Below are 57,671 nucleotides of genomic sequence, written 5' to 3'. Positions count from 1 at the left end.
AATCCGATAAGCTGGAAAAGCCGGGACACTAGAATATGGTTAAGGGTTTCTAGATGAGGGATTATTGTACTGCACGGCTAAAAATGCAGATGAGCTAGGCTTAGTGCTCGATACGCTTCTGTAGCCCCCAAGGCCACCATGCACGGCGGCCTAGCAGCGACACTATCAACGGCGTCAAGAGGTAGGCCGCCATTAAGCCCGCTAGGAGTACTGTTACTGCCAGCGTGAAGCCCATTTCCCTCATGCCTATGTTACTGGCAGTCATTAGCGCGAGATAGGCGCTCGTCACTACTAGCGCTAGGCCTACTACGAAGGTACTGACTGCACCAGCAGCGCGCACGACTGCTTTCTTCGAGTCGCCGCCGCTGCGATGGAATTCCTCCAGGGCGCGTGCTAGGAAGAAGCTGTTGTAGTCCATGCCTACGCCTAGCACAGCTATCATCGATACTATGTGTAGAAACCATAGCACCGGCTTGCCCAGGATATCCTGGAATAGTATCACGCTAGCCGCAATACCCATCATAGCAGCGCCTATGATTACTAGGAGTGCTGCTATGCTCGCCACTAGGCTGCCGAAGATACCGGTAAACACCATCACCATTAGGAGGCTTGCGGCGGGGAGTATGCGGCGGTAGTAGCGGTCGTGTAGCAGCTGGTCCATCTCTAGCACAGCATAGGGCGCACCACCCACGTAGGCTTTGAACCCGTGCTGCTCGGCGTAGCTGTGTACAATATCGTGTATCGTTTTCACGGTTTCTTCGCCTTTGCGGCTGTAGGGGTCTACGTCGAGTATCACCTGGATTACCGCTATCCTGCCATCGCTGCTAGCTAGCTTCTCTCCGCCCATCTGCTTGGCCTCTTCGATGCTCACCTTCTCGCCCATGGGCCTAGTCGGCGCCATGACCTTAGCTACGCCGGGTACCTCGGCTATCCTGGCGGCAAGCCCGTCTAGTGCCTCAGCTGTGGCGTTACTGCTCCAGATGCTCTGCGGGAGCACTGCTATCACGTAGACGGGGTCAGTTACGCCGGGCGTGAACTTCTCCTTGAGTACATCGAATGCTTCTAGGGCTGGCGCGTTGTCGGGGAGCATGAGCTTCATGTCGTGGCTGCCCTCGAAGGTGACGTAGAAGTATGCTGAGCCAGCGATGGCGACGAGGATTACTGCTAATAGTAGTGGCTCATAGCGTATGAGTGCCTTCATCACTTTGCTCTCGCGGCCTACGTGTCTCTCTGGGCTCGGTTTTCTCGGCCACCAGAACCAGCTCCGGCCGCCGAGTATCGATAGCAATGCTGGCACGAGCGTCAGGCTGGCGAGCGCTGTGGCAGCTACGGTTAGCGGTATGGTCTCTCCCATGCTCCGGAGGAACCCGATATCCCAGCCTAGTAGTAGGCTACCGAAGCCTATGATTACAGTTAGGGCGCTGGCTACTACCGCTGGCCCTGCCCTCCTTAGGGCACGGCGGGAGGCCTCGCGGGGATCGCGTAGCACTGCGTATTCTTCGCGGAACCTGTGCACGATGTAGCCCGCATAGTCGGCGCCTAGGCCGAGCGCCGTAGTTATCATCAATGAATGTGATGTAGAGGTTACGTCTATCCAGCCGTTGCTCGCTGCCAGGTATACGAGGGCGCCGCCTACTGCTAGCCCGAGGAAGACGCCCATGTATGGTAGTATCACCGCGAAGACGCTCTCGAGTATGAGTAGTAGCACTATGAACGTGCCCAGTTCGCTGAACTTGCTGGTCTTCTCTACGTCTTTGCTAGCATACTCCTCCACCTGCTTCATGAGCAAATCGCTACCACTCGTATAGACCTTCTCGTAGCCTATACCGAGTCTTCCTAGCAGCTCCTCCGCTACCTTGCCGGTCTCTACTGTGTTCTTTGCAAGCTCGTCACGATCCACGCCAAGAGGTGTGCCCATTACTAGGAACGCCTGGTAGTCACTGGACACGAGCAGACCCTTGGACTCGCTAAGCATCTTCGGGTACACAGTGCCGAGAAGAAGTTGTTCTGCTAGCTTCTCTGCAGCCTCCTCTACTGCCAGCTCGCCACGTGCAGCAGCCACAGCTAGCTCGGCTATACGGCCGGGTAGCCAGCTCGGCAACTCAAGCCCGTTAATGCTCATAGCGTCTGCCTTCTCCCGGGCAGCTTCGCGGAGCAGATCCTCTATGACGTTCCACTTCCGCGCCTCGGGTACGCCTGGACCCTCGCTGACAACTACCTCTATTATCCGCTCCATGTAAGGCTTAGCCTCGGCCGGCGTATTTTCTAGCACTTTCTCGCGAAGAGCCTCGGCAACTAGGCGGCGCAGAGCCTCCTTGCTGCCTAGCATCTCTCTGAGCTGCTCAGGAGTGAAGGGTAGACGCCGGCCCTGCTGCTCTGCCATCCAGAATACAGCCTGAAGCGCGAGATCCGGGTCATCGGCTAGCCTGCCCGCTGCGTCGGGGTCGAAGCGCTGGAGAGCCTCAGCCAGGAGCCGGGCCTGCTCCTGCCCCATCTTCTCCGCTGCTTGCTGTTCTACCAGGCTTAGTGCTAGGCTGCGTAGCTGCTCGGGGCTCGCCTCACCGCGGACTACTAGGAGCGCCAGCTGGTTGACCACTTCTCTGGGAAGCTGGACAGCGCCCTGCTCCTCCATGGCATTGTATACTATCTCTGCCGCCGCCTTGGCAGCCTCCTCGGGGTTCTGCGCGAGGAGACCGCGTGCCTCGGGGTCCAGCCTCACCACTGTTGCGAGGAGCATCTTTGCCTTCTCGTCGAGCTGCTGCTCTATCAGCTTGGCAGCCTCCTCAGCCGCCACGTTACGGTTCATCTCCTGGTCGAGGATCCTCCGGGCAGCGTCTAGGGCCTCGCGGGGCGCCCCGAGGGCCTCGAGGAGCTTCTCCGCAGCGTTGAGGGCGTCTGCGCGGCTGGCTACGAGGACGCCCTCAGCCCGGGGGTCGCTGGCTACGAGTATCTCTGCTAGCAGCTGTTTAGCATGAGCTGGCAGCCCTATCTCCTCCGCTGCCTGCCCTGCCACGACGGTAGCTACGTCTATGGGCTCGAGTGTACCCCGAACCGCCTTCTCCGCTAGCAGCTCAGCAGCGTCGCGTGGTATGCCCTGGGAGACTAGCTGCTCTGCTAGCAGCTGTGCAGCGATAGCCGTGCTGTTCACGATTATACTATCCGTGGCTGCCTCAGCCGCTTTTGTGGCTGCATCTAGCACTGCCAGCTGGCTCTCAGCACTAGCCGGAGGCAAGCGATACTGCTCTGTAAGCACGGTAACGTTCATCGCGGCCTTGGCCCGGGCTAGCGCCTCTAGCCATGCGTTCGTGAAGACCGGTAGTAGCTGCCTCAGCTCCGGCGGCGTCTGGTTAGCAATAATACTCGCTGCCACCTTGGCCGCTGCTGTGTCGGGGTCTAGGCCTTCCGCTACCAGTTGTTTCACAGCCTGCCACGCCTTCAGCGCCTCCGCAAGCTGTAGCGGGGCTAGCTTCGGATCAACCGTCGTGAGATTAGCCACCTCTGAGTAGGCCTCGTAGCTCCCGTTGTATGCTTCTAGATAGTAGTAAGCGCGGCTCACTTGCCACCACGTAAACGCTAACCCTTTCTCCATTCTCTCGACGAGCGTCTTGTTGGATAGCACTGCTACTAGACTCGGGGCATTTGCCGCGAGGCCTTGGTATAGCTTCGAGTAGACACTATCGAGCCTCTGGAGTCCCGTGGCTGTCTCGTTCAGCCGCTGGGCTAGCCCTAGGAGTCCCTCGGTAGTATTTGCTAGCGCATTATCAAGCTCTATTAGGCCGTTTATGGTTGTGTTGAGTGTTTCCGCAAGCTGAAGTAGCCCGTGGTAGGCTTCAGCGTAGCCCTTATCGGCCTCCATTATCCCCTCTATGCTCTGATTGAGGACCTCTACTTGTCTGGTGGCGTTTTCTAGGGCTGAGGCATATGCCTTGTCTACCTCGTTGAACGCCCGGTAGAGCTGCTTAGCGTATGCCGTGGAGTTAGTGACAGCAGTTAACATTGCGTGGTAGAGGGTAGCATTAGCCTCTGCAAGCATGACTGGTAGGGCCTTTATCTCCGACATGTAGCGTCCTGCTACGGTCTCGTTGAACACGTTACCCCAGATGGTGAGCTTTAACACCGTATTATTGTCCCTGAGGTCTACACCTGTTACTACTATTACTCCGACGCTGTCGCTGCCTCCCTTCACCTTCTCGATGAGCCTAGACGCTGTCATAGCCTCGCTGTTCTCTGGTAAAGTATACTGCTGTTCTTGCACCACGGTGCTAAGCTTGGCAAAGAGTGGGAGGGCTACTACTGCTATCAGTATCCACGCCATCACTACTATGGCCGGTTTGTTGGCTATGAAGTCGGTTACACTCATACCACTTCACCCGACCTGTCTCCTGCCGACATATCTGCTGGAGATAAATCGTTTTCCGGAAACACTAATAGGCGGTTATCGTCTGAGGATTATTGGATAGCAAAATTGGACGCAGACCAGCATACTCAAGGTAAACTGTAATATGAGTCTTCGCAACAATATCAATCCGCTTAGGGGGAGGACCTGGGGGCCAACGCCCTAGGCGCGAGGTGTAGACATAGAAATGGCTAGTCAAGCACTCGAAATGCGCACCCGCTACATGATACTATTACTCCTAGCCGAGGGGCCGAAGACAGGCTACGAGCTGATAAAGCGGATGAAGAGCCTCCTCGCAGAGGTGGGCGGGGGAGCGAGCCCCGGCACCGTATATCCGGTTCTCCGGGACCTCGAAGAGGAGGGTTACATAGAGTCTAGCGAGGAGCCTCATGGCGCAAGACAGAGGAAGGTCTACAGGATAACCGAGAAGGGTGTAGAGCAACTTCTGCGCATGATAAACAAGGGACTCTACATAGTAGAAGCAACTATAAGGCTCCATTTGGCTGCTGCACGTAACCTAGCCCAGACCCCCCGGCCTGAACTACTTCCCCTCGTGGAGGAGATAGTTGGCAGACTAGCCAGGATAGAGGTGCTCACAGGCGAGCTTCTAGAGCTACTCCAGCGTATCCTGCAACGTAATATAACAAGCTCTCATACTACTCGTTAATATGGGTCAAATCATTTGTAACAACACATCCTACAATATTTCTGGACGCAGAGAAGTAGCTATCAAAGAGCCATACCATACCTTCATGAGGATGTCTGCCGAGCATAAGAGTGGGGCTAGAGGCATGCATGAAACGAGCATAGCTCTGAGCATTTTAGCGGCTGTAGAAGACGTATTCCACGATACGCCTGGCGCTAGGCGGGTTGCTAGGATAAAGCTGCAGATAGGTATGCTCAGCCTTATTGATCCCGAGGCGCTCCGGTTCGCGCTGCGCGTAGTCTCACGGGGTACTCCTGCAGAGGGTGCTGAGATAGAAATAGAGATGATAGAGCCCCGCTTTCGCTGCAAAGATTGTGGCTATGAGTGGGAGCCTAGCCACGAGGACATAAAGCGTATCTCCGAGGATCCCGAGCTGAGTACGCTCGTCCACATTCATCCTGATGCGCTTGTCCAATACCTTCAGTGTCCCCGCTGCGGCGGCAACAGAGTCGAGATAATCCGGGGGCTCGGCGTAGTACTACATAGTGTGGACATCGAGGCAGACGGGGAGAAGAGTGCAAGACAAAGAGACGCCTCCAGCGGAGAGGGTTAGACGGATCGTTGAGAAGCTTCTGGAGTGGTACCGGGGCGAGCCCTGGTGGAGACAGCCAAACGTAGACCCGTTTCACGTCATGCTCGCCATAGCGCTGAGTAACCGCTCTGACTACCGTAGCGTCCGCCGCGTCGTAGAGAAGCTAGCAGAGCATTACCCGGATCCTTGGAGCATACTCCGCGACCCCGAGGGCGTCAAGGAGATAATACGACCCCTCGGCCTCGTAGAGTTGAAGACTCGCGTCGTCCTCGGGCTAGCTAGGCTTGTAGCCGAGGCTGGCAGCGTAGAAGCACTCCTAAGTCTCCCGCCCAGCGAGGCCCGTGAGAAGCTCCTAAGCATACCCGGTATAGGTGAAAAGACGGCCGACGTACTGCTCATGGCTCTCTGGGGCATCGACGTATTCCCGGTAGACACTCATATAGCTCGCATAGCGGCGCGATTAGGTCTAGTAGAGCCAGGGACTCGGCCCGAACGGGTGAGGAAAATACTTGAGCCTCTCATTCCTAAGGGTTTTCGAGCACGTACGCACTTGGCAATGATAAGGCTTGGCCGCAATGTCTGCCGACCTCGTAACCCTCGATGTAGCATCTGTCCATTGTACAGTTTATGTCCGTCAGCTAACAGTTGTAATCCATGTCATTAGATCTTACTACTTCTAGATACAAAGTATGGGAGCGAACATATTTACTGCATGATGTGGATGCTTATCTAGTTTCTGCATAATGGATATTTGCAGAATAGCTTATTCGGGGTCTCATAATGAAGTTTCAGCATGGAGAGAGAAGACGTAAAGAATCCAACCCCGGCCCATGTGTGGAGTGTGACCTAACTTGATACTCCACATTCGGAAAAGGAGATCTCTTACACAATGGGAGCGTGCGATAGAGGAGGAGGTTAGACGCCGTCACATAGAGAATAGGGTGGAGCTGGAGGAGCTGGAACAAAACATAATAGAGCATGGCTCAGTGAATGCCACCATAATATCATTCCGTCCAAGTAGCAGTGGCAAGCGAAGGCGCCGTAACATACTAGGGATAAGAATAGCTATACGTCACTAGACTGCTAGCTCTTTCTGGGGCTATGAGGAGGGCGATTGGGGCCGAGGAGAAGGCCAAGGCCTACTTTAATGAGGAGCCCGTGCTCCGTGCCGAGCCTCTTGACTGGTAAACACTAGCTGGGTTCTGATCACAGCAATACTCAACACACTTGAGTATTTGAATTAGATTCTTCTTTCCCGCTCCGGTAGCGTTTTTGTTCTATATTGATGTATGGTGATCATTCTGGTCGAGCGTTGACATTGCGCTCTTATATGATGTCCCTAAGCACGTCGGACCCGTAGCGTGGAGGCTGTGACCGGACGCCTGGGCCTTAGCCCCCTGGCGGGATGCTGAGCCTGTGCAACGGGGTGAGCCTCCACGCCATAATAGCAGTAGGAGGCTTCGAGACGCCTTGGCTGGAGAGGGTTATGTACTACTACTTGGCCCCATGAGTATTGTCGAGCTTCTAAGCCTTAGGGGGAAGTACGAACCGCTTGAGGTGTACCGTCGGGCGCTGGAAGGACGTGCTGAAGGTGTTGAGCTGCTACGCCAGGCATTAGAGAATGGCTCCGTGAGGAAGATAGTATATCTCGGCGTGGACGGCGCATTACCCCGGCTACTCGGCCAGGATCACATCATAGACTTGTATGGCTCCCTCCCCCGGCTACGCTGTCCACGCTGCGGCAGAAAATGGTGGCTAGAAGAAGGGACAGTATGCCCAAACTGTGGTATCAAAGGAGAGAGGGACTCCTGGGAGACGCCCCGTAGCCGGCTACTCAGCGAAGCTGTATACGAGCTGACTACTGCCGAGATAGTGGCTGTACATGGGCTCGGCGAACCACCCATAGCGCTGGGTGCCGTACTAGCAATCTCGGTCTCTAGGTTCACTAGGGTCATGTTCCTAGAGCCGGTGCCTCGTCAGCTACAAGGTTTAGGGCTTGAGGAGCCGGGAAAGAAGCTCCTTGAGATGCTTCAGGAATTGGTTAGCGGCTAGAAAGGGTCACCGCATAGATGTAAGGGTTTAGTTAACCGGGCTTGCTCTCTAGCCTTGGATTCTTCTATAGGCGAGATACCCTGCAGCTATCAGCAGAAGTGTTATCGCCGCGAATGACGCTGTTAGCGTGCTAGGCGATATGCCGCTGATTGTCTGAGTCGTTGTCTCTAGACTTTTAGCTGTCGTAGTTGTAGTCTGTTTCTCTGTAGTTGTTGCAGATGCCGTCATTGTCTCCATGTTTGTACTTGTTGTGGTTGCTACATGTTGCGTCTCTGTGGTCTCCCTATGTGTCTCCGTCATGGCTGTAGTGGATTGTGTAGTTGTCTCCATAGCTCCGGTGGTTGTTGCTTTTGTAATGGGTGATGTAGTTATTGTTGTAGTGGTGATGGTTGCCTCGGTAGCTGATGTGGTAGCTGCGGTTGTTGTAGCTTCTATGACGGGCGCAGTGGTTGTCTCTGTCTCTTCTCCTAGTTCAAGCCTTTCGAGCTGGTCTATGCTCTCCAGCTTCACGATATAGATTGTCGCGTCCCCGCGCTCCAGCTTCTCCGCATTGTCTGGGCCTCTAACGGGTATGAACGACTCTAGCACAATGCTGGCTTTACCTACCTCTACTGGTAGGCTCTTGAACACTTCTACTAGGGCCTGGAGGGCCTCTACTGCAGACTCTAGGGGTGGGACATCGGGCTTATAGATGCCGAGCCCGCTAGCTGTGTAGGCTACGGTGCCGTTATCCTGGATGAGTGTAATCTCGCCCTCCCCGTTCACTGTCAGTGCAACTCCTTTCTCGACAAGCTTGGCTCCTAGGAGTATCGTAGCTGCCCCAGTAGCTGCTCCTGCCTGGAAGCCCTGCAGCGAGGCGACTCCAGCGAGCCCACTAAACACGCTGTAAGCAAGTATCCTCTCCACGTTGGAGCGGGGACCCTGGAGCCGTAGCCATCCAGTAGCGTTGACTACTATGCGGGAGCCGTGTACGACGGTCTCTATTCCCACTTTTTGATTCTGGTCTACATCCTTAGCTAGTATGTCTAGTTGCTCGAGCGTTTGACGTATTCTATCCGCCTCGGCTGGGTCTATAACGCGGAGCCGTACAAGGTTCGATATAGTGACCTCACGGTACTCCTTGGCGTCGAATACTGCCGTGAAGGAGCCACTTATTACCAGCGTTCTATTGTCTATTATCTCGACGCCGGCCCGTAGATCATCTACACGTACCATTTGTAGACCCATTCCCCTCAACATGGCAGAAGCCATAACGGGATTGAGAAACTGTTGTATCTTCTCAGCGAGCTGCTGTGCCTGACTACTATCAGCAGCTACGTAAGATGCATTGAACAAGCCAGTTAGCCTATAGTAGCCAGCATTGCTCTCACTAAAGGTCGCATTTATGCTAATGCTTAGTGCAGCAGCCTCTATAGAAATTGATACGTTGCCAGTCCTGCCTTGCTGTGAGAGCGCTATGCTCGTGTTAACCGCTGTACCGGCTAAGCCTTTAACCTCCTCGACAACTTCAGCGGACGTCACCACTACATAGTCTGCATGTTCGCCCGACGTGTTACCTTTGACGTCAACTTTCTCTAGTGCATACACTACGCCTCCATTGGAGGTAATGTTGCCAGCTATACTAGCGTTAAACCATACAATGCCATTGCCGTCCACTAGGATCTTTATATTCGCATCGTTGCTACCACCTAGCGCATGCATAGGAGCTATAGCTAGAAGAAACAGGACAGCAAGCAACTGCAGAGCCTTGATGCTAGACTTCAATGCTTGTAACCCAACAAACTTCGCGCAAATAGCCCCTTAATATAGGACATTTATCGGTGTACAACTATAAAGTGATAGAAGGAAGAGTGACAGAGGGCTATGATGAATGAGCCCCGCGCACAGTGCTAAGTCTTAGGCAGTCCCGCAGAGCCCGTTCAAAGGGCTGTGAAGCAGCTAGGGGTGGGCCGAGCCAGACTCTTCAAATATAGAACATTAATGACATAGTAGGTAGAGTGTCAGAGTTAAAAAGACATAATTAGGCGGCAGCTAGAGGAGTCTCAACTATCATTTAGACCGAGTCAACATAGTGTGACCTTAAGGATTACACCGTCGGAATGATGAGGCCTGCATCGGGGAACCCCCAGAACAGTCTGGGGGAGGCCCGGAGATCTTCCCTGCGGCTGACCTTTTCAATTACTTTCTACGTCTCTTTATACCAGCCGTCTCCTCTCATGATATTGTTACGCGTCGTACGTCATTATTCCCTCTCTTATCCTTGCCTAGTCCTTCTACGAGTATTGTATCCCTAGAGGCCAGATTTGCTACGTTCGTTACATGCATTGTCTTCTTTACAGCCACATTACTGATAAATGACTTAGCAAGACTATCCTCTACAACAGAAACTATTTCTTCTACTGAACGTTCTATAGAGGAAGGCTCATAGACTAAAGGCTTTATAGTTGGAGTACTTATCTTGCTTACTAGTTCGTAGATTTCATCCGCCGTAGCTGGTACAGCTATGAACGCGTTAGCTCCTCCGAGTGTAGCTGCAAGCGCAGAGAGTGCTAATCGACACAAAGCGGAAGACCTTGTTGCAGCAACATTAACCACTACCGTTGATCCATTATGCGATACGGCAATATCGACAGGAAGCATAAGTCCATCTCCAAGATTTAGATATGATGAAACCATGAACCCTCGCAGCTGAAGCTTACTAATCAGAAGCTCACGAAGCATCTTTGCATCCTTAGGCTCCTCTATGTAGAGAAGGTCTCTAACTATGCTGAGTAGAGTATGTAACATCTTCCCACTCGGTGTTAAGACGTAAACGTAGCGGTCTCTTAGCTTCCGTTTTTCTACAAAACCACGAGGCACGAGTAAACCCTCGACATACTCTTCGAAACTCTTCGAGTTTAGTTCTGCAAATCTCATTATACTAGTCTTTGAACTCGGGCCATTATCGCCGAGTACACGTAGTATGGATAATATTATATCTATGCGGTCTCGCCTGCCTGCAGCCCTATTCTGTACCAAAATTTCCTCCCCCAAATCCGAAGACAAAACATCACTATTTACGCCAAGGATATTATCTTCAAGCCAATGGTTAAACTACGAACGACTTTATGATGTAATATTGCTAGTAGATATCGTCTAGTCTTACATCTTTGATAAAAATTTGCGCCAAGCAGTTATTTCACATGCTATGCGACCATGATACTGTTAACATATATGTTGTATAAGATGCGATGTAAAGAAATATTTATAAACAGATGCTCTAATCATCAACATCCCTTTAAGATAACAAGTACGTCAGATTATAGCATATCGTATATGCGTCCCGCATTCCTCCTGGGACTATTAAGCCGCCTTGGCTGTCGGTGTTTCAATCAAATTGATGATACACGGATAGCAGAATTGCAAAGATTTGTAATTAAGAGCCTCCAGCCTACCCTGGCTATGGGGTTAGGTGTTTGCTGGGTATTGAGCAGATTTCTAGCGAATACATCATTACACGTATGGCTGTAACTCATACTCCTGGAGTTAGCGTTGCACTTCATGATCGGGGTAAACCACTCCTGCAGAGAGGATATGGATATCGCAACCTAGAGCGTGGGCTGCTAGCAACACCGGAGACTATGTATGGCATAGCCTCGATATCAAAGATATTAACTGCTATCGCTGTTATGCAGCTTGTTGAGAAGGGGCTTCTGAGTCTCGAAGATCCAGCTGAAAAGTATTTGCCTATCGAGCTCCGTGTTAAGGGGAAACCCGTTCTTGTATGGCATTTGCTAAGTCACACCAGCGGGATACCAGCACTAGGCTATGCTGAGGCGCTCCTTACTGGTTACCTTGGGCTTGGCGAGAACTGGTTACCTTTCTCTGAGCCCCGGGACGTTCTCGCCTGGCTCGAGAAAGGTGCCCGCCACTGGGCTATAGCCGAGCCTGGGGAGAGGTTTCTCTATCTCAATGAAGGTTTCGTTGCCCTTGGCGTCATAGTTGAGCGTCTCTCAGGGATGCGCTTTAACGAGTATATACGCAAGCACATAACAGGACCCTTAGGTATGAGATCAACTACTTTCGATGCCCAAGAGGCTTTATCTTCACCACTCTTGGCTACACCTTATGATACATCGTCTCGTCCCCCGCGACCTGTTAGGGTACCAACCGGGATAACAGCAGATGGTGGTGGATGGAGTACTGTAGTTGATCTTGCCAAACTCATGACAGCGTTGTCACAGAGTGGTCGCCTTAGCGACGTGGAGATATTGTCGAAGAACAGCGTTGAGGAGATAGAGCGGCCACGGATTGAGCTGCCTGCGCAGCTTTTCGGTAACGATAGCTATGGACTAGGTGTAACGATATATCCTAGATTTCCTAGCGGAACCTTAATTGGGCATAGTGGTTCACTTCTATTCTATACAGGTTTTGCAGGCTACTTGAAGGAAAAGGGTCTCTCTATAGCTGTTCTAGCTAACGCCGATCCGGGATCACCTCAGATAGCCATGACATTGTTAGCCGCTGCTGCGGGTACCGATCCATTGAAACTACCATTCAATATCGCTGACCGTGTACTGGGATTGCTTGAAGGCATCTATACTGGCTTTATGGGTACAGTAAAGGCGCGCCTCGAAAGGGTTGGCGACGCTTTAGTTTTGGAGAGCCTTGAGCCGCCTGGTAGGCGTGAAGTGTTGTTTCCAGAGAAATTAGACCCGGTGACCCCGGTATTTGTCTCAGCTAGAGCTGGGAAAAAGCTTCGCGTAGAGTTCCGCATAGATGTCGAGCGTGGTATGGTGGAAATGTTCTACGAGAGGTATCGGCTCGTAAAGATGATTGAGCAGAGGGTTTGACTACTTTGAAGTTAGCTGTTAGTCGTAACCAACGGTGTCCCGTATGTGGTAGAAACGGTACTATAAAGCTACGACTTGGGAGGATTACGGTATATGTGTGTAGCCAGGAACATGCAGAGCTTGTAGCCCGAAACCCAGCCCGTTATATTCAGAGGCTACCCGAGCCCATAGTGTTGCTTGAGCAGCATGTCTGTCCTGATACGGAATACGACGAGGACGAGGATATAATGGTGTATAGGGTTGGGTGTTGAGGCTGGTAGAACGGGAGCATAGAGCACGTAGCATACATGGGAATTAGTTCTAAGATACCTTAACGAGTTAGTACGGTGACGCCAAATGCTCAGCGTCAGAGACCTCGTCGTAGAAGTAGAAGGAAGGAGGATACTTCAGGGCATCAGTATGGATATAGGCCCTGGCGAGTTGCACGTAATCATGGGGCCCAACGGAGCGGGAAAATCCACATTACTCAATACTATTGCAGGTTTACGTCACTACAAAGTTGTTAGCGGCTCTATCATCTTCCAGGGTATAAATATAGTCAATAAGCCCTTATATGAGAGAGCTCGTAGTGGTATCGTTCTCGCACATCAGTTTCCTCCAGCTCTCAAGGGCTTAACTCTCCGCGAACTTGTGTCAGCGATGGAACGTATATATGGTAGTGCACGAGACGTCGAGTGGGCAGCAGATATACTTGATGTTAAGAAGTTTATGGATAGGCCACTCTTTGTCGGCATGAGTGGTGGTGAACGGAAACGTGTAGAACTATACCTCACCATTCTTCAGAGGCCACGTGTCGCACTACTCGATGAACCGGATAGTGGCGTTGACATTGAGACCCTTGAGCGGATAGAGGAGGTACTTGTTGAACTGAAAAAGAGAGGTGTACTAGTGCTACTCGTAAGTCATACCATGTATTTGCTTGAAAGACTAGCAGCTAGGAATATTATAGATAATGTGCATGTAATAGTTGCCGGTCGTCTCGCTGCTTCTGGAGACCCGAAGAAGATCTTCGAGATGTTAAAGGAAGCTGGTTTCCAGGGCATAGCAGAAGGCGCCAGGGTGAGAGGAGATGACTAGCCACAGGGAACGCGCACTGAAGGCTCTGAAGCGTTTGGGGCGATACGGCCCTGATATAGATGTTGAGAAGTTTCTGAGAAAAAGACAAGGTAAAGGTGACGGTGCCGAGGAAGCGCTCGATAGGCTCGGCTTTGGTAAGGAGGTTCTCCAGAGAGCCGGGTACGTACAGGTTAACGAGGAAATTGTACGCCGCCTAGTACTGCATAGACTAGAGCGTCAGGGCGTAGTAGTTCTCCCTCTCTACGAGGCTCTTGAGAAGTTCCCCTGGGTCAAGGACTACTACTGGCGTGCTGTCCCCGTTGATACTGATAAGTATACTGCCAGCGTAGAAGTGTATGGTAAACAGCTAGGATACTTCATTTACGTACCGCCAGGGGTTAAAGTTGAACAACCAATTTACACGTGTCTACTCATAACCGAGGAGCTTGAGGCACAACTAGTCCACAATATAGTGATAGTGGACGAGGGTGCCGAAGCCACGCTTGTAACTGGTTGTGGGGTCTCCCACAGGGTCGACAAGGCTCTCCATATAGGCGTCTCCGAGTTCTACGTAAAACGTGGTGCGATACTGAGGTTCGCCATGATACATTCGTGGGGCCAAGGAGTGCATGTAAGGCCGCGTACAGGGGTTGTAGTGGAAGAAGACGGAAGTTACATAAGTTATTACCTAATACACGGCTCTGTAGCTAGTGTACAGAGCTATCCCAGGATAGAGCTGCACCGCAACGCTAAGCTCTATAGTGCTTCAATAATAGTCGGGGAAGGCGGCTCAATCTATGATATCGGCACGCTCGCCCAGCTCCGCGAGCCCGGCGCATCCGCGGAAATAGTCTCCAGGGTGATGGCCCGAGACTCTGCCCGAGTGTACGCGAGGGCACGTATCGAGGCGTATGCCCCGGATACACGTGGCCACATAGAGTGCCTCGGGCTGCCGCTCTCCCCCAGCGCCGTGATAGAGTCTATACCGGAGCTAGCGAGCATGGTTGAAGGGGCTGAACTGACTCACGAGGCCGCTATAGGGAGGATAGCAGAGGAGGAGCTCGAGTACCTAATGTCCCGGGGTTTCACCGAGGACGAGGCGCGTAGCCTACTGCTACGAGGCTTCCTCCACATCGAGGTGCCCGGGCTACCGCAGCAAGTGCGTAGTCTCATACGCTACGTGGAGCGCACCCTGGCAGAGAAAGCTACAGGCTAATCCTCCCTGTGCTCTCCCTGTTTCTCCCATCCTCGGCGGAGACGGAGCATACCCCACTCGCTGGCAGCTTCTACGAGCCAGCCTGCTAGTATCGATGCTATCCTCTGGGCTGCCTCGTCCTCCCCTATTTCTACGCCATAATAGCGGCTCAGAGCACGCCTCGCAGCTCCTGGGTCGACTCGGGGCAGGAAGTAGTCCTGCAGCCTGGCTAGGAGCTGGTCTAGCCGGCGGAGCCCCTCCCTAGTGATGAGGCGCTGCAGCTCCTTGAAGTCCTCGTTGCTCAGTACGCTCTCGCCGGCGCGTTCGCCTGCCTCCTGCCAGTAGAGGTAGAGGGGCTCGTAGTCGCCCACGACCTCCCCCGTAGCGAACATGGGCCGTCTACGTTTACTGGTCTGTTCTTCCGTCATAAATCCTATTCCCTAGATAAAACTCTGACGCATAGGGGCCTAGATTAGCGCTATCCTAGTATCTCTTCCCCGAGTGGCCTGGAGCTACGCCATAGCACCTCTAGCCTTCGCTTGAGTGCTTTTGCAAACTCGCGATTAGTTATCGTCACTGCAACAACGTTACCACCGGTACCTGGTACTCCTATGACGACAGTATCGCATGCAACCATCATATCAAGCAATACTGCCTCCGACGCCCGCAACTCGGCTCCGGATATGCCAGCTATGGTCTCCAAGACGTGTCTCGGCAATGTTACGCCGGAATAAAGAATTATCCGTGCTCCACGCACATTCAATATCTCTAGGAAGTGTTGAAGTACTGGCCATAGATCCTCAGCTTTCTCCGCCGCCTTGTAGGCTAGCAGCCAGGGCTTCTCGTTGCACCTTCGCAGTGCTGCTAGAGCCGATGCGAAGGCCTGCGAGAGCCCCTCTGCAACCAATACGTGTTCTCTAGCAATGGATGCTACGTGTTCTTCAAGCTCGCGTGCAAGTAGACGTACCTCCTCTGCACGCTTAGCTGCCTCTAGTATGAGTTTCTCGGCTTCAACAGCTAGTGTTCTTGTAGGCGGTGTCGCCCTGTAGCCCTCCGGTGTCTGAGCTATAAGGCCTCGACGTTGAAGGCTACGAAGTACATCGTAAATCCTCTGTGGAGGTATCCCTGCCTCCTCTGCTATATCCCTCGGCTTCGAAACACCCCTTAGTACTACGAGATAAGCACGTGCTTCGTAGCCACTAAGGCCTAGAAGTCTTCTTAGCCTATCCTCTAGTTCATCCTTCGTTAACATTGCTCCCACTATTCTCCCCGTCACCGGCGTGTAATGCAGACTGGGAAGATTGAATAACGTAGCTCTGCTAGGCTATAGAAGGGCATAGTGAATCCCTTGGCGTTTAGAGGCTAGAACACTGCCTTCCGGGGACATCATATGAGTGTGCAAAAATCACAGATGGGGATCAGACGACTGGTGCTCCTTGACATACATGCTCCAAAAGCTAGTGAGGTCCTGGCAGCAGGCGAATTAGCTGTAGAGCATGCTATGAGGAGTAAACAGCCACACGCCGTAGTCCTAACGTGGCCCGAAGAGGCAGTCGTATACGGTCTCTATGAGGCTGTAAGGGATAACGAAAGCACGGCCATCTATCGAAGGATAACCGGGGGACACAAGGCCTACATGGCTCCTGGCCAGGCTTATATAGCCGTTGCGTTACCCTGGAGGAAGAGTCTCGAAGGCTTAGCAAGTATCGCACTCGGAATAGCCAGTTGCGCAGGTGGAACCTACGGTGTCACCGTTTTTGGCGAGACAGGCTACATAGAGGTACTCGGTGCCCGTAGCGTAGAGGAAGCACGGCAATGCCTCTTAGAGGCGTTAAATGTAGAGAAGTCCGTTAAAATGCACGTACCCCGTACAAGTCTCCAAGAGTTAGCTACGCTCTTCGAGTCGCAACAATGGCGTGAGTACATTTATCATAGAGGGGATGCAGAAGCCGAACGGAGGAGGGAAGGCGGCTACTGGATACGCATAAGTATAGAGACAACAGATGGCTATGTGACAGGCTATTGGCTTACCGGCGTCTTCTTCTCTGCGCCTCCCACCGAGGTATACAACGTACTTAATAGCCTTCGCGGAGCAAGGTTCCATGAGTTAATGCTTTACAACATAGAACTAGCTATTGAGAAACGCATACAGTTCCTAGGAATAACAAGCAAAGATTTCATGTCTGCAGTACGCGAACTATACGATGCTGTAGGTATACGCTATTACACCAGGTAATGGTACCCAGTTAAGGCAGTACAAATTGATGCAAAGACAAACTTATCATTGTATTTGTTTCTATAGTGTTTGAAGCATAGCTGCCGGGTTTAGGTTATATACGGTCAGCTTAAGCCACCACTCCTGGGTGGTGCTTCTCTGCGTAGTCATAAGCCCCACCTGCCCCGGGGACCCACAAATTATCTTGAGGAGCCGCGCATAAGGCAACTGTTGAGTGTTACAGATGAACTCGGTTATGCTGGTCCCGTAGAACACGTCCTTGAGGGTAAACCCTCTGTACATGATATCGTGGAGCTTTACCGTATGCCTCTCTGGCTCCTAGGCTCTCTTGCTCGTGCAGTTACAGATGCTATTACGGGTAGGCGTGTAGGCTATGTTGTGAACATGATACTCAACTATACTAACATTTGTGTAGTCAATTGCAGGTTCTGCGCATTCCGGCGCCAACCTGGAGCACCTGATGCCTACCGCTTAGACGCCTCTCAAGCCATAACTTCTGTTGTCGAACATTGGGAAAAGTATCACATACGTCAAGTGTTGTTTCAGGGCGGCGTAGACCCGTCGACGCCGCTGGAGTACTTCGAGGAGGTTTTCCGCGGTATTAAGAGCAGGACCCGCGGCGAGGTGGCTATCCACGGCCTCAGTGCTGTCGAGATAGACTGGTATTCGAAGCTGAACCGGATTAGCGTGAAGGAGCTTGTCTCTAGACTAGCCGAGGCGGGGCTAGATAGCGTCCCTGGTGCCGGTGCAGAGATACTGAGCCCTCGGGTGCGCAGCATAATCTCTCCTCTTAAGACTACTGCCGAGCGCTGGCTCGAGGTTATGGACGAGATTATGAAGCTAGGGCTCCCGGTCAGCACTACTATGATGTACGGGCACATGGAGACCCTCTGGGAGCGGGCTGAACACCTCCTCGCACTGCTCCGGCTACAGAGGCGTCGGGGTCTCATCATGGCCTTCATCGCGTGGAACTTCGAGCCAGGCAACACAGAGTTACAGGATACCGTGCCCTACCCAGCAGGGGGCACTGAGCTTCTACGCAACGTGGCTGTAGCTAGGCTCGTCTTCCGCCACGAGATACCCTGGATACAGGCTGGCTGGCTCACTGCTGGTACACGGCTGGGCCAGGTCTCGCTAGACTACGGTGCTAACGACTGGGGTGGCACGCTCTACGGCGAGAAGGTGCTGCCAGCGGCAGGGGTACCATTGCCACTTCTTGTCCGCAGGAGCATAGAGCGCGTAATAGGGAGCGCGGGATACGAGCCCTACGAGCGCGACAACTGGTACTATCCGGTTGAAACCACGCCCCGCATAGCGGTGAGTACCGGGGGTGTAGCAGGGTGAAGCAGCAGCTAGAGCCGCCCCGGTGGCTCGAAAGGCTGGCTGTCGAGGCTGGGTCGCCGGCTCTAGAGAAGGCTATTCATGGAGACCGTCTCGAGCCGCCAGCCATAGAGGAGCTGCTAGTGAAGACGCCTTTCCACGCCCTAGCAGCCGCCGCTGACTACTACGCACGTCTAGCGAAGCAGGGCCGGGGCAGCTTCATTGTAAACCTCTACTTAACGTACACTAATGTCTGCGAGACGCGGTGCAGCTTCTGCGCCTTCTACCGTGTCCCCAGCAGCCCCGAGGCGTATACCCGGGAGCCCAGGGAGCTGGCCGAGGCCGCCCGCCGCGCCGTAGAGGAGTATGGCGTGCGGGAGATACACCTGGTGGGTGGGAATAACCCGGAACTCCCCTTCAGTTACTATGAGGAACTAGTATCCTCGATCAAGCAAGCAGCGCCTAATGCTGTGCTGAAGGCCTTCACCGCGGAGGAGATATGGTTCATCGCTCGTGCTACAGGGCAGCGTGTACGGGAGGTGCTTGAGAGGTTACACGAGCTCGGGCTTGACGCTCTATCGGGCGGCGGTACTGAGGTTCTCGACGAGGAGCTCCAGCGCTTCATCGCGCCGCGCAAGATACCCCCAGAAGAGTATCTACGTGTACACGAGGAGGCACACCGGCTAGGGATAAGGAGCAACGTTATACTGATGTACGGGCACGTCGAGGAGCCTATCAGTGTTGCACGGCACCTCTACCGAGTGAAGATGCTCAAGGAACGTGCTCCTGGTTTCATATCGTTCATACCAGTTCGGTTCAATCCCGGCGATACACCGCTCGGCCGATCCCGGCTCTATCGTGAACGGGCCCGGCTCGACGGCCAGTATGATCTGCGTATAATTGCTACTGCCCGCCTGGTTCTGCTAGGGGCTATCGATAATATTGTCGCCTACTGGGTAAGCATGGGGGACAAGCTCGCGCAAGCCGCTCTAGCACATGGAGCCAACGACCTTGGTGGCACGTTCTACCGGGAGGCGGTGATCTCAGCAGCTGGGGGTGGCCCTGGCGGCAAGGAGCCAGCAGAGCTGGCTTACATGCTCCGGCAAGCCGGCTGGACTCCCTGGATGCGCGATACCTTCTACAATTACCTGGAGAAGGTCGATGTAGCAGAGCTTCCCTGGCTACAGTAGCTCCTCGCACACCTTAGTGTGAGGAGGCTGGAAATGCCCGTATATGTTGCACCGGGTTACCAGTATGCTGCACCTCTGCGTCGCTGGCTAGTATCACGGGGCTTCGTCGTCCATGTAGCTCCACCGCCAGAGACACTCCAATTGCTTAAGGATGGTATCGCTGACGCTGGGCTAGCACCACTAGGCCTAATAGCTACAAACACGGAGCTGAAGACATGTCCAGGCCCGATGGTGTACAGTGAACGAGAAACAATGAGCGTCCTTATAGTCTCGAGAAGGCCAGCAACACTCAGAGAATGCGACACAATAGCTGTAACGGGGGAGACGCGGACAAGCATCCTCTACCTCCGCCTTGTGCTGCGAGAGCTAGGACTCCAGCCTAGGCTCCTCCGGCTTAGCACCCGGAATGTCTGGATGCTTCTACGCGCCGCTCCATGCGCCCTAGTGATAGGCGACGAAGCCCTCTATGCCCTTGCACAAGGTCTCAACGTTGTAGCGGACATGGGTGTGCTTGTACGCGATATTCTGGGTATAGCACCAGTTTACGCCGCTACAGCAGTAATCGAGAACAGGAAATGCCCTGAAAGTCTTGCAGAACCACCATGGCCGCGAGCTCAACGCCGCGATGTAGAAGCAACCGCTATAGCTACCGGGCTCCCTCGCCGACTCGCTGACATGTATCACCGCTCGCTGCTCCGCCTAGACTACAACCCTGCCGCGCTAGAAGCAGCCTTACTTTTACTGAGGGACACTGTACGGTATTCGCAAGAAACGTCAGCAGAGCTGGGAATCTACCAGCGAGCCTAGAGACAAAAACCTGGTAATGCACATTATGGCCCTGGTCTCTGTTCAGAGGGTTCAAGTGTGTACCCGGAATACTGATTTCCAGCTCATTCATCCATACCTTATGAGCATAGTTCCGGATCTCGCATCCTCCCTCGCTGTCCTAACACCACACATTAATGTATGATAATGACGAATGATTTATTTATTAATAGCCTCTCTGCTTGCCACCATTCATGGATGCACACGTCTCCCACATCTGTACTAAGCATATGTTTCTTTAACGATAAATCATAATTAGTTGTTTACGCGAAGGGTCAAAATATCCCCCCTTAATCCCTTCTACGCGGTGCATACGGTGGAGTTCAAGTTACTCCGTATAGACCTATGGAACCAGAAGGTCCGCGAAGAGAAGATTGACGAGAAGATTCTCAGAAAGTTCCTCGGCGGACGCGGTCTCGGTGCCTACCTGGCTCTACGCGAGATACCACCAGGTGCTGACCCTCTAGGCCCCGAGAACAGGCTCTACATCCTAACTGGTCCCATAACTGGCACTGCAGCCATAGAGAGCGGTCGTTATCATGCCGTTGCAAAGAGCCCGCTTACAGGCATTCTTGGCGACTCTAACTCGGGCGGCCAGTTCGGCCCCTGGCTACGCTTCGCCGGTTACGACGGCATAGTCCTCGAAGGCATAAGTGAGGAACCTGTATGGATAAGCATAATTGACGGCGAGGTAAAGTTCCACGACGCCCGCAACCTCTGGGGCAAAGGTGTCATCTACACAGAGAAGGTAATACGCGAGAACGTAGGGATAACCAAGGAGGATCTTGGCAGCGTCCTAGCCATCGGCCCCGCGGGCGAAAACCTATCAAAGATAGCTGCCATAATGAACGATAAGTATCGTGCTGCTGGCCGTACAGGCCTAGGCGCCGTAATGGGCAGCAAGCGTGTCAAGGCTATATTCGCTTACGGTAAGAGGCAGATTGAGCTCTACGACCGCCAGAAGTTCTTCGAAGCCGCCAAGAAGCTCATGAAGAAGATACAGGAGCATAGCATCAGTCAAGCTCTAGGCAAGTACGGAACCGCCGTACTAGTAAACATTATCAACGAGCACGGCGGCTTCCCGACGAAGAACTGGACCCGCGGCACCTTCGAGAAGGCTTACGAGATCAGCGGTGAGTACCTCGCAGAGAAATACCTCAAGACAAACAAAGGCTGCTGGGGCTGTGTCATACGCTGCGCCCGTGTAGCCGAGGTAAAGAGCGGCCCCTACCGCACCCCCGTCAGCGAGGGCCCAGAGTACGAGACCATCTGGGCCAACGGCGGTAACACGATGATAGGCAACATGGAGGCTCTAATAAAGATAAACTACCTGCTCAACGATCTAGGCTTCGACACCATAAGCTTCGGCAACACGGCCGCCACGCTTATGGAGCTCTACGAGAAGGCCCAGAAGGGCGAGCTACCCGAGGACAAGGCTAAGAAGCTCCTCAGCCTCCTAGAGGACATCGAGCCCACCTGGGGCAACGCTGACGCAGTAATACAGCTAATATGGAGGACAGCCTACCGCGATGGCATCGGCGACTACACAGCAGAGGGTGCTGCAAGGCTAGCAGAAGCCTTCGGCAGCCCCGACTCTGCAGTACACGTCAGAGGCCTCGAACTACCAGCCTACGACCCCCGCGCAATCAACAGCATGGCCCTCAGCTACGCTACAAGCAACCGTGGCGGCTGCCACCTACGCGCCTACGCAGTGAGCTTCGACGTGCTAGGCGTACCCAAGAAGTTCGATCCACTCCAGGTAGACATGGAGAAGGTGAAGCTGGTAAAGTTCCAGCAGGAGCACTTCGCCGTAATAGACAGCCTCGTAGTATGCAAGTTCAACACATTCGCGGACAGCCCAGAGGACTACGTACCACTACTCCAGGCAGCAATGGGCTGGGAGGACCTCACAACAGAGGAGCTACTAACGATAGGCGAGAGGATATACAACGTGGAGAGGCTCTTCGCTGTGAGAGAAGGACACGGCTACAAGGATTACCTACCAAAGAGGCTAATCGAGGAGCCACTACCCGACGGCCCAGCCAAGGGCAGGACTGCAAAGGAGGCCATCGAGAAGTACCTACCAGAGTACTACAAGCTACGTGGCTGGGAGGACGGCAAGCCTCTACCAGAGACTCTGAAGAGGCTAGGCCTCGAAGAGTTCCTCTACATAGTATCCTAACCTCACAATATTTTTGTCATAACCAAACCTAGTCTTTCGCCGTTCTTTTAATCACACCTCAAGGGGGTGTGCAAACTCTAGTTGTTGTAGCTATGCTATAAGCTATATTTGAGAACTCCACATTCACATTATCCCAGACTCGACCACATGGGACGCCTAATCCCTAATGACCCCGTGGAATACGATAGGGTGACTAGTCATGAAGATTCGGGCTGTATTTATCCAAGAATTCTACGAGGAGATAGGGAAATTCTATATTGAAGTCGAGATTCCTGAAGGCTCGACGGTTAGAGATCTAATAGACTACATTGACACCAAGATTAAACAAGGCTTCCGCCGATTAGTATTGGATGATAAAGGTGAGCTTAAACACCCAGTAGAAATAGCTGTTAATGGCAGACGTATAGACTTCCTAGATGGGCTTGATACAGTACTCAAAGACGGGGATAAGGTACTATTCTCGCCTCGCGCCCTCTTTGTCGTCTAGGGGTATACCTGCTATGGGAAAGAGCAACGAATTAACCGATTGTCTTGATAAACTCTTTTCTAGCTGCCAGGATTCCATCGCATTACTTCAAGAGCTTTCAGAGGCCTTAGGTAAGGATCGTGGCAAAGGTAGTGGGATGGCAAGAGTATTGAAGAAGGTTGCTGAAGCGCTCGCAGAAGCGTTAGAGCCTTGTATACGTGGTTGCGGCGTAAATAAAGAATGGGATGAGCGTTGTCTTGTTGGTGAGATCGTTGAAAGGATGCAGAGAAGCCTCTTTGGCCTGTCTCTCCGTTTAGAGAAGATACCGAGACTCCGGGAGGAAACCGAGAAAGAACTAGCTGAAATGCTCGTGGATACAATATATAGCTTTGTTGAAGCCGTATGCATCGCCGCAAAGCATCTTCATAGCTAGCTCTTCTGATACTTTCTGAGAGCCTCTGCTTCTAGCCATTTGCCCTTCACGATCCATAACGCGGATAATAAGCCTGCTATCATGTTACTTATAGCTATTGCTATCCATACTCCTAGGCTTGTCATGCCTAGAATAAATGCTAGCGTGTATGCTAAGGGTAGTCTTATCCCAATTGTCCTTATAACAGCTATATATGTTGGTATCTGGTTTTTCCCAGTTGCAACTCCTATGCTCCATGCTACTAGGAAGAATGTAAATAGTGGGAGGCTTAGTCCAAGGAGAAAGAGGTATTGCCAGGCTTCCATAATTGCTGCTGGATTGTCTATGAACAAACCCGCTATATTGTAACCTTTTACTGCGAGGAGTATCGCAGCAGTTACTAGTGTTATGAACACCATCCAGGTTAAGGATGCTACTGCTGTTTCTGCACGGTCACGTAGACCTGCACCTAGTGATTGTCCTATTACTGCTGCAGCAGCCTGGGATAGGGCTGCTACTATTGAACGAAGCACATCGAGGATACGGAAGCCTATTGTGTAAGCAGCGATCGCTGCTACGGTTCCGAGCATCATATCTATTCTTGTTATAATGCCTACCAAGATATATTCACTAACATGTTGTACAGACATGTTGATGCCTAGTGGAGTACCGACAGATATCATTACCTTTAGTATGCGGCGAGATGGCAGCATCATCTTAGGATGGAGCCTAACTCCATGGAATCCTCTTCTAAGCATGACTACTATTACTATGGCGGTTAGTGATTTTGCAACTACTGTTGCTATGGCTGCACCTAATACTTCAAGGCGGGGGAATATCCAGAGTCCGAATATTAGAAAGGGGTCGAGAACTATGTTGATTAGCATAGATACTGTCATGAGTATCATTGGTGTACGAGTATCGCCAAGCGATGATGCAACATACCTAAATGTGTAAGTGAATGCTGCAACGGGTAACGCTATGAATTGAAGACGCAGATAAGTTGTTGCCGATATAGCCATCTCGCCGCTTGCACCAATCAGTCTCACAAAAAGGGGCGAAAGAACGAAACCAGCCAAGCCAAACATTAAACCCGCCAGGATACTAGCACCCAAGACCTTGTTCACGGTCTCTACTATTTCGTCTACATTTCCTCTTCCAGTGATCTGGCTTACAAGAGAAACTGCTGCTGTTAGGAAGCCTACAAGGGCCGTGTACACTATGAGAAAGGGGTAATAAGCTAGAGTAGGTACTGAGAATTCCTCTACACCGAGCAATCCAAGCCAGAACGCGTCGATCAACCAGTAGAGACTACTCACTAGATTGCCTAGCATTAACGGTGCTGATAGTTTCAGAATTGTTATAGTTACTGGAGCTTCTAGCACTTGCTGCCGCAGATCCTGTAGTCCTCTCTCTGTACACTGCTTAGTAGCCTCTGTCATAGATATATCACCTAGTACTATGCCTTAATACACGCCGACACCCGGGAGTATATCCTAGACTTGGTTAGCACACTGTAAGACGATCAAAGCCCGGGCTTAGATCACCGTAATGTATCTGTATAATTCTACACCGATTAACCGTAATACACTGCAGCAGGTATATGTACTTGGCCAATCACTGCACAAAGACGCAAACATGCATAAGAGATAATACTCGCCGGCCTACAATTCTTCTGAACTGTCATTGATATTCTCAGCTGTTTTTACTATCTTGGCGAGCGTCTCTAAGAATAGCCTGTTCTCGGCAGGTGTGCTGACTGTCACGCGTAACCAGTTGTCGCCCAGCGGAACACGGCGTACCGCTATGCCGTGTTCCGCTAGTCTATCTACCACCTTGGGTACTGGAGTCTCTACTAGGAGGAAGTTGGTTGCCGACCTGTATACCCGTATCCCGGGGAGCTTGCGGAGACTCTTGGCTAGCCACTCTCGTTCCCTCCGGATGACTTCTACCACTTTCGCTGCGTAGCTGGGCTCCTCGAGGGCCGCTATAGCGGCGGCTAGGCTCGTCCTGGGGAGGAATGGTGGGAGTAGGCTGCGAAGCTTTTCTGCTAGGCTGGGGTGTGCTATACCATAGCCTACCCGGAGCCCTGCTAGGCTGAACGCCTTGCTGAGCGTCCGCACTACTAGGAGGTTGTCATAGCTCTCTGTCAGGCCAGCGTATGTGACGCCGCTGAACTCGTAGTAGGCCTCGTCGAGTATCAGGAGTACTCCCTCTCTGCTCAGCTTCTCTAGAAGCTCGGCTAGCTCGTCTTCACTTGGCGCTATGAGGCTCCCCGTAGGATTATTAGGGTTATCGAGCGCCACCAGCCGCGCCGAGAGCGCCTCCTTGGTGAACCGGCTCCAGTCTAACTGCCATCTATCATCGCTAGGCTCAAGCTCTATCTTGGCCGCCTCGCCGCCTTGCTGCCTCGTGTAGACTTCGTACATGCTGAAGGAGGGCCAAGGATACACGGCCTTCTCTCTGTGGCCTAATACCAGGGTAAAGGCTTTCTCTAAAACCATGTCGCCGCCTAGGCCGACTATTATCTGCTCGGGGGCTGCACCAGTATAGGAGGAGAGCAGCTCCGTCAGGTGCTGGTACTGCGCTGCCTCCGGGTACCGGTTCCCCCGCGCCGCCTCCCTAGTCACCGCTTCTACTACCCGGGCGGGGGGTGGGTAGGGTGACTCGTTGAGGTCTAGCCGGGCCCGGATTACTCCATAACTCCTTGGCTTGTATCCCTCCTGGTTCTCGAGCCATGGTTTGACACGGACAGGCACAGCCTAGCACACCTGGAGAGGCGAGGATGGATCTATAGAGGCTTTAATAATCCCTGGAGCCGGGAGGGCTGTCACGTCTACTGGGCTGCAGGGTGCCGGCAGAAAGGGGCAACATACACGTAATAGACAACCCTGCTCTTCAGGGTATCCTCTTAGAGTTGCGTGACCGTTCCACCCCGAGGCACCGTTTCCGCGAGCTACTCGAGCTTGCTGGCCTTCTGCTAGGCTACGAGGCTGGCCGGCTACTCTCGACACGCCGTGACGAGGTAGAGACGCCGCTAGGAGTCCGAGCCCAGGGGCTACGGGTAGCAGACGAGGAGTTATCGGTGATAGCTGTCCTGCGAGCCGCTCTACCCATGGCTATGGGTGTTGTGAAGGTCTACCCTCGAGCCTCCCTAGGCTTCGTAGCTGCCTCGCGGCTGGAAGATACAGGCCGGAGAGTAGATGGCAGAATGGTCTTTGATGTAAACACGCCTTACTGGAAACTACCAACAATAGAGGGCCGGGATGTCATTCTCGTCGACCCGATGCTGGCAACTGGTAGCACTCTAGCCCGGGTAGCAGAGCGGGTAGCCAAGCAGAAGCCACGCCGAATGGTAATAATCTCACTCATAACAACCATGCAGGGTATAGAAAGAGTCTTGGAGGCAGCCAGTACCGCCTACATTGTGACCGCCGCCGTTGATCCAGTGCTCAACGAACATGGCTTCATAGTACCTGGACTCGGGGATGCCGGAGACCGTTGCTTCGGCTAAAATCACAACTATGGGGATGAGGATCTTTTTCGGGGAGAGCGACCCCGGGATAAGGTTCCGGGGGATGGCCTAGCGGTTACCCAGCCGACCCTCCATCACACTTCATTTGTAGTTTACAGCAATGCTACCATATTCTCATATTTCAGTTTAAGAAATCATAGCATATAAATTTAAAACAGTATGATAGTACTTGAAATTGACGATTGAGTATACTCACGTGCCACTTCTATTCAACACATGTGATGGGCCGTTAAAGTACGCTCTTAATACGTTCTCTTTGTTTTCTCAACTCATACCGCAGTCGTCCCAATATGGCACGACGATCTGCCACAATAACTACTAGCGCTTCACCTACATCATCGAAGAGCATGTAGCTATTACGGTACTCAATTATTACACCAGTTATTTCACCAAGATTTAGCTCATCTCCCAGACGAGTAGCCGCACCATAAAGTGTTGTGACCATTGCCGCTAACGAGTCCGGATCGAAACTAGCTTCACCCGTGAATACATGGTCTATGACAAAACCGTCCTTGGAAACTATTGCTGCAGCCTGTACACCCTCTATTCTAGTGAAATCTGTAAGTACGACCCTCATCGGCGAAGACACTTTTTGTGCACCAGTCTTTCTAGGGCTCTCTAGCTATAAAAACTGTTATCCATTAGCACTATAGCTTTAACTAAATTTTACTCCATATCTAAAACTATTCCCATAATAATAGAACTTTAATACTAGATTTTAAAAACATATTACTCCTTACACTATACTCCGCGAAGTAAGGCAAACATTAATCGCCGTCATTTCTGCGCCCTTTTAAATAAGCACTTGCCAGGCCAAGTGCTGCTGCTGTAGCACCCTCAGCACCCAAGCCTAGAGGGTAGAAGATTAGCATATTCTTCTCCTTAGCTACCTCTATCAGCGTTTGCAGCTCTCTAAGCCGGAGTGCGGCTGGGTGTCTCTCGTATAGCTCAGCAGCTTCTGCAAGTATCTTAGCTGCCTGGCGCTCACCCTCAGCTTCTATTATCTTGGCTCTTCTCCACCTCTCAGCCTCTGCCTGCCTGGCCATAGCCCGGACCATACCCTCGGGTAGCACGACCTCCTTGATAGTTACTGCTGTTACCTTAATCCCCCAGGGGTCCGTTAGTTCGTCAAGTATCTTCTGGAGCTCCTTGTTTAGTTCCTCACGTTTCATGAGCAGGTCGTCTAGCTCGCTTTTCCCGATTATGTCTCGTAGCACTGTCTGTGCTAGCATAGTTACTGCTAAGTGGTAGTTGCGTACAGTTAGTACAGCTTTAAGAGGGTCTTGTACGCGATAGTATACTACTGCATCCACAGAGACTTCTACATTATCACGAGTAATTATTCGTTGCCGAGGCACGTCCACAGTATGTATACGCAGATCTATCACGACTATCTTGTCTATTATAGGTATGACAATGACTATACCAGGGCCTTTTATGCCTATGATTCTGCCAAGTCTGAAGACAACTGCGCGTTCATATTCACGGATGATCCTGATACTATACATGAGTACTATGAGGACTACTAGTAGCCCGATGAGAGCTGCTAACATACCTTCTAGTTCGGTCGTTACGGCTTGGCTTGTAGGCATCTTAGAGTCGAGACCTCCGACCCACCACGTAACTTTATAATGATATTGGAGGCTACTGTATAGCTTTTCGTCTGCGGTACGTGTTGAACTCCATATACAATTTGTGATTATTATTTAACCCTATGCTCAGCGCAATATACTGACACAGTTCTATACCCCTATCATCACGTAAAGAGGATGCTAGTACGCTGCCACCTAGTTCCATGAATGGAAGGCTTTCATAGCTATATGTCAGATGATGTGAAGCTTATAGCTAGCTTTAAAAGGGATGAGTTACTGCTCCCACAGTCTGAGGCCTTAGGTAGTGGCCTAGGGTTCCGATCAATATAGTTGCGGGGTGGAGGATGTGGAGCTGGATTCGCGGTTACTAAGAGAATGAGAGAACCACTAGATCCTCTTGATTGCGTATTCTGTCTAGTCTACGGGAGGCTCCAGTTCCTAGCCGGGGATCGGGAGAGACAAGCACGTATGTTGGCTAAGGCAGCTGAGCTTGTAGCTAGGTGGCCTAGCCGTACAACTGTGTTCGTCGAATCCTACGATTATCTTGAGAAGCTTGTTGGAGTTAAGGATCTCTATCGTGACCGCAAGAACGCTCTCAACAAGGCTGCTTTAGAAGCACTGGGGGCACTTGACATCGATTCCATGTCTACGTCAGAGCTATTATCCCTTATGGCTGCAGCTAATGGCGTCGATATACCAATGCCCGGATATACGCCTGGAATAGAGAAGCTTCTGCGCGGGCTCCGAGACCGGCCTGTGTGGCTAGGCATCTCTGAGCACGATATCGATAGACTCCTTGAGGCTGCTGAGAGGATTGTAGTAGTTCTAGATAACGCTGGCGAAGCAGTGTTCGACATCGCTGCGGCATGGCAACTAGCTACAAAGTATGGTAAGCCGCTCTACATGGTGGTTAGAAGTGAGCCTTATGAGGTCGACGTAACCCGTGACGAGGCCGTAGGTCTTGCTGCTAAGATTGCACCAAGAGCGTGGATAATAGGTACGGGCGGTAGATACCCAGTCTTCCATCCTAGGGCCGCAAAGGAGGCACGGAGACTCCTAGGCCATGGTTCCCTCATCCTTGTGAAGGGTATTGCAAATCTTGAGGCATTCTTGGATTATCCTGAGACCGCCGCTGAAGCTTATACAATATTCCTCTTAAGGGCTAAGTGCAAGCCGCTAGCAAGATTGTTCGACGTAGGTCATGCTGATCCAGTGATAGCCTCGTCAACATGGTTGCTAAAGAAGGTAAGAGGTAGAAGGTAATCTCAGTGACGGAAACCGCTTCGGGGGCTGTAAAAAGAAAATTCCTTTTAGGTTGGAGGAACCTCCACTGCTCCACTCATGGTGGCGTGTGCCCTGGCAGTGCTACGTATAGCTCACACCCCCGATCCCGACGACGCTTACATGTTCTATGGAATAGTTTCGGGGGCTGTGAGGATACCTGGTTTTGACCGTGTAGAGCACATAGTGGAGGACATTGAGACGCTTAACCGCCGGCTAGTAGAGGAAGGCTGGGAGGTCGAGGTTACTGCTGCTAGTGCTCATGCATTCGCCTACATAGCTGAGCGTTATTACATGATGGTTGCTGGAGCTAGTATGGGCGAGGGCTATGGCCCTATAGTGGTCTCGCGAAGGCCACTAAGGAGCCTTGAAGGCGCCAAAGTGGCTGTGCCTGGTAGGTATACGACTGCGAGGCTACTTCTACGCCTTGCGACAGGGGGTGGCTACCAGGAGATCTTTGCCAGGTTCGACAGGATACCCGACATGGTGCTCCGGGGCGAGGCTGATGCAGGACTATTGATTCACGAAGCCCAGCTTACATACAGAGAGATGGGGCTCGTCAAGGTGATTGATCTCTGGGAATGGTGGAGCAATACTGCCAAAGGACTTCCCATGCCGCTGGGTGTTGACATCGTCTCCAAGAGGCTCGGCTTAGAGACTGCACAAGCTCTCCGAAAGGCGCTCCAGGAGAGTATTAGGTACGCGTGGAACCGTCACACAGAGGCGTTAGAGTATGCTAGTAGGTTTGCGCGGAGCGGCACTAGAGAGCAGCTCGACAAGTTTGTAAGGATGTACGTTAACGAGCGGACGCTAGATATGGGGCCGGAGGGGCGTCAAGCCCACATACTTCTATACCAGATGGCGTGGGACGAGAAGCTGATACCAGAGCCCGTCGAGCCAGAATTTGTCTAAGCCCCTTACTTTGTCTCCCCGCCTGCCCTATCTCAGCCTCCTGTGTCCCCCCTCCTAGTATTCTAGTATGACTCCTGGTGCTGGTTTCGCTCCCAGCTCCTCCGTAGATTCTTTCACCCCAGCACCTTGAATCAGCACCTCTGGGTCTATAGGTCCGCACCCAGCGGAGCGTGTAAGGCCATGAGCGAGTGTAGTAACGGCGTGACATGTCTAGGCGGTGTCGGCGGCCCCTGGCCGCGCCGGCTACGTGTAGGATTGCTAGACTCTACTCTACGTGAGGGTGAGCAGACACCCGGTGTAAGCTTCACTGTAGAGCAGAAGCTGGAGATAGCCCGGCTGCTCGACGAGATAGGAGTCTCGATGATAGAGGCTGGCCATCCTAACGTTGCTCCTGACGTCTACGAGGCCGTTAAGAGGATTATAGGGATGAAGCGGGAGGGCGTGATAAGGCGGGCAGAGATCGTCGCTCACAGCCGGGCTGTTAAGAAAGACATCGAGGTCGCCGCCGAGCTCGAGCCGGACCGTATAGCTATCTTCTACGGTGTCAGCGATGTCCACCTGAAGTATAAGCACAAGGTTACCCGGGAGGAGGCCCTCTCCATTATAGGCGAGATGATAGAGTACGCGAGGCAACATGGGGTAAGAGTGCGTTTCACTGCCGAGGACGCGACTAGGGCTGACTACAGCTTCCTCCTGGAAGCCGTGAGGACTGCGCGCGAGGCAGGCGCCGACAGAGTATCGATAGCCGACACTGTGGGCATAGCGACTCCTTATGCTATACGCAGACTCTTTGAGAGGCTTACACAAGACGAGCCGGGAGTAGAGTATGATATACACGCGCACAACGACCTCGGCATGGCTGTGGCTAACAGCCTTGCTGCTGTCGAAGGAGGTGCAACGATAATCCATGTGACCGTTAACGGTCTCGGTGAGAGGTCCGGGATAGCGCCCCTAGAGCAAGTAGCTGTAGCTCTCAAGCGACACTACGGGATAGACGTAGTGGATCTACGCCGTGTAACCAGACTCTCGAGGCTCGTCGAAAGGTACAGCGGTATACCCGTGCCACCCACCGCGCCTGTTGTCGGCGAGAACGCTTTCGTACATAAGGCAGGGGTACACGTAGCCGGCGTTCTAGCTAACCCGGAGACCTATGAGCCATATCCGCCAGAGTGGGTTGGGAGGAGCCGCGACTATACTATAGACAAGTATACTGGGCGGCGTGCGCTACAGGCTAGGCTTGAGAGGCTCGGTGTAAGAGTCTCCGAGGAAGAGCTAGTAGAGATACTTCGAAGGGTTAAGCAGCGCAGTGGCGCAAGGTGGCTAAGGGATGAGGATCTGCTGGAGATAGCTGAGGAGGTTACCGGGCGAGCGCTACGGCCCAGGCCACCAGAGGAGATAGAGGCCCTGGTTACAGTTAAGTGTGAGGCCAACATCTACACGACTACTGTAGCGAGGCGCTTGAGCATTATACCCGGTGTCGAGGAGGTCGCCGAGGTCACCGGTGAGAACGATATACTCCTAAGGGTGAGGGCTAAGAATCCCGTGGAGCTTAACCAGGTTGTAGAGGCTATACGTAGTACGCGGGGTGTGCGAGAAACCTATACTATGCTAGTTCTCCGCCGTATACCTATGGAGCATCATGACAACAACGGAAGACTCTCTGCTAGCTCCTAGTGTTACGTCTCCTACTTCTCATCTATACTTGCCCTAACACTATGGAAGAGTTTTTGAGGGGCCTTACACTACTATAGCTACTAAGGGATGGTTATTCTAAGCTAATCTTGAGGGCATGTAGTGTTCTAAAGCGGAGCAGATAATATTGTATGAGAGGGGAGTATAGCCTTGAGTAGACCAGGTGAGGTACGCGTGATAGACTATGCTTTTCTCAAGCAACTCGATGAATGGGTCCGCATGCAGAAGAAGCTGCTGGAGACCTTCCGGGAGACCGCTGAGAAGGTCGAGCAAGGCGACAGGCTAGACCTTATAGTAGCTACCCGCGCAGCATTCCAGCACATGATGCGCACGATAAAGGCTTTCGACAACTGGCTCCAGGATCCTGTCATAATAGCCCATGTGCCTAGAGAAATGCTGGTAGAGGTATGGAAGGTTATGTATGACGTACTCCAGCAGCTCTTGGAGATAGACATCAAGCATACAAGTGATGTGAGGAAGCTCCTCGAGGAGCTAGCACGGGAGGGTAAGCTCAACCCGCTAGTTGCTGCCGTGAAACAGATTGGCGAGGAGGAAGAGGCTGCTGGCAGAAGACCATCAACAATGATGATATAATGATACTAGTTTAGATCCCCATCCCTCGGTTTACTCTCATTCTTTAGTCATATAGTCTGGGCTAATTTGGTTCTAGACGTTCTCCTGTAGCCACATAATACGCCGCTGATGCTATGTAAACTGCGTGATCAGCTATCCTCTCTAGGTGGCGTAGAAGGAGTAGCCTAGCGACCTCACAGCGATCAAGGCTCTCGCTTCTAGATAGACTATCGAGAGCCTCTATGTATACCCGGTCTATCTCTTCGTCGAGCGCTAGTACCGAGCGGGCCTTCTGCGCGTCTTCGCTCTGGAGCGCCATGTATGCCATGGAAAGCATTTCCTCTACTTTCTCACGGAGCTGCGTAACTTCCCTAGCTGTATCTCCGCAGTCCAGTGGCATGCGTTCATAGAGGCGGGCTATCTCGAGAGCGTAGCGGGAGACACGGAAAAGGTCGTAGGATGCCTCCATGTATGCGGTTATTCTCCTAAGGTCGCTAGCCATTGGCTGGAACCTGGCAAGGGCCTCTACTGATTTTTCGACTATCCATTGGCGTAGTTTTCCAGCTTCACGGCTGTGCTCGGTTACCTGGACAGCATCCCTCTCTTCACCGGATACGAGTTTCATAGCCTTGTCGAGAGCAGCCATTGCTTCATCGAAGAGTTTGTCTAGCATTGACGCTATATCCGAGAGGACTATTTCGAGCGGCCTAGTCAAGGCTATCTAAACCCTCTACATCATCTAACACTATGGATAGGCTATACTTGCCTGTCCTTACTGTATCTCTTGCCCCCGGGCTACACTATATACGTTGCCGAGGGCGAGACCCAGGAGATAGGAGGTGAGCATTCTACGGCTAAGCCTGGCGCTGTACTCCAGCCCCCGCCACGGGTAAAGGTGCTTGAGGCGCTAGGCGCTATCGCCGATGGACGTATAGAAAAGCTTAACAAGAATATATACCGTGTAGTTAGTAGTGAGGGGGACCGTGAGTACTTAGTCTACATAGACGTTGAGCGTGGGCTAGCTTACAGCAATGATAATGGGACTCGCTTCCGAGGCTACGTAGGCTACCCGATTATAGCTGCGCTGATTCTGGAGGGCGTCTTACCCTTCGAGGAGAGGGTGGCAGAGGCGCTACGGGGTATCCCGTGGAGGAGGCTTAACGAGCAGTACAAGCGCTACTTGCTTGTCGAGAGCCATGTGAAGAGAGTGGCTGCAGAGAAGGGTGTAGCGCCTAGGGAGATAGACGAGTTAGTCTCCAGGGTCTTGGCGGCTCTACGCCGTCTCAGTCTCCGCTACACCGGGTCTCCCCCGCTAGAGGCTATGGGTGCCCACCGTGTCCACGAGAAGCGATGATATCTGCAGGATAGTTCTAGCATTGGCTAAGCTGGGCGTAGCCTCGGTAGACTATCTGAAGGCTGTTACGGGTCTTCCACGACATCGTATAGAGATGATACTCGCCATGCTTGAGGCATACCGGCTAGTCGAGAGAGTCTCCGACACGAGTGAAGTTGGCCCGTGCTCCCGGTGTCCATTCGCCGGGCTCTGTGACGCATCTAAACGGAAGAGGATACGAGAGGTGAAGTTCTACCGGGTTACCACCCGGGCACTAGAGGCTTGTAAGCGGAGGAAAGGCAGCTAGTCTATCTACTATTATCCCTACACCAACTATTATTCCTACTGCAAGGTTTATGTTGAAGGCCCGGGGTATAGCTTCTAGTCCGTGTCTCGCTAAGAGTACATGCTGGTATAGTATCAGCAGAGACGCTAGTATCATCGATGCCAGTGCCACAAGGCCTAGCCCGTAGACCGGTACTGAAGCCAGCAACAGCACTATACTGGCAGCATGCATGAGCCTCGAAGCCCATAGTGCACCACGTAGGCCTAGGCGTGCCGGGATACTGCCTAGGTTCATCCGCCGGTCGAACTCCATATCCAGGATGGCGTAGAACGTGTCAAAGCCTGCAACCCAGAGGGATACCGCTGCAACGTAAAGCCAGGGTGCACGAGCCAGCACATCTGCTAAGCTGGAAGCCTGGGCACCGTAAGCTGCTACTGCGCCGCCTAGAACCACTGTGCCAAGCACCAGGCCTAGGTGAAGGTGTGGAAGCCAGTGTAGCCTTTTAGCATGGGGGTACGCCATAGCCATGAGCCAGAGTAGCGGGGCTAGCATTAACGCATACCTGTTCAGCAGCGCCGCCGAGACGAAGTACAAGACAGAGCCAACTACGACCGCTGCCCAGGCGTCGCGGAGGCTCACAGCCCCCGTCACGAGGGGTCGGTTCCGGGTCCGCGGGTTAGCACGATCTATGTCAAGATCCGCGATATTGTTGTACGCCATCGCGGCTGTACGGAGACCGAGGAGAGCCAGCGCTATCAACACCACTACACGGGCATCAATGCACTCCAGGCACGCAAGAACTGCTCCCGCATACGCGAATGGGAGGCTAAACAGCGTATGCTCTATCCTGACAAGCCTCATAACTGCGTGTAGCCGTGAGCCCCTCGAAACCCTCCCTGGATCCCAGCCGCTACTACGCTGCACCATTAGCTCAGCCCCGTACACCCCTCTGAACTCTGGAGCCACACGTTAAGGAGCTCAGTGCTCAACATTTGTTATCAGCGTTGTATACAGGGCACATGTATGTGCTACAGTGTTATCAGTCTATGCCCAGGCTAGACCATAACGCGTCTATACGCCTGGCCACCTCGGGGTCTGGCTCTACTTCTTCGGGCCAGGGGCGGCCCTGGTTCTCCTCTGGCAGTTTCCGCGTAGCGTCTATGCCTAGCTTGCTTCCGTAGCTGGGTACCGGTGTTGCTGGGTCGAGGTGGTCGGTGTGAGTATTGGGTACCACTAGTACGTCACGCTGTGGGTCAACATTAGCGGAGACAGCCCAGATCACCTGGTTCATGTCATGGACGTCTATATCATGGTCAACGACTATTATTATCTTGGTTAACGCCATCTGGCCGAGGCCCCAGAGAGCCATCATCACCTTCTTAGCGTGGCCAGGGTAGCGCTTCCTTATCGAGACGATTGCCATGCCCTGGAAGACGCCGTACTCGGGCATATTGAGATCCACTATCTCGGGGAGGAGCATCCGGAGCACGGGGAGGAAGACACGCTCCACAGCCTTGCCTATAGCCGCGTCCTCCATAGGTGGTTTGCCCACCACTGTGCCAACATATATCGGGTCGCGGCGCATCCAGATACGCTCCACAGTTAATACCGGGAACCGGTGCAGGGGCTTGTCGTAGTAGCCCCAGTGGTCGCCGAATGGCCCCTCCTCGGCCTCCCGGCCAGGCTCGACATAGCCCTCTATCACTATCTCGGCCGAAGCCGGTACGTGTATCCCCGATGGGAGCCGGTAGACCTCTAGACCACGACCAGCCATAAAGCCTGCGAAGAGCAGCTTATCCATAGGGTATGGTACGGGCATGACACCGGTAAGCATTGAGGCAGGGTCAGCTCCTATAACTATCGCTACTGGCAGCTTTTCTTTCCCCCGCTCGGCTGCAGCTAGGTAGGCATGACGGCCCCGCTTGTGGAGCTGCCAGTGCACCACCGCCTCGCGGGGCCCCCGTATCATCACCCGGTATACGCCTATGTTTGTGACGCCCTTCTCCGGATCCACGGTATAGACTTGCCCAAAGGTTATGTAACGGCCTCCGTCCTTCGGCCACGTCTTGAAGACTGGGAGCTTCTCTAGGCTTGCTTTCTCACCCTCTAGGACGGTGTCCTCGAAGGCTGCTCTCCGGACCCGGCGAGGCGTGTAGCGGCCTACGTCTAGCACATCGCGGAGACTGCGGAGTTTCTCGCCGAGGGTAAGGGGAGGGGCACGGGCTGTTAGGGAGACCATTCGCTCCCCGATATCCTCGAGTCTGTCGACCCCTAGTGCTAGCTTTATCCTCTCGATGGACCCAAAGAGGTTGCCTGCGACACGCCAGCCGGGGTAGCCCTTGACGTTCTCGAAGAGGAGCGCTGGGCCTCGGCGCTGCATTACTCGGCGGAGTACTTCGGGTATCTCGAGGACTGGGCTTAGCTCGGCTCGGATACGGCGGAGCTGGCCCCTCTCCTCTAGGGCCTCAATGAAGCTGCGTAGATCATGGTATGCGGTCAAGCCTTCTCAGCCCCAGGCTCCTCCCTCTGTAGCATCTGTTGCATCTGATTGTGCCCCGGCTCTTCAGCCGGCATGCTAGGTACCACTACCACTAGGACATCGTTGCGCTCTATTACCATGTCGTCATCGGGGTTGGGTATCAGCCTGCCCTGCCGCCTTATAGCCACCGGGGTCATGCCCTTACGGCGTAGTTCTAGCAGTACGTCTATGTAGCGTCTCCCGGCGTAGGGGCCAGCCGGCATCTCGTGGAGCTCTATGGGCCTCTCCTCGCTCCTCGATATGTTCTCGACGAACATAGCCGCACCCGGCTCTAGGAGGCTTGCCGCGAGCATCCTACCGCCTAGGTCGCGTGTCGGGACCACTATGTCTGCGCCGGCTTTGTGGAGTAGCTCTACGTTCTCCGGGTGTAATGCCTCAGCCACGATTCTCGCTGAGGCGTTTAGCCCTCTTACAGCGAGCACCACGAGCACCGTCTTAGCATCGTCATTGGTGCTCACCATAACCATGTTAGCACGGGGAATATTAGCGCGTAGCAATGTATCGCGGCGTGTCGGATCACCACGAACTATGGTTATGCCCTCGATGTCTATCTCCCTCATCACAGCCGCCGGCTTCTCTGTTACCAGCACTATGTCGCCGCTATAGCCGCGTCCACGTAGCTCTCTTATCGCAGCCTCGCTCGCAGGAGTCCAGCCTATCACGACTACGTGGCGGACGCCACGGTACCTTATGTAGCCCTGCCGTCGCCTTTCAGCAGCTTCTACTATGGTGCCAGCTGCTACCGAGACTAGCGCCGTGTAGACTGCTATACCGGAGGCTATAGTGAGCATTGCTATTACTCTACCAGCATCCGTTGAAGGCACTATATCGCCGTAACCGACGGTGGTCATTGTTACTAGTGCCCAGTACAGTCCAGTCCAGACATCGACACCTTCTACGAGAGAGAATGACAACCCAGCTATAAGCCAGACGAGGACTGCTATCAGAGCTATGTCGAATATGATGTTTCGCTGGAACTGCCTGATAACCCGGTATACAAGCTTTTTCAAGATACTAGCTATTGCTGCTACCAGCGGCAACTCGTAGAAACCCCATATAGCCGCTAGGAATGAGGAGAAGAAGCCCCCTTAAGACTTATCACTAGAAGAGCGCGACTTAAAAATCCGCTGGTCACGCCTTGCTGATCTCTTGTATTTCTCCTATGTATTGTAGCCAACGACCATAGAGCCTTAGTGCCCAGAGAGCCCGAGCAGCTCTTGCCTCACCAGGATATACTGGTATGCCAGCGACTTTTTCGAGGCGTCTTGCAATACTCCAAGCCCTAGCGCCACCAGTTACCGACGCTACTACTGGTATACGTCTATCGCTGTACTCGTGGAGAACTTTGGCAAGCTTGTCTGGAAGCTGGTCAGTTATCCCGGAGAGGTTAAAGTATGGGATAAGCAATACGGCGTCCACTTCGCCGCTCTCAAGAACTATGCGCAAGCTCTCAACCATGTGCTCATCAACTGCCGAGCCGGTCACGTCTACAGGGTTGCGAGGACTGGCTATCGGTAATAGGACGCGGCGAAGCCTCGCTTGCGTCTCTGGGCTAAATTCGGGTACGTGGAGACCCAATTCACTAAGCTCATCGCTGGCCATGACACCGCTTCCACCGCCAACTGTAATCACTGCTACACGATCCCCAGTCATGGGTGGCTGCAACGCTAGGGCGAGGGCAAAGTCGAACATCTCCTCAGGGCTCCTAGCAGGCACTACCCCCGTTTGGCGAAACACTGCCTGGTATAGCTGATAGCTACCAGCTAGGCTACCGGTATGACTGGCTGCCGCCCGGGCCCCCGCATCACTGCGGCCCGCCTTGAGCACAACAACGGGCTTCACGGGAGTCGTCTCTTCGAGGGCTCGTCGAAGCCTACTGCCCTCAGATACACCCTCAATATACATGGCTATACTCCGTGTCTCGGAGTCACGACGGAGAAAAGCTAGAAGATCCGCCTCGTCAACATCAGCCTTGTTGCCTACACTCACGAACCTGCTTATACCGATACCCCGTGCTTCAGCCCAATCCAGTACAGCCGCGCCAAGGGCTCCACTCTGACTTATAAAGGCTATTGGCCCGGGCCCAGGTAGCCCTTGTCTATTAGGGTCGAAGAACGTCGCGTTGACACCAGTAGAGGGAGAGTATACACCTATACAGTTAGGCCCGATGAGTCGCATTCCATGTTTCCGTACAATCTCGATAAGCTTCTTTTCAAGTGTAATACCCTCACCACCTACTTCTCTAAACCCCGCGCTAAGCACAATTACACCACGTACTCCCCGTCGGCCTGCTTCATCTACTACACGGAGTACCGCTTGAGCCGGCACAGCAACAACAGCGAGATCGACCGGATCTGGCACATCCAGTATACTTGGGTATACTGGTAAGCCTAGCACTTCACGAGCACGGGGATTAACTGGGTAGAGTGGCCCCTTATACATTGACTTGAGATTGTAGAGAACCATGTATCCGACTTTTCCTGGTACTCTAGAGGCTCCAATAACAGCAATACCCTGAGGCCGAAAGAACACCTCGACCCCATCACCAATAGGTGGACGTATCAGCGCCAAGAGCTACCACGCTCCGCTATAATAGAGCTACGGCATGGAAGAAAAAGAAGCCCGCGAGCCATACAACAAGCTACGGAGAAGAGTCAGCTTCGTAAACGAGGACTAGAGACCAGGGACAGCTAAGGGGCATGACTACGGAAACCAAGACGTATAGGAATTGAGAATAATTACTGTCAGGTTAAAAAACATGTGAGTCTCAAGCAGAGGCTTGTAGCCCAGAATTTTAGGCTGCTATCTTTCTGTATACTAGTATGGCTGCTACAATGGCTATAATCATACCTATTATGCCTGCTACTAGGCCTACCATAGCGAGACTAGATGCACTTCCCGCCTTGTCAGCTGCATCCTTCACCTGAGTCTGTAGCTGGCTCGCAGTCTCCTGGAACGTGTTGACGCTCTGCTGCAGCTTGTTTATGGCATCCTGGAGCTGGCCTATACTCTGGGTAGCTGCCTCTAGCGTGTTGACACGGCTCTCTAGCGTGCTGAGCTTATCCTGGAGCTGCTTGAGCCCGGTCTCTAGTTCACTCATCTTGGCTGCTAGCTGGTCAACCTTGCCGGCTACCTGGTTTATCTGAGCAGCTAGCTGGTCTACAGCAGCCTGGTCAGCCTTATCAGCTAGCTGGTTCTGTATACTGCTTACCTGAGCCTGGAGCTCGTCTAGCTGGCTCTTGAGGCCGTTGAGCTGCTCCGCTAGCTGGTCTACTGCTGTCTTGTCAGCTTTGGTGTCAAGTTGCTCTGCTATGGCCTTTATCTGGTCAGCTAGCTGCGTTATTGCCTTGTTTATCTGGCTTACCTGGTCAGCTAGCTGGTCTACAGCAGCCTGGTCAGCCTTATTGCCTAGTTCCTCCTGTAGCTGCTGTACCTGGGAGGCTAAGTCAGCTATCTGAGTAACAGCTTCCTGTAGACCGCTTATAGCCTGTTCTAGTTCAGCGAACTTAGCATCTATGCTTACTATCTGTATCTCACCTAGGTCTACACGCTGACCAAGCTCAACAGTGACATCAGGCTTCACTGTCTTGAGGTAGTTGGGCTTCTCTACACGTACGTTATAGGTGCCCGGTGCCACGTATACAGCGAAAGTACCGTCACTGCCAGTTGTAGCTGTAGCTACTACTTCACCGTCGCTGCATACATACACCTCAGCACCAGCTACTGGGTTGCCATTTTCATCTACAACCTTACCAGCAATCTCACCGCCAGCCTGTAGCTCGACCTGAAGCAGCTGTGTCTCGCCAGTGTCAGCGTTCTTTACGAGTATAGTGTAGGTGCCAGCAGGGAACGTGTCGGTGGGCTGGCTGGGGAACCGGATACTCCAGGTGAAGCTGCCATCGTTGCTGGCCTTTAGTTGATCAATGACCACTGTCTCGCCGTTCGGGTTCTCTAGCTTTATCACTATTACTGCGCCTGGATCAGCAGAACCGCTCACTATGAGTTCGTCACCAGGTACATAGATGCTCTTATTCGTCGAGGCTGTAAGTGCAGCAAATGCTACCATTGCCTGTGCAGCTACTATTAGTATCAGTATCCCAGCTACGAGGCTTGCAAACCGCCTCATTTTATGCCACCCATTTTCTCCTTCTCAACCATATATTGCCCTCATTATATAGGGCTTATAAGAGGTTTAGGGCTGTGAGCGAAACACAACAGCAGTGTACATGGCAAAAATCAGGTATGGTCATCATAATAAAAAGGGGTGTGGGGGTCAAAGCCCTCTCAGCCCCGGAGTATATCAAGCTATACTGGTTACTCGACGGTTATTGTTAGCTCTATTGGCTCCTCGCTTACAGGGTTGAGGTCCTTGAGGCTGTCTACTAGCACTATCTTTACTGTGTAGGTGCCAGGTTCTAGAGCTGGTAGTGTTACTGGTAGGTCTGTTACGCTGTTGGCCTTTAGCACGTTGACGCTGAAGCTGAACTTTACTGGTACACCGTCCTTGTATATTGTCACTACGGCGTAGACCTGCACGTCGGTGCTGGCCTTGTTCTCTACGGGCACTACTACTAGTACCTGCTTGCCAGCCTTAGCTGTTGTTACTGGCTGTAGTGTTGCCGGGTCTAGTAGCTCGCTCTTCTCTGGCTGTGGTACTGCAGGCCTGCCTGCTACAGCGCTCTCTACTACCTTGAAGCTGCCCTCTACTGGTACATCGGTCTCGCCGTTAGCGGCTAGCTTGTCTACGTACTGTACATAGACTGTGCTGCCAGCTGGCGCGTAGACTGTGTTGGGCTGGCCTATCTCTTCGGGGTTGTCGGTTATGCGTATCACGTTGCTGAATACGCCGGTGTTCTCGCCGGTCTCTATTAGTTTGACTGTTGTCTTGATCGGTAGAGCGCTACTCCATATGGTCACGTTTACGTACTCTACCTCATCGGCCTTGGTGTTGGCGTCGAAGTCCTTGACGACTATCTCTACTGTTGTACCTGGGGCTGCCTCCTTTGGTAGCTCTAGCTGGCCAGTCTCAGTGTACACTTCGACACTCTTCACAGTCACGCTTGTACCGCCGTTAGCGTCTACTGGGTCCTTATAGACTATTGCTACTGTGTCTACTGGGTTTACTAGAGCATCGCTTAGCGGTATCTGGAATATGAATGTGCCGTTATCGCTTGGCAGGTTGCCTGCCGGATAGACTGGTGTTATTACAGCAGCGAAGGCTGTTGCGTCAGCCTTGTTGCTGGAGGCCTTTAGTAGCTCGTTGCTGGTTATGTAGCTGGCTGTCTTGCCTGCTAGGTCTGGGTCATAGATCTTTACTGTTATTACGCCATAGGGGCTTACCTTCTCTGGTGTTACTGTTACCTCTGCTGTGTGACTTAGTACCTTGAAGCTTGCACTGGCTGCCTGGCTTACTATGGCGCCCTGGACGCTACCAGTTACTACTGGGTCGGTGTAGGTTAGCTGTACTGTCTTGCCTAGACCGTCTACTGGGTCTGGGTATAGTATGTCTAGTAGGTCCTTAGCGGGTATAGTTACCTGGAAGACGCCGGGCTCTACTTCTTCGAAGGTGTAGCCGGCAGCCTCTATGTCGCCTACTGTTAGTGTTGCCTTGGTTGCGCCTTCAGCAGTTACTGTAAACTCTAGGCCAGCAGGTAGTACATCATTGCCAGCGCCGGGTATTACGTTGAGGTCGTTGTCCTTGAGTGTTATCGTTATGTTGTCGTCTAGCTTCTCTGCTACTACTGGTGTTATTGTGAGGCTTGCTGTATCAGGTGTCCTTATCTTTATCTCCTTGGTTATGTTGGTGCCCACGCTCGCATCGTAGTACTTGATTAATAGCTTGCCGAATGGTAGGTCGGCCTTGTCTAGCTTTATCGGTAGCATTGTTGTGCCGTTTGTGACCTCGAATACTACTGTGCCGTTGGCGTAGAAGGTTATGTTGAATATGCCCTCGAATACGCCAGTGTCTACGTCAGTCTCGTTGAAGTATACCTTCTTTTCTATGATGCTGCCATCCTGCTTTACGAAGTCTATGTATACAGTTGCTAGGTCGTATCCGGATATGTTCTTGTTAGCGTCAGCGTCGTCTATCTTTATAGTGAATGTTCTTACTACGTCACCGCCGCTTGCTACTGCTATTGGTAGCTCTGTTATGTCTACCTCCTCGCCGTTGTAGAGGAATGTCATCTTGCCCTCGATTACCTTGACTGGTATCTCCTTGACTATTTCTACGCCATTGAGTAGGTCCACATATGTTATCTTTATGACGTCACCGTCATTGAGGCTTGGTAGGTTCCTTATGTATACGTATATCGTGTACTGGCCGCTGTCTGCTGCGCTCTCGAAGAAGCTGTGCACTATGAATAGGTCACTTATGTATGGTGCTATGTCGCTTGCCTGTCTCCAGTCTAGGTTCTCGCTGTCGTATACGTCTACATAGATCTTGCCTACTAGTACACCGTTGTACTTGACCTCAGCATAGTTGGTACTGCTTACTGGCTCTACATAGAGTACCTCGCGAGCATTGGGGTCTAGGTTGAAGTTCTGGGATGTTAGTGTCACATCTAGGCGCGCGTCAGCGTAGGTCTCTGCTGGTGTGCTTATGTCTACTGGCCAGAATGCTACGCTGCTGCTGGCTAGCCTTGTTACCTCGCTACCGCCTGCTCCGTACTTGTCTACATACTTGACCTCGATGCTTGCGATACTGCTATCGACGTATATTACGCCGTTAGCAGCATCTACTGCTGGTGAGCCTAGGAGTATCTTTAGGCTGCCCTGGAACTGGCCCTCAGCAGTCTGCTCAAGGTCGAGAGTGCCGCTTGCCGCCTGAATGCCATCGGTCTTGTAGAGTGTTATTTCTACACTTACTGCTGGTGCGTCAATGTCTTCTACGCTTATGCTTAGAGTTTCGCCAGGCTTGACAGCGGAGGTTACTGTAAGCACGCCAGTCTGTAGCTTTATGAAGCCAGTTATGTCGCTGGAGACGCCATTCACGTCTGTTAGTGTTACTACCACCGGTGCATCATTGACGCCATAGCTCTCCTTGATGAAGTCATAGCTTGGTATGTCATCGCGGCCAGGCATGTATATGCTGGCTGCGAAGGTACCGCTACCAGTTGTCTCTGCTGTTACTTCCTCTATGAAGGCATAGTCCTTAGCATCACCTATGACCTCTACTACCGAACCGTCGTCAAGTGTTATTGTCTTCTTGCCAGTATCGCCAGTCCAGCCGTTTATGTTGGTTACTATGCTAGCTGGCACCACTGTAACCTTTACAGAAGCTATGTTTATGTTTGCGAAGCCTGCTGTTAGGTTGATACCGGTCCAGTTGAATACTAGCCTGTTCATCATATCGCTTGTGAGGACTATGTAGGCTGTCTTGTTAAACCACTGATCTGTGCCGTTATAGTATGCCTCGAACTGTATCTTGACGAACACAGCTAGGCCATTTGGTATGTTTGATGCAGTTAGGTTTAGAGCTGTCCAGTTTGAACCACTACTGACGTTTGCCTTGATCACTATATTGCTTGTACCGCCTACCTCCGCAATTGCTGCCTTAACAGCTGCGTCTGCTGCAGAACTGTCAAAGACGGTCGTTATGTTTGGACCAGTGCTGTTTGTTGTGAGTGTCATGGATGTTGTGTTTACGAATGTTAGGCTGTTAACTGCTGTGGGGTCAGCAGCTATTGTTGTAGCCTCTAGTGTTGCTGTCACTGTCTTCTCAGGAGCCATGTTTAGATAGTCAGTTGTTATTGCTTGTATGCCGGCAGGACCTACTGTTATTGTTACGCTGGCTGTGCCTAGGTCGCCTGCGTCGACAGTTATCTTTACACTACCACCATCTGGTATGTTTGTGTTTATAGCGTTCACTATTGGCCATGCTTGTGTTAGGTTACCGCTTGTGTAGTTAGCATTGCCAGTTAGCTGTGTTATATTGGCTACTAGTTTGCCGTTTACTGCTAGCTCTGGTGTTGTCCTAGAGAGTGGTGTTGGAGATGCTAGTCCTACCTCGGTATAGAATGTGATGTCGCCGAGATCGCTGGCCTTGTACTCTGTACCATCTGTTAGACCTATCTTCGTCGATGATGTGTTAGCATGAGCGTAGCTGAATATACCGGCCTCGAATGTCTTGTTAAGTGCTATATATACATGCCAGATACCACCACCTATGTAGCCTGCTATGGCCATGTATGGGTTGACGTCTGTACCAGCTATTACGTTACCTAGGTCATCGTAGAGTGTTAGTAGCACTGCTGGCGGGGTGTCACTTGGAAGACCCTTAATCTCGAGGAGTATGACGTTGTAGTCTATTTGCTGTGCCGATACTTCTAGTGTGAAGCTTGCGGCTGCTGCCGGCTTTACTAGCGGTGCTACTATCGGGGCTAGTAGGAGGGCTAGTGTGAATATCGAGGCTAGTACGCGCGTGTTCATGGTTTACGCACCCTTTGCCTTGTAGGTTGTACCTTTTGGGCCGGATTGTGTGGTAGGGTTGGTGGGGTTTTTGGGGTGTATGGCTGCAGGTGTATACACTAGTATACACTGGTGTACTCATGTCCCCGGATGCCTTAAGAAGGATCCTCATCCCTGCTATGCCTCCCCCTTCCGCTCTTAGTTTCGGCTCGCCCCTCCTCCATGGACTGGTTGTGAACTTGGGGTAGTCTCTGGAGTGGGCCTTGAGGGGGTATGGTAGTCTCTTTGACGGTGTACTCTTGGCTTCTATGACTGTAGTTGCTCTTGCTGTCTTGGCTGCTGTTGTCTCGCAGGGTGTTGCCGGGGTTCGGAGTGCTGCGGAACATGCTGCGGCTTTGTCGGTGCCTCCGCGGATGACGCTTGAGCCACTCGGCAGCTGCAATAGTTCGGGATGGCTTAGTGCTCAGCTGAGGGTTGAGCCCATAGTGAAGGGGTTTGAGCCGGGGCTTGTCGAGGTTTTTGACGCGTCTAGTGGCAAGCTGCTGTATACCAGGCAGTTCGACAGGAACAACACTGTTGTCGTTGATATACCTTGTAGTGGGTATGTTGAGCTTGTTGTTGTAGGGCGTAGTGGTGGTGCATGGCTTTACCGCTACGAGCTTGACCCTAGTAAGCCGTGCCTGGAGGGGTCTCGGGTAAATGGCTTGGAGCTGCTGTATAATGCGACGTCATGCGCTGCACCCGGCCTGGATACTGCATCTATTGCGGAGGCTACAGCAGATGCTGTTATCGAGAAGGTTTTAGAGATAAGCTATGGTCCATTGCTGCAGCCTGTGTGGGCTACGGCTCCTCTTCTGCTGGGTGTTAATCCGGTCTCTGTAGCCGCTAGTGGACTGCTTCCCGGCGTGAATGTTGACCCGGAGCGTACTCTCGTCACGGCTATCACAGGGCTGCCGGTTAGTGATGTGCAGAGAAGCAGTAGTATAGAGCTGAGGCCTGGCCAGAGGAAGACGATGTACGTCTACGAGCGCATACTGGAGCCGCTAGCTGGTGGTCTTCTCCTGCTGCGCCACCGGGAGGCTGCTGTCTGGGTTAGTGTCCCAGCCAATAGCGGCTATTGCTGGCGACTAGGAAACCCCTATAGCTACGGCTCTAGACTGCCAGGATTATCGATAGATGCTGCCGGGTTTCTACACACGGGGGATGTATGGAGGAAACGGTATAGCCGGGGCTCGTGCACTGGCTATTGGCAGCATTTTACCGAGTACAAGGTGCCTGGCTACATACCGCTTACTGGTGGTGTAAAGGTAGGCTACGAGGCTGTCGGGGTTGCTGGCTCTCTCACAATACCATTCCTAGTGACAAAGGATGCTAACCCGGAGACCATAGTGGTAACACTAGTGCCCAGGCTACAAGGGGCCAAGGTTCACGAGTACTTCATTAAGGATCCTTACCGCTGCTACATTACTTCACAGATAATCCGCGACAACAACTACGTGGGTACAGCGAAGATCAGCTACCCACCGGTATACGTGTCGATAAAACTCCATGTATTCCCCGTAAATACATACGATCCAGGCAAGCTAATAGTGTCCCCAACGAGCAGTCTTGACCCAGCATGGCTTCCTCTTGTACAGAAGCCCGTGTACACGGTGACTGTGCTGAGACCAGTAGCGCTCAGCAGCACGATAGTTAAGGCTATAACTATATCGCCTATGATGCTTAAGTACTTGGGTTATACCGCGGCTGCTGGGGTAGTAGTCCTGGAGATAGTATACGCTGCCGGGATAGGAAGCTGGGTGCCATACCTTGTAGACCCCGTAGACGTCGTCACTATGGATGAGCACCTAGGCTACGTAGCGCCAGTTGGCGCCGAATTCCTATTATATCTAGGTCACAGCCACAACGAGACCGCTAGGACTAGTAGCATAGCTGTACCTTTCAATATGCATGTAGAGCCCTCTAGCTTGGCTAAACTAGTTGCTACAATAACAGTGCTAAACGATACGACCACATTCGCAGGATGCAATGGCGCACTAGTGGTAGAGAGGACTACCACGCTACAGGACCCCGGCATGATAGTCTACGAAGTAGTCCCTGGCTCACAGGTAGAGATACGCTATAGCACCCGCGCACAGCCAGCACTTGCGAAGACTACGTCAATAAACTACACCGGGTACAATGAGGCTCCGTTTCCGCTCAGTATTATACAAGAGGTGCTAAGAGACGGCTCAAAAGCTCTAATAATTACGTGAAGTATAACGATTAGCCGGGGATAGCGGTAACCAGGGAGGTCATATATCAACAAACATTCTAATGTTTTCTTCCCGCTTACAGCATTCCGTCCTATCAAGCCTATATTGGGCTCTGTTGAGCTAGACCTAGTACCTTAGCTACTGTCTCAGAGGTTAAGACAGGGAAAGCATACGTTCTCACCACTAGGAGTAGAGGAAGCAAATAATAGGCTGATATGAGGTAGATCATCCGGTAGAGGGGTAGTGGTCAAGCTGGTTTCACAGCGCCCTCACATTAGGAATCAGATATTACTCTATTCGAGGGTTCCGTTCCTCGCTCTCGGTTGACCTTTCACGCAATATGTATATCTAATGGAGTGAGGGGCCTACATGCCGGGCTCGAAGGGCTCGAAGAAGCTTATAGCGGTTCCAGAGAATATCCTCAACGATCTAGCTTCTATAGCGAAACGTTCTGGACTTACAGTGTCTGAACTTGTTACTCTTATCTTGTCTTTTGCTGCCCGTGCTTTCCACGGCAAGGATAATATATCCTCTATATTTACTGAAGCGATTCTACTTACCGACATGCATCGGCTTGGAGGAGTTATGGTACCCCAACGTGGCCTATCACAGCTCATAGATTCTGCTGATCCTACTACTCGTGACAAGTTTATAGCAGAAATACAGTCATTAGCAGCATCCATAGCCGTTTCTGTGAAGCTGCGGAACATGGACAACGTTACACCCAAGGACATCATATACTTATTCATACCCAATGCTTCCATTGACGAGATAGACGACGATTATAACGGGAAGATAGTTATCACACTAGCCGAGCCAGTATCAGAGAACATGATAGAGCTTCTGAAAGCAATTTCAACAAAGATACTAGAAGCGTGGGGACTGCGGGTTAACAACGTGGAAAGTTATAGCTCTATACTTGTAGTAGAGTATACCAAGCCCACTAAAGAGCAAGGAAAGAAGCATTAGCTCTCGGGCTTTGAGGGTTGAATAACCATGACCTCCACAGGAGGCACCACCAGGAAACGTAGGCCGTTAATGATAGACTCTGAGTTAGCCGACACTATAAAGGACATAGCTGCTAGACACGGAATGACTATATCAGCCTATATGCGTGCTCTTCTGACTGGCGCTATTGAAGCAGAGACCAACAACCTATTTGCACCAATAGTATTGAGGAAAGCGCTTATATATAGTAAGCTTCATCGTGCTGGTGTAACCTTCTTACCGATATCCCTGCTTGATAGTTGCAATAACTCCTCCCTCAGTGAGCAAGCACGACTTGAGGGAAAGAAGCTAGGCGCTCTCCTCAAGAGCCTAGGTGTTGGGCTAGAGGAGGCACTTGACATTATTCTAGAGGATTCCAGGATAGCAATAAGAGAGCGCGACAAGATAGTCATACTGCCATCAACTAGACCTAGCGAAGAAGCTGTAAAGAATATTGTAGAGGGTATTGCAGAAAGTTATGGCGCAGAAGTGACCAAAGAAGATGCAGGCATAACTATAGTAAAGCTTAAACGTTAAAGTCCATAGCTCATCACAAAACTTTGACTCCATCTAGGTTGTACACTAGCCACAACACGTTGCTCGATTAGCCTAGGTGCCCTGTGCATATTGCTAATACTTGGCTCACGAAGTGATACAACTGCTGTAAAGGGGCTCGTTACAGTGACATACAAGCTAGACCCTATTACGCTATCTTGGCTATAGAACAGCGAAAAAGAGTGTCCTGGAAAGACAATACGCGAAATCTTGACTGGCTTCATAGATTTGTTTACTATATTTATAGCTATAGTGGCTCTACATTCTTCACTCTTAGACTCTCCATAGACCCTAGTCACTATATACCTAGATAGTATTCCACGACTGGGCGAACCGTAGAGAGCATATTTACACATACCTGTGGACGGAAAGGCGTCTACGATTTCATAGCTAGTGGACCCGGAACCTACAACGGCTACTACATCAAAGTCTACGAGGGTCCAGAACTTCTCGGAAGAGCCTGGTTTAACTACGATAGGTTCTTTGAAACGTATCATTATATAATTGGTTATATGTTCTGGATAGAAAATAGGTGGCGCAGGATAGATAGAAACACTATCACATGGAACTATGACTGTTGTGTTACCTCTTTTATACCTACATCTGTTATCTTCTAGCACCGATACTGATAATGTATTCCCACATACCCTACGCAGCTCTCCTATAGCTAGGTGTCCAAACATCATACTTCTAGCGCCCCAAGCCGTAGCTACTAGTTGCCATTACAACTACTTCAGCGAAACCAATCAAGGAACTACTATACAGAATCCGATACCCCCTTAGCTGCCGAGGTGGTCCGAGAATTCATTAGACAATTGATTAGTGACACCCTAAATCACCCATCAGCTTGCACCATGGTCTGGTCAAGCCAAAAATTACGGAAGAAGCATGTGGTACATCAACGATTTTGATTATTTCTGGGGGCTACATTGACTCGCTATAACCTGGCTATAATCTGTGTCTTCACTCTGCAGCTATCAGTGTAACTGTACGTAGAACACCTGGAAGGGTTCGTATCATAGTTACAGCTCTATCTATTTTACGTAGACCATCGGCCACTATCTTTGCAGCTACATCATATTCCCCATAGACTACATACGCTTCTACATCTACACCAGCTTGCTTAGCTACTTCTCGTATTTTCTCAGCTACATCATATTCTTTACCTATTTCAGTAACAGCTAGTACAAAAGCTACAACCCTCTCATCTGCCATTAACCACACACCTCGCCATTTTCATATTCTGGAGCCGAAGCTCTATCCCAAGATAGCCCGAGCCGCGGCACCTCCTCATCGCAGAATCCTCAGCATATAGCCCGCATGTCACAGCCCCTCATGGGGCCGGTGTTCTGCCTCATTTGCCCCCGGGGCTCCACCCGTAGAATATAGTAATGGTACCCACTAGCCTACTTAAACAGTTAACTACTACAGCCTCTCCAATGTATAGCTAAAAAGGCTTCATAATTATCTTTTTAGTAAAGTGTCTGAATGCATGAATGATACTAGATCTATTACTTTTAGCACATTTTACTGGAGGTTTCCCCAGCCTATTTGTCAGATGGACAAACAACAATGCTACGTGAACTGCATCACTGAGAGGATCGTGAAATCTCCGCCGTGGCAAAACAATCCCGAGAATTACTTCAAGAGCATCCTCAAGCGTAAAACGCCCACGTTTTCTAGCTTCTTCTTGCCAGCAAGGTATACTTAGAATCCACGAGAGTACGTCAACGTAACACATCTCTCCGATACTGATATCCCTTCGTTTAGCCTCCTCTACGATAAACTCTACATCATGCCTACCATAGACTATAAGTATGCGCTTCTTAATGGCCTCAATAATGTCGTAAAATGAACCAATACCTATAGTTGAACGGACAATTCCATGTATAAGTGCCGATGTCCCTGCATTACCTCTAGGAGGCTCAACAAAGTAGACCGCCCTAGAAAGGTCTATGCCTTTATCCGAGAACGGCAACGCAACCGCTGATACTAGCTGACACTTTCTAGCGTTAAGACATGTAGCTTCTATGTCGAGCGCCACATAACCTCTACGTACTACTATAGTAGTTTCACCTCCTTCTAGCATAATCTACGAGGCGTTGCACAGAACGTAGGGCAGAACGCAGAACAGATCTCTCGAAGCCGCTTAACTCGCCAGTATCTATTCTAGTGCTGCCATGTAGTGCTTGAGCCCATACAGTAAATGCGGAAAGGGTACGATAAGCTTCAACAACTTCTGCAGCCAAGTCGCTAGGAATTATGTTTCTGGCTACAAGGGCTGTTAGTCTATCCAGCGTGTTTACAGGCTCCCAGATGGACTCTGCTATTGAAAATGCCTTGATAGTGTATACTATAGGTGCAAGACCATGGGCCTTCAAGTCGATTTCATGGGGCAATCTACCCGCTAAACCTAGTTTAGGCCTATACATAGTCATGGTGCTCAGAATGTAACTCTTCGAACTAGATAGCGACTCCGCTATACTTCTCCGCAGCCAACGCGCAGTATTCGAATCACCGTAGACGGTAACAGCATCAAACATCAGGCTCATTAAGATTATGCTCTCGTTTACGAGATTAGATGACATGGAACGTAATTGTTCAGCCAATTCCTCTCTACTATAAAGGAGTCTGCGCGCAGTATATCCATGTCGGCATCCCGGGAATCCAACTCTATCAAGTATGTCTTCAATAGCTTCAGCTAGTCTCTGCGCTTTCTGCCCACTTATCTCCCAATACACCATCATGGTGTCTCTATCGCTTGCCAGAAACTGCTCAAGCCTACCATTACTACCAAGTGCCAGATAAGCAAACCCGCTCTCCTTGATGTCGAGCTCTTTTACAGCTAATTCAACAGCCTTCGACATAACACCTCGTAGAGCCAAACTCGCCATACGAATAAGGTGAACAGCCTCGCGACCCCCACCACTAGGATGTAACCGACGCGCCTCCTTTCGGAGAAGCTTGACTAGTTCACGGTAACGTGCTCCAAGTTCCTCTACAGTGGAGGCGCTACGTATGCGCCGAAGCATGTAAAGGGGACCAAGAGCTTCAGCATAGGCTATATCACGTACAGTAATAACTCCAGCAACCTTACCTACATCATCCACTACTACTAGGTGTTTGACGTATCTATTCATCATCATGAAGGCTGCTTCCATACATGATGCATTAGGCCCTATAGTTAACGGTCTAGGGGTCATAAACACGGATATAGGCTTGGACAAATCTTTACCGAGTGCAACGAGGCGGCGGAGATCAGTATCAGTAAAAATACCTATAGGGCGTCTTTGCTGGTCGACAACGATTATCGAAGATACACCCTCACGATGCATTACTCTGACTGCTTCAATAACGGGTGTATGGGGTTCAACTACAACAGGATCGCGGTAAACAAGATCTCCCACCGTACATGTTTCTTCTTCTCCAAAGGTTAGAACTATACGCGCACAATCGTTATCAGCGTAGATAATGATCGATTCTTCCACTGCTTTGACGCCGTGTTCGGATACCACGTAGTCTCCGGAAGATAGAAGCTGGGAATCAGCATTGACGAGACCACTATAGACTATGTAGAGGCCAGGCTTTCGTGTCTCTTCATTTTCATGAAGCAACATAATCTTGCTACATAGGAGTAGATGTTCGAGAAGCTTAGACGGTGTGTGGGGAAATACGTGTGATTGTAAAAAATCAATATGTCACGTGGAACAGTATTTTGGTTCATGAGGTTTCCCCGTTTATTTCTTCACTGGCACCTTTATCTGCTCGACTAGCTCTTGTACCCTCTTTGGCGGCTCACTAGTCATTAGCGACACTACTACATTGACTATTATGTTTACTAAGAAGCCTATTACGCCCCAAGCTATTGTGCCTATCTTCTGGCCTGCAATGCTTACAGGCTCCATATACCCTAGTGATACACCAACTACATATGGCACCGCTACCGCTAGGCCTGCTATCATACCTGCTATGGCACCCTCCTTGGTAGCTCTCTTCCAGTGGAGTCCAAGCACCATCGCCGGCGTTAGTGTCGACGCTGCAAACGCGAAGGCCCAGGCTACTGTCTTAGCTATGTATGCCTTTATCACAGGGTTAGCAGCCATCAGATATGCTAGCGTACCAGATACGAATGCTATTATCACCATCGATATCCTGGCGACCATTAGCTCTTTCTTCTCTGTAGCACGCGGGTTAATTATGGACTTGTAGATGTCACGTGTAGCTGCTGTGGTCATTGCTAGTATTAGACCATCAGCTGTTGATAGTGCTGCCGATATACCGCCTACGAGTATTATTGATGCCACTATTGGTCCTAGACCGTACATGTCAGGTAAGCCTAGTACAGCGATGTCCTTGTGTATGCTAAACGTGTCTACACCATACTCGAATATACCATCGCCATTCTTGTCAGCTATCTTTATGAGTCCTGCTTCCATCCACTTCTTTACCCATGCCTCCTTCATTAGCTCCTCCTTCACAACGTCTATAGGCTGACCGCTGAGCTCCTTCACCATTGCATGGAGCATGTATTCCTTCTCGCCGGCTAGTGCAGCGTATACTGGGGCCGTCAAGTATAGCAGGCTTATGAAGAATAGGCTCCAGGCCACGCTCTTACGTGCGTCACGGACGCTTGGCACTGTGTAGAATCTCATTAGTACGTGCGGTAGACCCATTGTGCCGAGCATTAGTGCTAGTGTGCTGAGTAGCCAGTTTAGCTGACCTGTACCGCTAGCGTAGGGGCGCCAGAATGGCTCCGTCCATGCATGGCCTTTGAGCTCTAGTACAGTCTCGTCAACCTTAGCAACGTGCTCGCCATAGGCTATGTGCGGTATCGGGTTCCATAAGTGCCCCATCAGTACTATTGGCAGCCAGTACGCGGATATTAGTACTATATACTGTGCCACCTGTGTCCAGGTGATGCTCTTCATACCACCGAAGCTGCTGTAGAGCAGTACCAGCAATGGCGCTATTAGAGTCATTATAGTCGCATCTATTCCGAATGCTCGAGCCATTACTATACCTACGCCTAGCAGCTGACCTGTCAGATATGTCAGTGACACGACGTAGAGCATTATCACGGCAAAGAGGCGGGCCTTCTTGCTATAGTAGCGGTCCTCGAAGAAGTCCGGTATAGTGTACTTGCCGTAGCTGCGTAGGAACGGGGCAACGAGCATTGCCAGTAGCACGTAGCTGAGGCTCCATCCTATTAGGAAGACGCTTGCATCATAGCCTAGCGCAGCTACAGCACCGGCCATTGATATGAAGCTTGCACCACTCATCCAGTCTGCTGCAGTAGCCATACCATTACGTATTGGTGAGACCCTGCGTGCAGCAACATAGAATTCTTCGGCTGTGAAGGCTCTAGACTTGTATGCTATTAGCATATAAGCTATTATGGTTGATATGAGGAATGAGACCGCTATTACATCCATGCGGTCTCACCCCTTAGGCTTCTATTCCAAACTTCTCATCAAGCTTGTTTATCACGTATGCATAGATAAAAGCCAGTACAACACCAAGAGCTATGCTGATCTGTATCATCCACCAGTTGAGTGGCGCGCCATTGATGCGCTCTGGACTCCCTGGTGGTGCGTAAAGACTCTTGGCGGGTAGGTGGAAGCCTATTGCTATTATCGCCCAGGCGATGAAGAATACTATTGTCGCTGCTGTAAAGGCTCTCTTGTAGCCTTCTCGGTCTACAGGAGTCGATGCTGACAACGTACTGTACACCGGCTACTGACGCGGTTTTGGTAGAAGTATTTAAAACTAGTTCTTATAGTTCCTAAACAGTCCAGCAGTATAGAAAATGTAGAATAATATCTTCACGGAGCATACTATAACATCCGCTAAACATCAAACTCTATAAGTAAACCTCTCCATAATCCTAGCACTAGTTATACCGATACTTCATTAGAACTACATCTAGGCAGCGCAGCAGCATCATAGCCATAAAGGTAACTATGCACCAGTACTAGTCAGACTACATTTAACCTATAGGTGGAGCCTTCAGCACGGATTAATACCCGTGAGGCTAGTGGAACCGAATGCTGAAAAATAAGTAAGCGGCACCGCGTACGCGGGGGGAGTATAGAGTCTTGCCCTCTGTTGAAGAGTGTCTCGAGATTGTCGAGAAGCTTTACAGCCAGGGCATCCCAGTAAAGGAGATAGCAAAACATTGTGGCAATAGTATGAGCACCGTCTATAAGGCGCTTGACAGACTCGAGGCTATGGGCCGGATACGAAGAAGAAAGGGGCGATACCGCCGACACCGACGTCTAAGCGACGAAGAGTTAGCGCAAATACGGGAGTTATACCTCAGCGGCGCCTCGGTCTACGAGATAGCAAAAAGGCTCGACCGACCAGAGTCCACTATATACTATGCCCTCAAAAGGCTCGGGCTAAAATAGGCTAATTACAACCATACATCTTCTCAACTATTATCACATGCTTGTTGTGTGCCTCCCGATACGCCTTTATGATCAGCTCTCCTGGGTGTATTTCACCGTCCCGACATAACTCCTTGATAAGCTTATGAAGCCCATCCTCGTACCCCTCTGCCACTACATGCCTTAGGTGGAGGCCCCAGACTATTACGAGTCTACGAGCCCTAGCAACGTCACCTACACCTATGATAGTTTTAACGAGAGGCCTTGAGGCTGCTATTTTGGGTGGAAGTGTACCGCCGATGCTGTAGACGAGTATGTGACTGGCGTTAAGCCTCTCAGCGGTCTCCACAATACTGCTAGCATAAGCCCATTGATGATCCGAAGGAGGGAATTTCTGTGGAGGATATCTTTCCTCAATACGCCTTATTATCTTACGCAGCCATTTTACGGCCTCCACAGGATATTTTCCTATAGCCGTCTCGCCTGTCAGCATTAGAGCATCCACACCTTGTTTCACAGCAGTAGCTACGTCCATGACCTCGGCTCGCGTGGGCACGGGATTATCTATCATGCTTTCAAGTATCTGAGTAGCAACTATGACTGGTTTACCGCGCCTCCTAGTCTCGTAGACTATATGCTCTTGTAGTAGGGGTATTTCCTCTAGGCCATAGTTCATACCAAGATCTCCACGCGCTACGATCACTATATCCGATTCCTCTATTATTGATGAAAGGTTCTCTACAGCGCTTCGGGTTTCAATCTTTGCCGCAACTCCTACATCTCCTCCTTCGTTAGCTATAAGTGTTTTCAATACAGCTATATCTTCTCCGCCGCGTACATAGCTCAAAGCTACATAGTCTAGTTCATTGTCCAACGCAAAACGTAGACATTGCATGTCCCGCTCTGTTAGAGCCGGGAGTCCTGGGTCACGGTTCAATATGACTATGGCTTTACGAGATGTTATCCGAGCCGGAGTTAACGCTTCGACACGGATTCTCAAACCCCTTACATCTATTACTCGGAGCTTCACCCTTCCGTCATTCATTACTAGTATATCGCCTTCCTCAACCACCTCGAATACACGACGCAACGGCAGTGGTATGATGCGCTCCGAGCCTCCCTTAGCCTTCTCCCCATAGACTATCTCTGCTACATCACCTGGGCTAAGCGTTATTGGTTCTTCGAGAACACCTATCCTTATCGATGGACCAACTAAATCTCCTATAATGGCTAGTGGGCGTCCTATACTCTTTTCGGTCTCGCGTATGATTTCTATCCAGCTCTTCCAGAGGCTTGGTTCTCCGTGTGCAAAGTTTATCCTAAATCCTGATACTCCAAGGCTAGCAAGTTGTTCTATGACCTCGAATGATGATGAGGACGGGCCAACTGTAGCTATTATTTTAGTGTTCACATAACCCGTCATAGATTCATAACCGTTTGGGAAGTTGTAAACTCAGACCCTATTACATGTAGCTATACTAGTCTCGTCTAGCTGAGTTAGAGCTCCATAGCCATGAGGTACGCGTCTTCGCCATCGAGGTAGTACATTGGGAGTACTCGGACTTTCTGGAAGCCTAGCTTCTCGTAAAGCCTTATTGCAGGCTCATTAGAGACACGAACCTCGAGATATACTTCCTTGCAGCCATACTTGTCGCGAAGAGCCTCAATAGCTGCTTTCATTAGAGCTGCTCCTATGCCACGGCGGCGGTAACCCTCTAGTACTGCTATTGAGACTATATGGCCCTTCTTGATGAGCGTTCCTTTAGCTATATTGGGCGCGCCATACTCTACTCTTGACATAACGTAGCCCACGACTTTGCCATCGACCTCGGCTACGAAGAACGCATCACCCCATTTCTCAAGGTGTTCACGCCAAAACCATTCGGGGTAGTTCTCGGGCAATGTAACTCTATTGATCACAATTACCTTTGGTATA

At 51.5% G+C, this 57,671-nt stretch carries 50 protein-coding genes (1 of these 50 only partly in view); 26 read left to right on the top strand and 24 right to left on the bottom strand.

The window, feature by feature from the left end:
* Nucleotides 1-100: 100 nt before the first annotated feature.
* Nucleotides 101-4,360, bottom strand: a complete 4,260-nt coding sequence (locus Pyrde_RS08920) for an MMPL family transporter (RefSeq protein ID WP_055410052.1) — start codon at nucleotides 4,358-4,360, stop codon at nucleotides 101-103.
* 223 nt (nucleotides 4,361-4,583) lie between these two features.
* On the opposite strand from Pyrde_RS08920, the gene Pyrde_RS08915 reads away from it, so the two are divergent.
* The 5 genes from Pyrde_RS08915 (at nucleotide 4,584) to Pyrde_RS08895 (ending at nucleotide 7,686) form a co-directional block, all read left to right on the top strand.
* Complete coding sequence (locus tag Pyrde_RS08915) at nucleotides 4,584-5,063, top strand: PadR family transcriptional regulator (protein WP_055410050.1); 480 nt, start codon at nucleotides 4,584-4,586, stop codon at nucleotides 5,061-5,063.
* A 124-nt stretch (nucleotides 5,064-5,187) separates the two neighbouring features.
* A complete protein-coding gene (locus tag Pyrde_RS08910) occupies nucleotides 5,188-5,655 on the top strand; it encodes a hydrogenase maturation nickel metallochaperone HypA/HybF (RefSeq protein WP_180385463.1) in 468 nt (155 codons plus the stop codon).
* Nucleotides 5,618-6,298 (top strand): endonuclease III domain-containing protein, encoded by a 681-nt coding sequence (locus Pyrde_RS08905; protein WP_055410046.1) that lies wholly within the window; start codon nucleotides 5,618-5,620, stop codon nucleotides 6,296-6,298. Before Pyrde_RS08910 ends, Pyrde_RS08905 begins: the two co-directional genes overlap by 38 nt.
* Nucleotides 6,299-6,485: 187 nt before the next feature.
* A complete protein-coding gene (locus Pyrde_RS08900) occupies nucleotides 6,486-6,713 on the top strand; it encodes a hypothetical protein (RefSeq protein ID WP_055410044.1) in 228 nt (75 codons plus the stop codon).
* 337 nt (nucleotides 6,714-7,050) lie between these two features.
* Nucleotides 7,051-7,686 (top strand): SIR2 family protein, encoded by a 636-nt coding sequence (locus tag Pyrde_RS08895; RefSeq protein WP_143522122.1) that lies wholly within the window; start codon nucleotides 7,051-7,053, stop codon nucleotides 7,684-7,686.
* Nucleotides 7,687-7,734: 48 nt separating this feature from the next.
* Here Pyrde_RS08895 and Pyrde_RS08890 read toward each other — a convergent pair whose 3' ends face one another.
* Entirely contained in the window at nucleotides 7,735-9,450 is a 1,716-nt protein-coding gene (locus Pyrde_RS08890) for a hypothetical protein (protein WP_143522123.1), read from the bottom strand.
* Between the two features lie 450 nt (nucleotides 9,451-9,900).
* Nucleotides 9,901-10,704, bottom strand: a complete 804-nt coding sequence (locus tag Pyrde_RS08885; protein ID WP_055410038.1) for a winged helix-turn-helix domain-containing protein — start codon at nucleotides 10,702-10,704, stop codon at nucleotides 9,901-9,903.
* A 437-nt stretch (nucleotides 10,705-11,141) separates the two neighbouring features.
* On the opposite strand from Pyrde_RS08885, the gene Pyrde_RS08880 reads away from it, so the two are divergent.
* The 3 genes from Pyrde_RS08880 (at nucleotide 11,142) to Pyrde_RS08870 (ending at nucleotide 14,790) form a co-directional block, all read left to right on the top strand.
* Nucleotides 11,142-12,518 carry a serine hydrolase domain-containing protein gene (locus Pyrde_RS08880; protein WP_143522124.1) on the top strand — a complete coding sequence of 459 codons (1,377 nt, stop codon included), beginning with the start codon at nucleotides 11,142-11,144 and terminating at the stop codon, nucleotides 12,516-12,518.
* A gap of 336 nt (nucleotides 12,519-12,854) precedes the next feature.
* Entirely contained in the window at nucleotides 12,855-13,595 is a 741-nt protein-coding gene (locus tag Pyrde_RS08875; protein WP_055410034.1) for an ABC transporter ATP-binding protein, read from the top strand.
* Complete coding sequence (locus tag Pyrde_RS08870) at nucleotides 13,588-14,790, top strand: SufB/SufD family protein (RefSeq protein WP_055410032.1); 1,203 nt, start codon at nucleotides 13,588-13,590, stop codon at nucleotides 14,788-14,790. The genes Pyrde_RS08875 and Pyrde_RS08870 overlap by 8 nt, the downstream gene beginning before the upstream one ends.
* On the opposite strand, the gene Pyrde_RS08865 is transcribed toward Pyrde_RS08870, so the two are convergent.
* Nucleotides 14,787-15,197, bottom strand: coding sequence for a hypothetical protein (locus tag Pyrde_RS08865; protein ID WP_055410030.1), 411 nt, complete (start codon nucleotides 15,195-15,197; stop codon nucleotides 14,787-14,789). The genes Pyrde_RS08870 and Pyrde_RS08865 overlap by 4 nt on opposite strands.
* A gap of 50 nt (nucleotides 15,198-15,247) precedes the next feature.
* Complete coding sequence (locus Pyrde_RS08860; protein WP_143522125.1) at nucleotides 15,248-16,021, bottom strand: TrmB family transcriptional regulator; 774 nt, start codon at nucleotides 16,019-16,021, stop codon at nucleotides 15,248-15,250.
* Nucleotides 16,022-16,159: 138 nt separating this feature from the next.
* Between Pyrde_RS08860 and Pyrde_RS08855 the strand changes: the two genes are divergently transcribed.
* The 7 genes from Pyrde_RS08855 (at nucleotide 16,160) to Pyrde_RS08825 (ending at nucleotide 23,421) form a co-directional block, all read left to right on the top strand.
* Nucleotides 16,160-17,005 (top strand): hypothetical protein, encoded by an 846-nt coding sequence (locus tag Pyrde_RS08855; RefSeq protein ID WP_156328042.1) that lies wholly within the window; start codon nucleotides 16,160-16,162, stop codon nucleotides 17,003-17,005.
* A 210-nt stretch (nucleotides 17,006-17,215) separates the two neighbouring features.
* The gene (locus Pyrde_RS08850) at nucleotides 17,216-18,349 is read left to right on the top strand and encodes a CofH family radical SAM protein (RefSeq protein ID WP_055410024.1); all 1,134 of its coding nucleotides are present in this window, start codon (nucleotides 17,216-17,218) and stop codon (nucleotides 18,347-18,349) included.
* The gene (locus Pyrde_RS08845) at nucleotides 18,346-19,515 is read left to right on the top strand and encodes a radical SAM protein (protein WP_055410023.1); all 1,170 of its coding nucleotides are present in this window, start codon (nucleotides 18,346-18,348) and stop codon (nucleotides 19,513-19,515) included. The genes Pyrde_RS08850 and Pyrde_RS08845 overlap by 4 nt, the downstream gene beginning before the upstream one ends.
* 33 nt (nucleotides 19,516-19,548) lie before the next feature.
* A complete protein-coding gene (locus Pyrde_RS08840; protein WP_143522127.1) occupies nucleotides 19,549-20,322 on the top strand; it encodes an MqnA/MqnD/SBP family protein in 774 nt (257 codons plus the stop codon).
* A 334-nt stretch (nucleotides 20,323-20,656) separates the two neighbouring features.
* The gene (locus Pyrde_RS08835; RefSeq protein ID WP_055410019.1) at nucleotides 20,657-22,522 is read left to right on the top strand and encodes an aldehyde ferredoxin oxidoreductase family protein; all 1,866 of its coding nucleotides are present in this window, start codon (nucleotides 20,657-20,659) and stop codon (nucleotides 22,520-22,522) included.
* A 199-nt stretch (nucleotides 22,523-22,721) separates the two neighbouring features.
* Nucleotides 22,722-23,009 (top strand): MoaD/ThiS family protein, encoded by a 288-nt coding sequence (locus Pyrde_RS08830; RefSeq protein WP_055410017.1) that lies wholly within the window; start codon nucleotides 22,722-22,724, stop codon nucleotides 23,007-23,009.
* Nucleotides 23,010-23,157: 148 nt separating this feature from the next.
* Entirely contained in the window at nucleotides 23,158-23,421 is a 264-nt protein-coding gene (locus Pyrde_RS08825; protein WP_143522128.1) for a hypothetical protein, read from the top strand.
* On the opposite strand, the gene Pyrde_RS08820 is transcribed toward Pyrde_RS08825, so the two are convergent.
* Nucleotides 23,418-24,842: an MATE family efflux transporter gene (locus tag Pyrde_RS08820; protein WP_055410013.1), complete on the bottom strand. Its 1,425-nt coding sequence runs from the start codon at nucleotides 24,840-24,842 to the stop codon at nucleotides 23,418-23,420. The two genes, Pyrde_RS08825 and Pyrde_RS08820, sit on opposite strands and share 4 nt — an antisense overlap.
* Nucleotides 24,843-25,064: 222 nt before the next feature.
* Nucleotides 25,065-26,159, bottom strand: coding sequence for a histidinol-phosphate transaminase (gene hisC / locus Pyrde_RS08815; RefSeq protein ID WP_055410011.1), 1,095 nt, complete (start codon nucleotides 26,157-26,159; stop codon nucleotides 25,065-25,067).
* 92 nt (nucleotides 26,160-26,251) lie between these two features.
* On the opposite strand from hisC, the gene upp reads away from it, so the two are divergent.
* Entirely contained in the window at nucleotides 26,252-26,914 is a 663-nt protein-coding gene (upp, locus tag Pyrde_RS08810) for a uracil phosphoribosyltransferase (RefSeq protein ID WP_055410010.1), read from the top strand.
* 250 nt (nucleotides 26,915-27,164) lie between these two features.
* On the opposite strand, the gene Pyrde_RS08805 is transcribed toward upp, so the two are convergent.
* Both Pyrde_RS08805 and Pyrde_RS08800 read right to left on the bottom strand, forming a co-directional pair.
* Nucleotides 27,165-27,524, bottom strand: coding sequence for a roadblock/LC7 domain-containing protein (locus Pyrde_RS08805; RefSeq protein WP_231656728.1), 360 nt, complete (start codon nucleotides 27,522-27,524; stop codon nucleotides 27,165-27,167).
* A gap of 178 nt (nucleotides 27,525-27,702) precedes the next feature.
* On the bottom strand, nucleotides 27,703-28,527 hold the full coding sequence (locus tag Pyrde_RS08800; RefSeq protein ID WP_055410005.1) for a slipin family protein: 825 nt from the start codon (nucleotides 28,525-28,527) through the stop codon (nucleotides 27,703-27,705).
* A gap of 375 nt (nucleotides 28,528-28,902) precedes the next feature.
* Between Pyrde_RS08800 and Pyrde_RS08795 the strand changes: the two genes are divergently transcribed.
* The 4 genes from Pyrde_RS08795 to Pyrde_RS08780 all read left to right on the top strand — a co-directional run bounded on the left by Pyrde_RS08795 (nucleotide 28,903) and on the right by Pyrde_RS08780 (nucleotide 33,006).
* The gene (locus Pyrde_RS08795) at nucleotides 28,903-29,790 is read left to right on the top strand and encodes a damage-control phosphatase ARMT1 family protein (RefSeq protein ID WP_055410002.1); all 888 of its coding nucleotides are present in this window, start codon (nucleotides 28,903-28,905) and stop codon (nucleotides 29,788-29,790) included.
* A gap of 78 nt (nucleotides 29,791-29,868) precedes the next feature.
* Nucleotides 29,869-30,720, top strand: coding sequence for a menaquinone biosynthesis family protein (locus Pyrde_RS08790; RefSeq protein ID WP_082419593.1), 852 nt, complete (start codon nucleotides 29,869-29,871; stop codon nucleotides 30,718-30,720).
* Nucleotides 30,721-30,900: 180 nt separating this feature from the next.
* The gene (lysS, locus tag Pyrde_RS08785) at nucleotides 30,901-32,394 is read left to right on the top strand and encodes a homocitrate synthase (protein WP_082419592.1); all 1,494 of its coding nucleotides are present in this window, start codon (nucleotides 30,901-30,903) and stop codon (nucleotides 32,392-32,394) included.
* Between the two features lie 195 nt (nucleotides 32,395-32,589).
* Nucleotides 32,590-33,006 carry a DUF2153 domain-containing protein gene (locus tag Pyrde_RS08780; RefSeq protein ID WP_055410929.1) on the top strand — a complete coding sequence of 139 codons (417 nt, stop codon included), beginning with the start codon at nucleotides 32,590-32,592 and terminating at the stop codon, nucleotides 33,004-33,006.
* 61 nt (nucleotides 33,007-33,067) lie between these two features.
* On the opposite strand, the gene Pyrde_RS08775 is transcribed toward Pyrde_RS08780, so the two are convergent.
* Complete coding sequence (locus tag Pyrde_RS08775) at nucleotides 33,068-33,700, bottom strand: phosphate signaling complex PhoU family protein (RefSeq protein WP_055409998.1); 633 nt, start codon at nucleotides 33,698-33,700, stop codon at nucleotides 33,068-33,070.
* A gap of 69 nt (nucleotides 33,701-33,769) precedes the next feature.
* Between Pyrde_RS08775 and Pyrde_RS08770 the strand changes: the two genes are divergently transcribed.
* Together Pyrde_RS08770 and Pyrde_RS08765 are read left to right on the top strand one after the other, a co-directional pair.
* Entirely contained in the window at nucleotides 33,770-34,339 is a 570-nt protein-coding gene (locus Pyrde_RS08770) for a hypothetical protein (protein WP_231656727.1), read from the top strand.
* On the top strand, nucleotides 34,320-34,625 hold the full coding sequence (locus tag Pyrde_RS08765; protein WP_088171886.1) for a hypothetical protein: 306 nt from the start codon (nucleotides 34,320-34,322) through the stop codon (nucleotides 34,623-34,625). The genes Pyrde_RS08770 and Pyrde_RS08765 overlap by 20 nt, the downstream gene beginning before the upstream one ends.
* On the opposite strand, the gene Pyrde_RS08760 is transcribed toward Pyrde_RS08765, so the two are convergent.
* The 6 genes from Pyrde_RS08760 to Pyrde_RS08735 form a co-directional block, all read right to left on the bottom strand.
* The gene (locus tag Pyrde_RS08760; protein WP_055410925.1) at nucleotides 34,593-35,531 is read right to left on the bottom strand and encodes a UbiA-like polyprenyltransferase; all 939 of its coding nucleotides are present in this window, start codon (nucleotides 35,529-35,531) and stop codon (nucleotides 34,593-34,595) included. The two genes, Pyrde_RS08765 and Pyrde_RS08760, sit on opposite strands and share 33 nt — an antisense overlap.
* Nucleotides 35,532-35,643: 112 nt before the next feature.
* Nucleotides 35,644-37,104 (bottom strand): menaquinone biosynthesis decarboxylase, encoded by a 1,461-nt coding sequence (locus Pyrde_RS08755; protein ID WP_055409994.1) that lies wholly within the window; start codon nucleotides 37,102-37,104, stop codon nucleotides 35,644-35,646.
* Nucleotides 37,101-38,183 (bottom strand): potassium channel family protein, encoded by a 1,083-nt coding sequence (locus tag Pyrde_RS08750; RefSeq protein ID WP_055409992.1) that lies wholly within the window; start codon nucleotides 38,181-38,183, stop codon nucleotides 37,101-37,103. Before Pyrde_RS08750 ends, Pyrde_RS08755 begins: the two co-directional genes overlap by 4 nt.
* Nucleotides 38,184-38,274: 91 nt before the next feature.
* Nucleotides 38,275-39,714, bottom strand: a complete 1,440-nt coding sequence (locus Pyrde_RS08745; protein ID WP_082419591.1) for an acetate--CoA ligase family protein — start codon at nucleotides 39,712-39,714, stop codon at nucleotides 38,275-38,277.
* A gap of 223 nt (nucleotides 39,715-39,937) precedes the next feature.
* Nucleotides 39,938-41,269, bottom strand: coding sequence for a carboxypeptidase regulatory-like domain-containing protein (locus tag Pyrde_RS08740; RefSeq protein WP_055409988.1), 1,332 nt, complete (start codon nucleotides 41,267-41,269; stop codon nucleotides 39,938-39,940).
* 188 nt (nucleotides 41,270-41,457) lie between these two features.
* Complete coding sequence (locus tag Pyrde_RS08735) at nucleotides 41,458-45,573, bottom strand: hypothetical protein (RefSeq protein ID WP_055409986.1); 4,116 nt, start codon at nucleotides 45,571-45,573, stop codon at nucleotides 41,458-41,460.
* A gap of 242 nt (nucleotides 45,574-45,815) precedes the next feature.
* Between Pyrde_RS08735 and Pyrde_RS08730 the strand changes: the two genes are divergently transcribed.
* The 3 genes from Pyrde_RS08730 (at nucleotide 45,816) to Pyrde_RS08720 (ending at nucleotide 49,331) form a co-directional block, all read left to right on the top strand.
* Nucleotides 45,816-47,807 (top strand): hypothetical protein, encoded by a 1,992-nt coding sequence (locus tag Pyrde_RS08730; protein ID WP_055409983.1) that lies wholly within the window; start codon nucleotides 45,816-45,818, stop codon nucleotides 47,805-47,807.
* 369 nt (nucleotides 47,808-48,176) lie between these two features.
* Nucleotides 48,177-48,776: a hypothetical protein gene (locus tag Pyrde_RS08725; RefSeq protein ID WP_143522129.1), complete on the top strand. Its 600-nt coding sequence runs from the start codon at nucleotides 48,177-48,179 to the stop codon at nucleotides 48,774-48,776.
* 27 nt (nucleotides 48,777-48,803) lie between these two features.
* Entirely contained in the window at nucleotides 48,804-49,331 is a 528-nt protein-coding gene (locus tag Pyrde_RS08720; protein WP_143522130.1) for a hypothetical protein, read from the top strand.
* On the opposite strand, the gene Pyrde_RS11005 is transcribed toward Pyrde_RS08720, so the two are convergent.
* From Pyrde_RS11005 to Pyrde_RS08690, 6 genes are all read right to left on the bottom strand, one after another.
* On the bottom strand, nucleotides 49,328-50,032 hold the full coding sequence (locus Pyrde_RS11005; protein WP_420806967.1) for a DUF432 domain-containing protein: 705 nt from the start codon (nucleotides 50,030-50,032) through the stop codon (nucleotides 49,328-49,330). The two genes, Pyrde_RS08720 and Pyrde_RS11005, sit on opposite strands and share 4 nt — an antisense overlap.
* Nucleotides 50,033-50,312: 280 nt before the next feature.
* Nucleotides 50,313-50,564, bottom strand: coding sequence for an Lrp/AsnC ligand binding domain-containing protein (locus tag Pyrde_RS08710; protein ID WP_055410923.1), 252 nt, complete (start codon nucleotides 50,562-50,564; stop codon nucleotides 50,313-50,315).
* Between the two features lie 232 nt (nucleotides 50,565-50,796).
* Complete coding sequence (locus Pyrde_RS08705; protein ID WP_143522131.1) at nucleotides 50,797-51,393, bottom strand: 3'-5' exonuclease family protein; 597 nt, start codon at nucleotides 51,391-51,393, stop codon at nucleotides 50,797-50,799.
* A 28-nt stretch (nucleotides 51,394-51,421) separates the two neighbouring features.
* Nucleotides 51,422-52,966: a CBS domain-containing protein gene (locus tag Pyrde_RS08700; protein ID WP_055409974.1), complete on the bottom strand. Its 1,545-nt coding sequence runs from the start codon at nucleotides 52,964-52,966 to the stop codon at nucleotides 51,422-51,424.
* 120 nt (nucleotides 52,967-53,086) lie between these two features.
* Nucleotides 53,087-54,781 (bottom strand): VC_2705 family sodium/solute symporter, encoded by a 1,695-nt coding sequence (locus tag Pyrde_RS08695; RefSeq protein WP_055409972.1) that lies wholly within the window; start codon nucleotides 54,779-54,781, stop codon nucleotides 53,087-53,089.
* A gap of 13 nt (nucleotides 54,782-54,794) precedes the next feature.
* The gene (locus Pyrde_RS08690; protein WP_055409970.1) at nucleotides 54,795-55,067 is read right to left on the bottom strand and encodes a DUF4212 domain-containing protein; all 273 of its coding nucleotides are present in this window, start codon (nucleotides 55,065-55,067) and stop codon (nucleotides 54,795-54,797) included.
* A 377-nt stretch (nucleotides 55,068-55,444) separates the two neighbouring features.
* Between Pyrde_RS08690 and Pyrde_RS08685 the strand changes: the two genes are divergently transcribed.
* Nucleotides 55,445-55,756 (top strand): helix-turn-helix domain-containing protein, encoded by a 312-nt coding sequence (locus Pyrde_RS08685; protein ID WP_055409968.1) that lies wholly within the window; start codon nucleotides 55,445-55,447, stop codon nucleotides 55,754-55,756.
* 1 nt (nucleotide 55,757) lies between these two features.
* Here the strand turns inward: Pyrde_RS08685 and pyk are convergent, their stop codons facing one another.
* Nucleotides 55,758-57,158, bottom strand: a complete 1,401-nt coding sequence (pyk, locus tag Pyrde_RS08680; protein WP_082419589.1) for a pyruvate kinase — start codon at nucleotides 57,156-57,158, stop codon at nucleotides 55,758-55,760.
* A 74-nt stretch (nucleotides 57,159-57,232) separates the two neighbouring features.
* On the bottom strand, nucleotides 57,233-57,671 hold the 3' portion of the coding sequence (rimI, locus tag Pyrde_RS08675; protein ID WP_055409964.1) for a ribosomal protein S18-alanine N-acetyltransferase. The gene runs 80 nt beyond the window's last position; 439 of the gene's 519 nt are visible here — the last part of the coding sequence; its start codon lies beyond the right edge, outside the window — the gene reads right to left on this strand; the stop codon is at nucleotides 57,233-57,235.

It is taken from the genome of Pyrodictium delaneyi (genome assembly GCF_001412615.1).
Lineage (GTDB): Archaea > Thermoproteota > Thermoprotei_A > Sulfolobales > Pyrodictiaceae > Pyrodictium > Pyrodictium delaneyi.
Note: the sequence above shows the minus strand (reverse complement) of the source record. Positions and strands in the feature narration are given on the sequence as shown.

Bases quoted from the DNA above. Each gene is read 5' to 3' on its own strand.
- Pyrde_RS08920 (WP_055410052.1), bottom strand. From the start codon at position 4,360: ATGAGTGTAACCGACTTCATAGCCAACAAACCGGCCATAGTAGTGATG.
- Pyrde_RS08790 (WP_082419593.1), top strand. From the start codon at position 29,869: ATGGTGGCGTGTGCCCTGGCAGTGCTACGTATAGCTCACACCCCCGAT.
- Pyrde_RS08735 (WP_055409986.1), bottom strand. From the start codon at position 45,573: ATGAACACGCGCGTACTAGCCTCGATATTCACACTAGCCCTCCTACTA.
- Pyrde_RS08910 (WP_180385463.1), top strand. From the start codon at position 5,188: ATGCATGAAACGAGCATAGCTCTGAGCATTTTAGCGGCTGTAGAAGAC.
- Pyrde_RS08710 (WP_055410923.1), bottom strand. From the start codon at position 50,564: ATGGCAGATGAGAGGGTTGTAGCTTTTGTACTAGCTGTTACTGAAATA.
- Pyrde_RS08740 (WP_055409988.1), bottom strand. From the start codon at position 41,269: ATGAGGCGGTTTGCAAGCCTCGTAGCTGGGATACTGATACTAATAGTA.
- Pyrde_RS08800 (WP_055410005.1), bottom strand. From the start codon at position 28,527: ATGCCTACAAGCCAAGCCGTAACGACCGAACTAGAAGGTATGTTAGCA.
- Pyrde_RS08760 (WP_055410925.1), bottom strand. From the start codon at position 35,531: ATGGTGCAGCGTAGTAGCGGCTGGGATCCAGGGAGGGTTTCGAGGGGC.
- lysS (WP_082419592.1), top strand. From the start codon at position 30,901: ATGAGCGAGTGTAGTAACGGCGTGACATGTCTAGGCGGTGTCGGCGGC.
- Pyrde_RS08695 (WP_055409972.1), bottom strand. From the start codon at position 54,781: ATGGATGTAATAGCGGTCTCATTCCTCATATCAACCATAATAGCTTAT.
- Pyrde_RS08915 (WP_055410050.1), top strand. From the start codon at position 4,584: ATGGCTAGTCAAGCACTCGAAATGCGCACCCGCTACATGATACTATTA.
- Pyrde_RS08865 (WP_055410030.1), bottom strand. From the start codon at position 15,197: ATGACGGAAGAACAGACCAGTAAACGTAGACGGCCCATGTTCGCTACG.
- Pyrde_RS08820 (WP_055410013.1), bottom strand. From the start codon at position 24,842: ATGACAGAGGCTACTAAGCAGTGTACAGAGAGAGGACTACAGGATCTG.
- Pyrde_RS08725 (WP_143522129.1), top strand. From the start codon at position 48,177: ATGCCGGGCTCGAAGGGCTCGAAGAAGCTTATAGCGGTTCCAGAGAAT.
- Pyrde_RS08700 (WP_055409974.1), bottom strand. From the start codon at position 52,966: ATGTTGCTTCATGAAAATGAAGAGACACGAAAGCCTGGCCTCTACATA.
- Pyrde_RS08875 (WP_055410034.1), top strand. From the start codon at position 12,855: ATGCTCAGCGTCAGAGACCTCGTCGTAGAAGTAGAAGGAAGGAGGATA.
- Pyrde_RS08840 (WP_143522127.1), top strand. From the start codon at position 19,549: ATGCCCGTATATGTTGCACCGGGTTACCAGTATGCTGCACCTCTGCGT.
- Pyrde_RS08855 (WP_156328042.1), top strand. From the start codon at position 16,160: ATGAGTGTGCAAAAATCACAGATGGGGATCAGACGACTGGTGCTCCTT.
- Pyrde_RS08860 (WP_143522125.1), bottom strand. From the start codon at position 16,021: ATGTTAACGAAGGATGAACTAGAGGATAGGCTAAGAAGACTTCTAGGC.
- pyk (WP_082419589.1), bottom strand. From the start codon at position 57,158: ATGACGGGTTATGTGAACACTAAAATAATAGCTACAGTTGGCCCGTCC.
- Pyrde_RS11005 (WP_420806967.1), bottom strand. From the start codon at position 50,032: ATGTTTGGACACCTAGCTATAGGAGAGCTGCGTAGGGTATGTGGGAAT.
- Pyrde_RS08870 (WP_055410032.1), top strand. From the start codon at position 13,588: ATGACTAGCCACAGGGAACGCGCACTGAAGGCTCTGAAGCGTTTGGGG.
- Pyrde_RS08830 (WP_055410017.1), top strand. From the start codon at position 22,722: ATGAAGATTCGGGCTGTATTTATCCAAGAATTCTACGAGGAGATAGGG.
- Pyrde_RS08720 (WP_143522130.1), top strand. From the start codon at position 48,804: ATGACCTCCACAGGAGGCACCACCAGGAAACGTAGGCCGTTAATGATA.
- Pyrde_RS08795 (WP_055410002.1), top strand. From the start codon at position 28,903: ATGAGAGAACCACTAGATCCTCTTGATTGCGTATTCTGTCTAGTCTAC.